The sequence below is a fragment of the Tundrisphaera macrotermitis genome (assembly GCF_051175315.1).
Classification (GTDB): Bacteria; Planctomycetota; Planctomycetia; order Isosphaerales; family Isosphaeraceae; genus Tundrisphaera.
Window position 1 is genome coordinate 2356216 of the sequence record NZ_CP195100.1, and the last position, 57671, is coordinate 2413886.

The following is a 57671-nucleotide window of genomic DNA, read 5'->3' on the forward strand; positions in this document are numbered from 1 at the left end:
TCTTCGACGAGAGCGAAGCCTGACCGCGGATCGCCGGGCGAATGGTGGCGAAGCGGATCGGGCCCGGCCATACTGGCGGGTGGGGCGTGCATCGGGGGTCTCCGCGATCCCGGGTGCGGGCGGTGCGTCGGTCCGCGATGGCTCGAAGGACGGAGGGATACGCCGATGGGTGGCGAACTGCGGCGGCGTCGATTCTTGCAGGCGGCCTCGGCCCTGGGGCTGGGGGCGGGGCTGGGCGACTGGGCCGGGCTGAGGGCGATCACCCCGGCCAGCGGGGCCGCGATGGCCATCGGGCCCGACGCGGTGCAGTTCCGGCCCGAGATCGAGCCGGTGGTGAGGTGGGTCGAGGAGGTCTCCCGCGATAAGGCCCCCGAGGAGGCGATCGCCCGGCTCAAGGCAGGCCTGTCGTATCGCGACCTGCTCTCCGGGGTGTTCCTGGCGGGGATCCGCAACGTCCAGCCCCGGCCGGTGGGCTTCAAGTTCCACGCCGTCCTCGTGATCAACTCGGCCCACCTGCTGGGCCAGGCCGCCGCCCCCGACGAGCGGCTCCTGCCCATCCTCTGGGCGATCGATAATTTCAAGGCCTCGCAGGCCCGCGACGTCCAGGAAGGGGACTGGACCCTGGCGAAGGTCGACGAATCGAAGATCCCCGCCCCGGACAGGGCCGCGGCCGCGTTCGCCGAGGCGATGGAGAAGTGGGACGTGGCCGGCGCCGACGTGGCGGCCTCGGGCCTGGCCCGGTCGACCGGCGCGGCGGCCACCATGGAGCCGTTCTGGCGCTATGCCGTCCGCGACCAGCGCGACATCGGCCACAAGGCGATCTTCGCCGCCCAGTGCTGGCGGACCTTGCAGGCGATCGGCTGGCAGCACGCCGAGCCCGTCCTCCGCTCCCTGGCCTACGGCATGCTCGACCTCTCGGGCGACAAGCGGCCGATCGCCGTCGGCCCGTATGAGGCCAACCTGGAGAACGCCGCGAAGATCCGGGCCGACTGGCAGGGCGGCAAGCCCGACCCCGCCGCGACCGTCTCGCTGATCGACACCCTCCGCTCCGCCTCGCCCGAGGCCGCCTCCGCCGAGGCGGTCGCCCTGCTCAACCGGGGCGTCGCGGCCGACTCGATCTGGGACGCCGTGATCCTGTCCGGCAACGAGCTTTTGATGCGCAACCCCGGCATCGTCCCGCTCCACGCCGTGACCTCGGCCAACGCCCTCCACTTCATCTACGGGGCCAGCGGCGACGACACCACCCGCCGCCTCGCCCTGCTCCAGGCCGTGGGCTGGGTCCCGCTCTATCGCGGCCGCCCCAAGGACGGCGCCGTCCGGGTCGACGCCCTGGAACCGCTCGCCCCCGACGCCAAGGACGACGCGGCCGTGGCCGAGCTCTTCGCCACCATCGGCGACGACCGCCGGAAGGCCGCCGCCAAGACGGTCGGCTACTTCGAACGCGGAGGCTCCCCCGACCTCGTCTTCGCCGCCGCCCGCCGGATGATCTTCCACAAGGGGGCCGACAGCCACCAGTACAAGTACGGCGCCGCCGCCTGGGAGGAGTGCCTCCTCGCCTCCGACCCCCGCTGGCGTGCCCCCCTCGCCGCCTCCATGATGGCCTACCTCCCCGGCACCAAATCCCCCGACAGCCCCCTCATGAACCGCGCCCGCGCGGCCGTGGGGAATGTGCTGGGAGGTTGAGCACCGATGGGCAAATCTTCAGACTTCCGTGACGGACCAGGGGAGACCTTCCCTGTCCGTCATGGAGACGACCCGGGGGCGAGGGTCGATGGGTTTGACGAATTGCCTCAGCCGCTGGAGGACATCGGCTCTCTGCTTGGCCGGTGCCAGCAAGGGAGAGTGTGTTGGTGGTGTTTCGAGGTGTAGGACGATTCGCAGGCCGGTGCAGGAGATCGCCCGCTGGGCGATCTCTCGCTCGCCGCCCGATGCGTTGAGGCGGGCCGCCGATAGGCAGCCGAGCGTATCTCGCACCTTCAGGGTGACCGCCTCGGCCAGGGGGGCGAACCGAGTCTCGCGGGTCGATCGGTAGTCTTTGATCTCGATGAGCCAGCAGATCGCCTGGGGATCGATGGCGACGATGTCCACGCCGCGATTGCCCGCGACCCGCTCGGCCTGGCAGATGGGGCAGCGGATGATCCCCGAACAACCCTCCGTGTTGCAACCCAACTTCGCGTCGCCGACCCTTGAGAATTGCCCCCGGTAATAGGACCACTCGTCGAACTTCGTCGCATCCCAGTCGTCGGGGAAATCGAAACGCAGCGACTTCTCGACGATCGAGATCATGCTTCCGCTTCCGCGCCGAGGTAGCGATCCGACTGATTCAGTTCCTCCTGCAAGGCGTCGATCGGCCCGATCTCGTCGACCGTCTTTCCGGATTGGATCGTCGTGCCGATGTCCTGAGGATGGAGGCCGAAATACCGCGATTCCAGATCGCGATTTTCGTCCATCCTGAGTTGAAGGTCCAACTCCCGCATCAGGAACAAGCTGTGCGTCGCCACGAACACCTGGATCCCCGAACGGCACAGGTGGAGGATCGTGGGGACGACCTGCTTGATGACCTTCGGGTTGAGGCTGGCCTCGGGCTCGTCCCAGAAGAGCGAGCCGGTGCCCACCAGCGACCCGGTCGCGATGAGCCGGGCGATCATGGCGAGCTTGCGTAGCCCTTCGGCGACGAGATGGGCCTCGATGATCCCGTTCCGGGTCTCCAGGTAAAACCGCCCGTCGGTCAGGACGACCCGCCCCCCCAGCTGTTCTTCCAGAGGGCTGAGAAGCTGGCCGATTTCGCGAGCCCGCGCACCCTTGACCGCGGGGGCCCCGAGCAGGATGCACGTATCACGCCACGTCTCTTCGAAGGGCAGGTCGGCGGTCTCATAAAGCGAGACGAATCCGGGATAGATGGTCAACAGCTCACGCGTCGGCAAGAAGACGGGAGGTTGACCCGACCATCGGGCGGGGGTCCGATCCAGGGACACCTCGGAGGCGTTCTTCGTGGTGAACGAAAATGCCAGATCATGCGCGACTTGGCGGAACTTGGCCTCGACCTCGCATCGGCTCACGCCGGCCTGCCGCCGCGCCAGGCGGCCGAGCCGATCGGGGCGGAAGACGCCACGGAGCTTGCTGGCGATCGCCTTCTCCAGATACGCCTTGGTCGGCGTCGGCGACCCGGACTCGCGGCCACCCCTCGCCATCACCCAGGCCAAGGAGTAGGCGAGCTTGAGAAGGTGGGATTTTCCCGAGCCGTTCTCGCCAACCAGCACATTCAAATGCCTGGCGAACGGGACATCGGCTTCGCTGAACAGTGTGAAGTTATTGAGACGGAGATGGGCCAGCATGTTCCAAACTCCGCCCCGTCCGTTTGCCGTCGCCGGCCCCGCCCCCTCATTCGATACCAAACGAGGACCGTCCGACTTCGGACCATTCTAGCACGACCTTGACCCCCGGCGCAATTGCCGGGGACGGCTCAGCTCGTCTTGGCCTTCTTGCGGACGCCCTTCTTGGTGACGACCTGCCAGCCGGGGGCGTCCTCGGCGGCGACGCCGTCGATCTCGACGTCGGCGTCGGCGGACTCGACCGCCTTGCGGTAGGAGACGGCGGCCTTGACCAGGAAGGCGTCGAAGGCGTCGGTGGCGACCTCGTCGAGCGAGTGGCAGGTGATGACGACCTCCTGGGTCGCCCCCTTGGCCGGGGCGATCGCGATCCGCTCGGCGTCGCTCAGGACCGGGCGCTTGGCCTCGTGGAACGGGGTGAGCTTGAGCTGGGAGGACAACGCGTCGAGGTGGAAGGCGTTGCGCTTGACCGTGAACCGGAGGGTGAGGATCCACTCGCCGCCGGTCTGGGCCTGGAGGAAGGGCGGGGCGTCGGCCGAAGTGCCGCCGACCTTGACCACGGCCCGCTGGGTCCAGTCGGGCAGGGGGAAGCCGCCGATCTGGGCGAGGCGGTCGGCGATCCGGTCGAGGATCTGGCCGTCCCACCGGGCCGGGCGGCCGGTGCGGGAGACGCGGTCGCGGGTGTGCCAGGCGCGGCCGTCGACCTCCCAGGGGGATTTGGCCTCGGGGGCCGATCGTTCCCGGGCCGCCTTCACCTCGGCGAGTTGCTTCTTGGCGGCGGCCTTGGGGTCGAACCTCTTGCGGGCGGCGTGGGGGCTGGAGGCGAGGACTTCCTTGAGGATCGCGCCGGTGAGGCTGTCGGGGCAGTCGACGATCGCCTCGGGCGGGCCGGCGGCGACGATCGTGCCGCCCGCCTCGCCGGCCTCGGGGCCGACGTCGATGAGCCAGTCGGCGGTCTTGATGACCTCCAGGTTGTGCTCGATGATCACCACCGTGTTGCCCAGGTCGGCCAGGCGGTGGACCACGTCCAGCAGCTTCCGGGTGTCGTCGAGGTGGAGGCCGGTGGTCGGCTCGTCCAGGACGTACAGGGTCCGGCCGGTGTCGGGCCGGGCGAGTTCCGCCGCGAGCTTGACGCGCTGGGCCTCGCCGCCCGAGAGGGTCGGGGCGGACTGGCCGAGCGGGATGTAGCCGAGGCCGACGTCGTGCAGGGTCTGCAAGATCTTGCGGACCTTGGGCACGCCCGCGAACAGGTCGAGCGCGGTGTCCACGGTCATGTTGAGCACGTCGGAGATCGACCGGCCGCGATACTTGACCGCCAGGGTCTCGGGCTCGAACCGGGCGCCGTGGCAGGCGTCGCAGGCGACCCACACGTCGGGCAGGAAGTGCATCTCGATCTTGCGCTGGCCGGCCCCCTCGCACGCCTCGCACCGGCCGCCGGCCTGGTTGAAGCTGAACCGGCGCGGGGTGAAGCCGCGGACCTTGGCCTCGGGCATCTTGCTGTACAGCTCGCGGATCAGGTCGAACGCCCCGGAATAGGTGATCGGCGTCGAGCTGGGCGTGCCGCCGAGCGGGGACTGGTCCACGCTGATGACCTTGTCGATGGCTTCGAGCCCCTCGATCGAATCGTGGGCGCCGGGCGTGACCTGCGAGCGGTGCTTGGCCTTGGCGGCGGCCTTCCAGAGGATGTCCTCGACCAGCGAACTCTTGCCCGACCCCGACACGCCGGTCACCACCGTGACCAGCCCGAGCGGGAACGCGGCGTCCACCGACTTGAGGTTGTGGTGCCGGGCCCCCCGGACCACGATCTCGGGCCCGCCGCCGGGCCGGCGGTTGCTCGGCACTGGGATCGCCGACCGCCCCGACAGGTAGCTGCCGGTGAGCGACGCCTTGGACGCCTTCACCTTCTTCGGCGCCCCGCTGGCGGTGACCTGCCCGCCCCCTTCGCCCGAGCCGGGGCCGAAGTCGACCAGGTGGTCGGCGGCCTCCAAAACCTCGCGGTCGTGCTCGACCAGCACCAGCGTGTTGCCCAGGTCGCGAAGCCGCTTCAGGGCCCCGAGCAACCGGGCGTTGTCGCGCGGGTGGAGGCCGATGGTCGGCTCATCGAGGACGTACAGGACGCCGGTCAGGCCGCTGCCGATCTGGCTGGCCAGGCGGATCCGCTGGCTCTCGCCGCCGGACAGGGTGGGCGTGGACCGGGCCAGGCTGAGGTAGTCGAGCCCGACATCGACCAGGAACTGGAGCCGGTCGCGGATCTCGCGGACGAGGTCGCCGGCGATGTGGGCCTCGTCGCCGTCGAGCCCCAGGTCCTTGAAGAAGGCGAGGGTCCGGCCCAACGGCCATTGCCCGACCTGATCGACGGTGAATCCGCGGAACCGCACGGCGGCCGAGTCGTCGCGGAGGCGGGCCCCCATGCACGACACGCACGGGACGTTGTCGACCATCCCCTGGAGCTTGTGCCTGTACAGGAACGAGACGCGGGCCGCCTCCTCGATGGCGGGGAACAGCCCCTTGTACTGGAACGAAAATTCGGGCTGATTCTTGGCCCCGGGCACGGTGAACCAGGTTTCCCCGGCCCCGTGGAGGATCGTCCGGCGGTGCCGGCCTTCCAGGTCATCGAACGGGGTGTCGAGGTCGAACCCCTGGCTCCTGGCGATCGCCTCGATGGTCCGGGCGAAGGCGGGGGTTTCGGCGAAGCTCGGCCAGACGATGACCGCCCCCTCGCGGAGGCTGCGGCGGCCGTCGGGCACCAGTGCGGCGGGGTTGGCCCCGTGCTGGGTGCCCAGCCCCTGGCAGACCGGGCACCAGCCCAGGGGGCTGTTGAACGAGAAGTGGTGCGGGGACAGTTCCTCGAAGCTCCGCCCGCAGCCGTCGCACGACCGGTGCTGGCTGTAGCGGTCGACCGGCCAGCGGGCCTCGTCGGCGTCGTCGCCGACCCGGGCGACGTGGACCACCCCCTTGCCCAGGTCCAGCGCCGACTCCACCGAGTCGGCCAGCCGCGATCGGGTCTTGCGGCGGAGGATGCCGCGGTCGATCACCACCTCCACCTGATGCTTGCGGCGGTGGCTCAGCTCGGGCGGGGCGTCCAGGCTGTGCGACACCCCGTCGACCCGGACCCGCGCGAAGCCGGACAGCCGCAATTCGTCCCACAGGGCGTCGTAGTCCTCGTTGTCCCGACGCTCGACCGGGGCCATCACGTAGACCTTGGTCCCCTCGGGCAGGTGGAGGATCTTCTCGACGATCTCGTCGGCCGTCTGGGTGCCGATCGCCGTCCCGCAGCTCGGGCAATGCGGCTGGCCGAGCCGGGCGAACAGGATCCGGAGGTAATCGTGGATCTCCGTCACCGTGCCGACCGTCGATCGCGGGCTCTTGCTGGTCGTCTTCTGCTCGATGCTCACCGCCGGGGACAGCCCGGTGATCGACTCGACCCGGGGCTTCTGCAACGGCGCCAGGAACTGGCGGGCGTAGCTGGACAGGCTCTCGACGTATCGCCTTTGCCCCTCGGCATACAGGGTGTCGATGGCCAGCGAACTCTTGCCCGAGCCGCTCGGGCCGCTGCACACGGTCATCTGGTGGCGGGGGATGTCGACGTCCACCCCCTTGAGGTTGTGCTGGCGGGCGCCCCGGACCGAGATCTCGCCGAGCCCGACCTCCGACGATTTGCGATCGGCCTTCGCGGCCTTCTTGGGGGCCTTCTTCGCCTTCCCCTTCTTCGGCGGGGCGACGTCGAGGAGCTTGGCCAGGGCGCGGCCGGTGTGGCTCTCGGGCACGGCGGCGACCTGCTCGGGCGTCCCCTGGGCGACGATCCGGCCTCCGCCGGACCCGCCTTCGGGGCCGAGGTCGATGACCCAGTCGGCGGTCTTCACCACGTCGAGGTTGTGCTCGATCACGACCACCGTGTTGCCGTTGGCGGTGAACCCGTGGAGCACGTCCAGCAGCTTCCGGACGTCGTCGAAGTGGAGCCCGGTGGTCGGTTCGTCCAGGACGTACAGGGTCCGGCCGGTCCCGCGCTTGACGAGTTCCTTGGCCAGCTTGATCCGCTGGGCCTCGCCTCCGGAGAGGGTGGGGGACGCCTGGCCGAGCTTGAGGTAGTCGAGCCCGACGTCGTGGAGGGTCTTGAGCATCGCGGCGATCTTGGGGACGTTGCTGAAGTGCTCCAGGGCCTCCTGGACGTCCATCTCCAGCACGTCGGCGATGCTCTTCCCCTTGAACCGGGCGTGCTGGGTCTCGCGGTTGAACCTCTTGCCGTCGCAGACCGGGCAGTTGACCCAGACGTCGGCCAGGAAGTCCATCTCCAGCCGGTTCGACCCGTTCCCCTGGCAGGCCTCGCACCGGCCGCCGGGGACGTTGAAGCTGAACCGGCCCGCCTTGTAGCCCCGGGCCTTGCTCTCGGGCAGCCGGGTGTAGAGGTCGCGGATCAGGTCGAACAGCTTGATGTAGGTGGCCGGGTTGGACCGGGGCGTGCGGCCGATCGGGGCCTGATCGATGTCGATGATCTTGTCGAGATGCTCCATCCCGTCGATCCGGTCGTGGGCGCCGGGGTCGGTGATCGCCTTGTTGAGGTCGCGGGCCAGGGTGTCGCGGAGGATGTCGCCGACCAGCGAACTCTTGCCCGAGCCCGAGACGCCGGTCACGCAGACCATCAGGCCGAGCGGGAACGAGACGTCGATCCCCTTGAGGTTGTGCTGGCGGGCGCCGACCACGGTCAGGGCCTTGTCGCCGGGCTTCTTCCGCTCGGCGGGGACGGGGATCGCCTTGCGGCCGGACAGGTACTGGCCGGTGAGGCTGTCCGGGTGGTCGGACACGTCGGCCAGGGCGCCGGCGGCGATCACGTCGCCCCCCTTCACGCCCGGTCCGGGGCCGAAGTCGACCAGGTGATCGGCGGCCCTCATCGTGTCCTCGTCGTGCTCGACCACGATCACCGTGTTGCCCACGTCGCGGAGCCGCTGGAGGGTCGCGATCAGCCGGTCGTTGTCGCGCGGGTGGAGGCCGATCGACGGCTCATCCAGGATGTACAGGACGCCCACCAGCCCGGCGCCGACCTGGCTGGCCAGGCGGATCCGCTGGGCCTCTCCGCCCGAGAGGGTCGGGGCCGATCGGTCCAGGCTGAGGTAATCGAGCCCGACGTTGTTCAGGAACCCGAGCCGGCCGCGGATCTCCTTGAGCAACTCCTCGGCGATCGTGCGAGACAGGTCATCGAGCGGGGTCGCGGCGTCCTCGGGGGCGAGGTCGGCGGCGGGCTGGCCGGCCAGGGCGTCGAAGAACCGCTTGACCCGGCCGATCGGCCACGAGCCGAGGTCGACCAGGGTCCGGCCGCCGACCCGCACCGCGCGGGCGCGGGCGTTGAGGCGGGCCCCCTTGCAGTCCGGGCAGGTCATGCTCCGCATCATCGGTTCGAGGCCGGCGCGGAGCGGCCCGCCGGTCGAGTTCCTGTAGCGCTCCAGCAACTCGGTGGCGATGCCCGGCCAGCCCTCGGCCTGGGCGTAGCGCTTCCCCTTGTGCTTGTAGTAGACCACGACCTTGCGGGCGCCCAGGCCGTGGAGCCAGACGTTCCGCCACTTCGGGTCGAGGTCGCGCCACGCCCCCTTGAGCATCGCCCCCGGCGGGGGTCCATCCTTCTCCCCCTCCATGTTGGCGGCGACCGCCTCGAACAGCTGCCGGCGCATCTTGCCGAGCTTGGACGCCGGGCCCAGCGGGGCGATCGCCCCCTTCCAGACTGACAGCTTGGGGTCGGGCACCAGCAGCTCGTCGTCGAAGGCGTGCCGCACCCCCAGGCCGTCGCACGACGGGCACATCCCCTGCGGGCTGTTGAAGCTGAACAACTGCGGGCTGGGCGGGTCGAACCCCAGGCCGCACGCGGCGCAGGCGAAGTGCGACGACAGGAGGATGTCCGGCTGCCCCTCGACGGCCACGATCACCGTCCCGCCGCCCAGCTTCAGCGCGGCCTCGACGGCCTCGGCCAGCCGGGTCCGCGCCGTGGGGCCTCCGCCCGCCTTGAGGCGGTCGATCACCACCTCGATCGTGTGCTTGATGTGGCGGTCCAGCCCGAGGTTGTCCGCCAGGGCGGCCATCTTGCCGTCCACCCGGGCCCGGACGTAGCCGGCGCGGGAGAGTTCGTCGAACAGGTCGCGGAATTCCCCCTTCTGCCCCCGCGCGACCGGGGCCAGGATGGAATAGGCGGTGCCGGATGGGACCTGCTCGATCCGGGCGACGATCTGCTCGCGGGTCTGGGCCGCCACCGGCCTGTCGCAGTTGGGACAGTGCCCCTGGCCGACCCGCGCGAACAGGACGCGGAAGTAGTCGTTGATCTCGGTGATCGTGCCGACGGTGCTGCGCGGGTTCCGGCCGCCGGTCTTCTGCTGGATCGAGATCGACGGGCTCAGGCCGTCGATCCGGTCGACCTCCGGCTTGCTCATCTGGCCCAGGAACTGGCGGGCGTAGCTGGATAGGCTCTCGACGTAGCGGCGCTGGCCCTCGGCATACAGGGTGTCGAACGCCAGCGAACTCTTGCCCGAACCGCTCACGCCGGTGAAGCAGATCAACGCCCCGCGCGGGAGGTCGATCGAGACGTCGCGGAGGTTGTGCTCGCGGGCGCCCCTGATCCGAATGTCGGTCGTCGCCATCCCTGGGTGATCCTCGTCGCTCGTCGCCGATCCTGCCGCACCGACGGGGAGGCGCATCCCTCCCCCGGCGGAGACTCCTACTCTACGCACGACGGTGACGGTTGTCCAGGACTCGCACGATGCCCGACGCCCCCGATCCGGGCGACTCGGCCGACCCCCGTGGCATGCCTCATGCAAGCTGGGCGGGGATCGGCGCCGGTGCGCCGCACCGGACAATCCCCCATCCCGCGAACGAGGCGAATATGTCGATTTCGGAGAAGAAGATGCAGCAGCTCCGGCGCGTGCTGGAGGCGATGGACGGGCGACTCGTCGACGACGTCGCGAGCCTGGAGGAAGAGGCCCGCGTCGGCGTGGGCGGCGAGGCGGGCGGCAACCTCTCCGGCACGCCGATGCACCTGGCCGACCTCGGCACCGAGCAGTACATGCAGGAGCTGAATGCGACCCTGCTGGAGAACGAGGAATACATCCGCCAGGAGGTCCGCGACGCCCTCGGCCGCCTGGATCGCAACGCCTACGGCACCTGCGAGCGGTGCGGCAAAACGATCATGGCGGAGCGGCTGGAGGCGATCCCCTACACCCGCTATTGCACCCCGTGCTCGGCCGAGGTGGGCGCCGGGGCGGCGGCCAACCTCAACGACGGCCGCCCCGAGTCGATGGGCGGGCTCGACCGCCGCCACGGCGCGGGCAACCTGACTGACACCGGCGACCGCGACCAGCCGTTCACCGACGATGCGCCCCGGTCGGGGGACCGCGAGGACATCCACGCGGCCGGCACCGCCGGCGGGGGGACGGCCATCGGCGGGCTGGCCGGCACCAACATCGGCGAGGGCGACCCCGACGACGGCGACCTCGAAGAGGCGATGGGCAGCGGCAACTACGACCAGGAACTGGACGACGACCACGAGGACACGTCCGCCTACTCCGGCGCCTCGGGCGGGGCCGTCGGCGGCGCCGTGGCCGACCTCCGCTCCACCGGCGGCAAGACCGGGGGCGGCATCGCCCCCCAGCCCGAGCCGGGCGACAGCCCCGTCGGCCAGTGAATCCCGCATCCGTCCTCAAGGCGAATGCGAGCATGACGCCGCCGGGCCCGGCCCGGCCACCGCTCGCCCCGTCGCCCCTCGTCCTTTCCCCGATCGCCGGTCGCGGCGATCCGCGCGGGGGCGGGGACCGGGGCGCGCGACGACGCGTCGGTGGGGGGCCGCGATGCGGCCGATCCTTGCCCGACGCGTCGATGATGGGAGGCTGGTCGTCCGGCCTCGGCCCGGTCGGATCAGGGCTTCTTGGCGGCCTTCGGAGCGGCGCCGTTGCCCGGCAGGTAATCGATCTCGGGGTCCTGGCCGGCGGGGGGGCGGCTCGGATCGTGGTCCGGGGCGGAAGGCCCGCAGCCGGTCGGCAGGAGGGCCAGCGAGGCGGCGGCGATCAGGACGAACAGGGTCGGCTTCCACGTCATGGACGGATCCTCGGAATCGGTCGAGTCGATGCGGAGTCGGAAGGCCCGCGCGCCCGCCGATGGGGCGGGGTCGCGGCCGGGCCTGGATGGGGTCCGATCAGTACGAGTCGGCGCTGACCACCTCGCCGCCGGCCCGGGTGCCCAGGGCCCACCAGGTCTGCATGCTGACGGTGTCCTTGATGAACTTGACCGAGCCGTCGGCGAAGGCGACGTTGACCCCGCCGGGGTGGTTGCTGCTGGGCGGGGCGCTGCCGGCCAGCCCGACGTAATACTTCGTGGAGCCGTTGGTGCCGGGGTCGCTGGGGTTGTGGCAGTTCATCTGGTTGGGCGTGCCGAAGTGGTTGTAGCCCGAGATGGTCAACCATTCCGGATAGGTCGCGATCCACATCTGGCTGGTGCACCAGTAGCGGCCCAGGGCCGTGTTCGGCATGCTGGCGCACGACTGGACGAACTGCGCCGCGCCGGCCGCGTTGTTGTTCAGGGACACCCCGGTCGCCGCGTTGTAGAAGACGGCGATCTTGGCCAGGATGTGGCCGCGGGTGATGTCGACGTTGGAAGCGGCCAGGGTGCCGTTGGCCCGACCGGTGAGGCGTTCGCTGATCAGAGCGGTGTTCGAGGTCCCGTCGATGATCGAGCCGATCGTGACCGTCGAGAAGTTGCCGCCCGGGTAGTGGGCGGCGGTGTCCGGCGCATCCCGGGCGGGGATAATCGTCCCGGAGGCGAGCTGGAGGACGCCCGGCCCGCCCATGTTGGCCATGTAGTTGGCCGTCCCGTAGTAGATGCCGTTCAGCCAGATCCGCGACCCTGTCACGCTGCTGTCGGATGGGCAGGTCATCAGGCCCAGCTTGGCGGTCGACACCGTGCTGTTGGCGTAGCCGCCGATGCCGGTGTGCATCGGCTCCAGGTTGAAGTTGATCGCGTTGTACATGGGGGTCTGCTCGGTGTACTGGAGCAGGGCGGGGGCCCAGCTGTACGGGACCCCGGAGATCGAGATGGTCGGCGTGCCGGGGACCTTCATCGAGTGGGCCGGGTAGCAGGCATTCGCGCTCTCGTAGTTCATGCACGCGAGGCCGAGCTGCTTCAGGTTGTTGATGCACTGGGACCGGCGGGCGGCCTCGCGGGCGGCCTGCACGGCCGGCAGCAGCAGGGCGATCAGCACCGCGATGATGGCGATCACGACCAGCAGTTCGATCAGGGTAAAACCACGGCGGTGCGGGCGATTTTGCATGCGATCGGTCCCTGTCATCGGCGAGTTTCCGGTGGGGGGCGGCTTCGCCCGGGAGGGGGAGGTGCGAGGTCGAGCGGCCCGGATCAACCCGGGCCCGGGCAGATCGAGAACGACCCGATCTCGTCGCTCGGATCGTCGGGCGGCGATCGGATCGCGGCGTGTGCGGCACCCCTGCGCCGGGCCCCGCCGCTGGCCACGGCGGCAGGGTCATGCGCAAGGGTGCGTGCAACAAGTCAGCAAGAATCGTGCCCGGCAGCCAATGCGTGCCGTAAGGTTCGATTGGGTGTTGGCTTGCAGCCTTCGGAAGGCGGCGGTTTCGATCGGCCCTACGACTCGCGATCGCCCGATTTCGGGGCATGGCTGCCCGTCAAACCTTGCCGATCGGGCCGGATCAGCGGTCGATGGCCTTCATGCTGACGGCGGCGTAGCGGTCCCCGGCGACCTCATCGACGGGGACGGCGGCCTCCAGGTCGGCGACCTCGCCCGGGGTGAGCGTGAGATCCAGGGCGGCGGCGTTCTCTTCGAGGTACTTGCGTCGCTTGGTGCCGGGGATCGGGGCCACGTCCTGCCCCTTGGACAGCACCCAGGCCAGGGCGAGCTGGCCGGGCGTGGCCCCCTTGGCGGCGGCCAGGGCGCGGATCCGCCCGACGATGGCCTGGTTCTGGGCCAGGGCCTCGTCGGTGAACCGGGGATAGCGGGCGGCGCGGGTGTCGTTGGCGGGGAGGTCCCCCTTGCCGGCGATCGTCCCGGTCAGGAAGCCCCGGCCCAGCGGGCTGTAGGGGACGAAGCCGATGCCCAGCTCGCGGCAGGTCGGCAGGATCTCGGCCTCGACGTGCCGCTCCCACAGGGAATACTCGGTCTGCAACGCCGTGATCGGGTGGACGGCGTGGGCGCGGCGGATCGTCGCGGGGGAGGCTTCCGACAGGCCGAGGTAGCGGACCTTGCCGGCGCGGACCAGGTCGGCCATCGCGCCGACGGTCTCCTCGATCGGGGTCTCGGGGTCGACGCGGTGCTGGTAGTAGAGGTCGATGTGGTCGAGCCCGAGCCTCCGGAGCGAGGCGTCGCACGCGGACTTCACGTACTCGGGCCGGCCGCTGAGCGACCAGGCGTTGGGGTCGGCCTTGGTCCGGACGTTGCCGAACTTGGTGGCCAGGAACACCTCGTCGCGCCGGGGCCGGATCGTCGCGCCCACCAGCTCCTCGTTGTCGCCGATCCCGTAGACGTCGGCGGTGTCCAGGAACGTGATCCCCAGGTCGAGCGCCCGGAGCAGCGTGGCGGCCGACTCCTCGTCATTGCGGTCGCCGTAGAACTCGCTCATCCCCATGCAGCCGAGGCCCATCCGGGAAACGACCGCGCCTTCGGAACCGAGCTTCACCGTGTCCATCATCGTTGCTCCCGGGAGATCGAGGCATTTCCCTGCATGATACCCGCGAGGGGAAGGGGATCGAGCCGACGCCAGACCAACCTGGGCGATGCCTCCCTCAACGGGCTCCACGGCCTGCCCGCCGACCCGGCGCAGGGGGGCAGGCTCTCCCGGCCGGCCGCCGCGATGATGATGCCCGGCCCGCGCGCGAACCGGCCCGCGCACGGGGCGCGGGCCGGGTGTTCGGTCCGGGGCTCGATCCGTGGCCGGATCAGGCGGACGCGGCGGCCGCGTAGTGGGCGATGGCGTCGGGGGCGAGGTGGTGGGGCTGCCAGATGCCCCAGTGGATCTCCGCGTTGAACCCGCAGCCGTCCAGGCCGGCGTCGATCAGGACGCTCCGGACGCCCATCGCGGCGACGTCGCCCGCATAGTCCTTGGGGCGGGCCAGGAGCAGGCCGCCGGGCAGGAGCCGGGGGGCGTACCGCTTCGCTTCCTCGGGCGAGCAGAAGATGGTGCGGAACCGGGCCTGCTGGCCGGGATGCGAGGTCGCCTCGTCGGCGTCGGCGTCCAGCTGGATCACGGCGCCGTCCTGGCGGTCGTTGGCCACGGCGGCCAGCATGGCGCGATCGTCCGGCGGGCAGGAGTCGGTGTAGCCGTAGGCCCCGGCCCCGCAGCGGGCCAGGTAGCTGAGCTGGTAGCCCTCGTCCAGCCGGGAGTTCTTCCAGGTCTTGGACTTCAGGTAGCTGGCGGGCAGGCTCGTGACGTGGAGCCACGACCAGTCCCAGGGGCGGTGGACGTTGCGGCCCAGCAGGGCCTGGCCCAGCTCCTGGAGCATCTCCAGGCCGGTCACGTCGTTCTTCACGAAGACGGCGATCCCCTGGATCGTGTCGACGTAGGTGACCGACTTGAGCTGCTTGGTGAACTCGATCATGTCGAGGAGTTCGGGCAGGTGGGTGTCGTCGGCGTCGTCGATCATGACGAGCCCGCCCGGCCTGAGCTTCGGGCCCCAGCACTCGAAGTCCTTCAGCGCGCCCAGGAACGAGTGGTCGCCGTCGATGAAGACGCAGTCGATCGGCTCGGCCGGCCAGACCGAGGCCACGGCCACCGAGTCGCCGATCATCGGCTGGACGTAGTCGGCCACGCCGCAGAACGCGGTGTTCCGGCGGAAGTGCTCCAGGGTCCCCTGGGCCGGGGACATGCCCAGCCAGGGGGGCGCGCCGAGGTGGGGGTCGACGCAGTAGAGCTTGCCGGCGCCACGCCGCTTCAGCCCCGCGCCCAGGAAGCAGGCCGAGCCGCCCTGGAACGACCCGATCTCGACGATCGTGCCGCCCGACGGCGCGAAGGCCCCGACCGCGAAGTGGAGGACCTTCTCCGACTCGGTCAGCCAGTTCTCCACCTTGGCCGCGGCGAACTTCGCCTGGATCTCGGCGAACCCGGGATCGGATTTCGCCCGATCCAAAAGCTCTTCCAGCATCGACTATGCCCCCATCCATGAGACACGTACAGTTCCCTCTGGCGCGGACTCTAGGTGAACGGCCCCCCCCCGTCAAGGCGGAATTCGATGCGACCTCCGGGTCGGCCCCGCCCGGGTGGCGGCCCGGCCCCGGTCCTGGCACGATGGCCCTCGCCCGCCCGGGCATCGCCGAGGCCGGCCCGTCCCACGCCCGCCCCAACCCAGGAGCCCGTCCCCATGATCGCCCCCCGAATGGCGAGGAAATCGCCGCCCCTCTTGCTCGCGTGGCTCGCGGCCCCGATCGTCGCCGGCCTCGTCGCCGGGCGGCCCGCCCCGGCCGCGGAGCGGAGGCCGTCGATCCTGGTCATCCTGCCCGACCAGTGGCGCGGGCAGGACCTCGGCGTGATGGGCAACCCCGACGTCCGCACCCCCCACGCCGATCGCCTGGCGTCCGAGGGGCTCCTGTTCCGCCACACGTTCGCCAACACCCCGGTCTGCTGCCCGGCGCGGGCCATCCTGCTGACCGGCAAATATCCCCACAAGAACGGGATGATGGCCAACGACCTCCGGCTCCGCGACGAGGAGACGACCCTCGCCGAGATCCTGTCCCGGCAGGGCTACCGCACCGGGTTCATCGGCAAGTGGCACCTCGACGGCGGCAAACGCCAGCCGGGGTTCATCCCCCCCGGGCCCCGCCGCCAGGGCTTCGCCTACTGGGCCGCCAACGAGTGCGACCATCGCCACTTCCGCCCGACCTACTTCCGCGACACCCCCGAGCCGATCGTCGACAACCGCTATGAGCCCGAGGTCTGGGTCGACCGCGCCATCGAATTCCTCCATCAAGGCGGGGACGAGCCGTTCTTCCTGGTCGTCTCGATGGGGCCGCCGCACGACCCCTACGGCGCCCCGGAGGCGTTCCGCAAGCTCTACGATCCCGACAAGCTGACGATGAGGCCGAACTGGGAGCCGGGCGTCGACGGGGGCGGCCGGCCCCAGATCGCCCACTACTACGCGGCCATCTCCGCCGTCGATGACCAGGTCGGCCGGCTCATCAAGGCGCTTGACGACTCGGGGCGGGGCCGGGATACGATCGTCATGCTCACCTCCGACCACGGCGACATGCTCGGCTCGCAGGGGGAGCGGCTCAAGCGCAAGCCCTGGGAGGAGTCGATCCGCGTCCCCGGCATCGTCCGCTATCCCGCCGGGATCAAGCCGGGCCGCGTGACCGACGCGTTCCTGTCGCACGTCGACATGGCCCCGACCCTGCTGGCCCTGTGCGGCATCGCCGCCCCCGGCGACATGCAGGGGGCCGACCTGTCGGGGGTGGTCCTCGGCCGCGAGGGGGCCGCGTCCCCGGACTCGGTCTTCTTCCAGCTCTTCGTCCCCTACGCGAGCGATCATGTCCCGCACCCCTGGCGCGGGGTCCGGACCGAGCACTTCATGTACGCGCGGTCCGAGGACGGCCCCTGGGTCCTCTACAACATCAAGGCCGACCCCTACGAGCGGAGCAACATGGCCCACGTCCCCGGCTCCGCCCACCTCCTCCACGAGATGGAGGTGAAGCTCGCCGACTGGATGCGGAAGACCGGGGACGCATGGACGTTCAACACCTCGGTCCCGGTCGACGACAAGGGCCGCCTGTATCGCTACGAGACCTTCACCACGATCCAGGAGTACCTGGACTGGGCCGCGAAGCATCCCGGCCTGGCCCCGGTCGATTGAGCGGGGCCGGCCCGGATGGCGGCGGAGCGGCGGGCCGGCTCACTCCGCCCGGCGCGCCGGGGCGTCGAACGGGGCGGCGACCGGCTCGACCAGGCTGTTGTCGTGGACCAGCGCCCCGGCCGCCCCGATGAAGAAGCTCCGCCCCTCGGCGACTTCGAGGTTGAACACCGGCTGGACCCGGTCGTCGGCCACGGCCGTCACGGAGGCGACCCCGCCGACGGTGCGCACCCGGTCCCCCACCTTCAATTCGCGGGCCATGACCCAGCCCTGGCCCGCCTTCCAGAAGCGGTGGATGCCGGTGACGACCACGTCGTCCTGATCGAGCGTGATCCGCAGCGTCGCGTTGGGCGGGTTGTGGAACACGGCGACGATCGGCTGGTAGCCCAGGGCGCCGGTCGCGGCGTCCTGCACCAGCACCCGATCGCCGGCGTTCAGGGTCTCGATCGCCCGCGACCCGGCATCGGTGCGGACCATCGTCCCGGCGCCGAAGCAGGAGTGGCGGAGCCGCTGGACGCTGACGACCGGCCCGTCGACGATTGTCGTCGGGGCAACCTGGGGGACATATCCCAGGGGGACATCTTCCGTGAAAGTGCTCGGGGATTGGGTGGCCGAGGCCAGGACCGCGTATCCTTCCTGGTCGGTCCACCAGGCCGACCAGGCGGCCTGATTCTCGCCGAAATCCTGCCCGGTGACGCTCCGCATGGCCAGGAGGACCGGGTCGTTCGCCCGGCGGGTCTCCTCGTTGGTGCGATCGATCATGGCCACGTCCTCGGCCAACTGCCGCTGGGCCACCTCGGCCGTCCTCTGAACCTCAAGCATCATCTGTCCGATGGGGATGGCAGCCCGTTGACTGGTCGTGACCTGGATTCGCCCCCCCCTGAAGCTCGGGTCGTCGTCCCATTTGATGGCCGCCGATTTCTGGGCATCCAGGACCTTCTGGAGCGCATCGCGGGTCCTGGAGTCGGCGACCAACTCCTTGAGCTTCGCGGAATCCGTCGCGTGGTTCTCGTCGGATTGCCGGCTCATCCGGCGGGATTCTTCTTCACTGTAGTTGGTGATCCGGTCCGGGAGTGGCACGAACAGGATCGGCAGGCCATCGGGCCCAGATTCCACGAACGATCCCGGCACGGCGGCGACCTGCGGCATGGCCGGCGGGGCGTACACCCGGCGGACGTTGGCCTTCTTCCCCTCGATGAACAGCTCGCCCGGCGAGCCGGGGCCGCCCACCGGCTTGACCTCGTACTTGATCGGGTCGCGGATCAGGCCGATCCAGAGACGGACGAACTCGCGCGGGTCGCGGCGGCGGAGCACCTCCACGGCGGCGCGGCGGACCTCGGCGTCGGGCGACATGACCGCCAGGCCGGCCAGGACCCGCGAGGCGGCCGGGGCGTCGATCTGGGCCAGCAACCGCACGGCGACCGCCTGGTCGGCCGGCTTCCGGGTGCCGAAGACCCGGGCGATGGTCGGGACGGCGAGGGGGTCGGTCACCTCGACCATGGCGGCCTCGGCCTCGGCGCGGCGGGCCGGGTTGGCCAGCATCCCCTTCCACTTCTTGAGCAGGGGCTCCCAGCGGCGATCGGCCTGCTTGCGGGCCTCGGCCTCGGCCCGGGCGGCGGCGACCTGGGCGTCGGTCATCCAGCGGCCGTCGTGACGGGCATAGCCCAGGCGCTTCCAGGCCGCGTCGCGCGACGGGTCGAGCCGGGTGACGGCGGTCAGGTGGGCGCGGGCCTGGTCGGCCAGGCCGTTCTCCTCGCACCACTGGGCCATCCGCCACTGGCCTTCGCCGGTGTAAGGGGCCCTGGACCGGCGGTCGTCGTACTCGGCCAGCAGGCGGGCCCGGTCGGCGTCGGCCTTGAGCTTGTCGGCGACCGCCTCGGGGCTCTGCCACTTGCCGCGGTAGGCGACCAGGCCCATCAGCCCGCGCGCGGTGGCGTGCGACGGGTCGGCCAGGACGGCCAGTGCCAGGTGGCGGAACCGCTGGGCCTGGAGGCCATGCGCCTCGCACCACAGGGCCAGCCTGACCTGGGCGTCCGGGTCGCGGGCGGCCTCGGCCCGCTTCGCCTCGTACTCGGCCAGGGGGGCGGCGGGGGCGGCGTCCGGGGCCTGGCCGGAGGCCAGCAGCGACAATCCGACGACCAGCGGGGCGAGCATGGGAGAGACCTCCGGGCGAAGGGCGTTGGTCGATTCTCGGGGCCGATGTCCGTCGCGTGCGCCCGCCCGCGATGCCCCGGGGCGATCCCTATCTCATAGGAGTCTGCCGATTCGGGCACGACCTGACGAAGATTCGGGACATCGCCCGGGATCGGCCCGGCGTGCGTCACTCCGCGCGGCGGGCCGGGGCGTCGAACGGGTCGGAGACGGGCTCGACCAGGCTGTTGTCGTGGGCCAGGGTGCCCGCCTCGCCGACGAAGAAGCTGCCCCCCTCGGCGACCTGGAGGTTGAACACCGGCTGGACCCGGTCGTCCTCCACCGAACGGACCTGCGCCGTGCCCCCGACGGTGCGGAGCGTATCGCCGACCTTCAATTCGCGGGCCATGACCCAGCCCTGGCCCGCCTTCCAGAAGCGGTGGATGGCGGTGGAGACGATGGCCTCGCCGCCCAGGTCGATCCGCAGCGTCGGCGCCGGGCGGTTGTGGAACACGGCCAGGACCGGCTGATAGCCCAGGGCCCCGGTCCGGGCGTCCTGGGTCAGCACCCGGTCGCCGACCCGGATCGCCTCGATCGGCCGGGGCCCGGCCAGGGTGCGGACCGGCGTGCCGGCGGCGAAGCAGCTGTGCCGGAACCGGAAGGCCGTCTCGACCGTCGTCGTCGCCTGGCCGGACTGGTTCACCACCGTCGGGGCGACCCCTTGCGGGAGGTAGGCCAGGGGGACGTTCTCCATGATGGTGGGGACGGGTTGCGACTGACTCGCCTGGAAGGCATAGCCCAGGTCGTCGGCCCACCACTTGCCCCAGGCCTCGGGGGAGTCCCCCAGGTCCGCGCCGGTGACCCCCCGCAGGACCTGCGTGACCCGGTCGTTGCGGAGGGCGACCTCCGCGTTATCGGCGTCGATGGCCCGGATGTCATCGAGCTGTTGCTGTTGCGCGACCAGGGCCGACTGCTGATACTGGGCCATGATCTGGCCGACCGGGATCTCGACCCGGTGCTCTGTGGGGGTGGACGTGGTCCGGGTGGTGATCTTCTCCAGCTGTCGGCGCCTGGGCAGACCGAACCGGCCCGGATTGTCCCGGGGGCCCTCCCATTCGGTCTTCACCCCGGGAGGCGCGGCGGCCACCGCCTGCACATCGAGGATTTCCTCTCGCGTGGCGACCGACGTGCCCAGGAAGCGCGACACCACCGGCAGGCCGAAGGCGTCGTAGCCGATCGGCTCGCCGGGGAAGATGGGGATGTGGGGCATGGCCGGCGGGGCGTACATCCGCTGGACGTTGAATTCCTTCCCCTCGACGAACAGGACCCCGGGCGAGCCGGGGCCGCCCACCGGCCGGACCTCGTACTTGACCTTCTTCCGGAGCAGGGCGATCACCGCGCCCAGGTACTCGCGGGTGTCGCGGTTCCGGAGCGTCTCGGTCGCCGAGCGCCGCACGTCCGCCGAGTCGGCGAAGACGGCCAGCATGGCCAGGGCCATCGAGGCCCGGGGGGCGTCGATCTGGCCGAACAGCTGCACGGCCCGCGAGAGGCTCCGCTCGTTGGGATTCGAGGCGACGAAGGCCGACCAGGCCGACGGGACGGCGTGGGGGTCGGTGACGCCGGCCAGTGCCCGCTCCGCCTCCTCGCGCCGCGCCGGGTCGTTGAGCCAGCCCCTCCACTTCGCCAGGAGCGGCTTCCAGCGCTTGTCGCCCTGCTTGCGGGCCTCGGCCTCCGCCTTCGCGGCGGCGATCCGGGCCTCGGTCATCCATTGGCCGTTGTACTTCCGGCACCCCAGCCGCTTCCAGGCCGCGTCGCGGGTCGGGTCGAGCCGGACCACGGTGGTCAGGTGGGCCCTGGCCTCGGCGTCCAGCCCGTTCTCCTCGCACCACAGGGCCAGCTGCCACTGGGCGTCGGCGGTTTCGGCCACGCCTTCGCGGCGGGCGTTGTACTTGGCCAGGGCGTTCCGGAGTTTCGCGTCCTCATCGATGGCCTCGCCCACCGCCTTCGGGCTCTGCCACTTGCCGCGGTAGGCGACCAGGCCCATCAGCCCGCGCGCGGTGGCGTGGGAGGGGTCGGCCAGGACGGCCAGGGCGAGGTGGCGGAACCGCTGGGCCTGGAGGCCATGCGCCTCGCACCACAGGGCGAGCCTGACCTGGGCGTCCGGGTCGCGGCCGACCTCGGCCCGCTTCGCCTCGTAGGCGGCGAGATCGGCGGGCGGCGGTGCATCCGGGGCCGCCCCGGCGGACAGCAGCGCGAGACCGACGAGCAGGGGGGGGAGCATGGGCGAGGCCTCCGGGAGCGGGTGAGCGTGCGGGCGGCGGGCCTCGCCCTTCCCGGGGACGGGCCCCACGCGAGCGATCCGGATTTGCACTCGCCCGCGATGACCATTGTAGAGTCTGCCGGGCCCGGGGAAAACTAACGAAGAAATCGGATCATGCTCGAATTATCCATCATCCGGGGATCGGCGGATCCGGGGCCGAGGGAGGCGGCGGGGCCTCGGGGGCCTTGTCGCGACGCTCGATCTGCCGGTCCAGGGTGCGCACCAGCGTTTCCTGCGCGGCCCGTTCGCGATCGATGAACCGGACGGTTTGATACGAGACCCCGTAGAATCGCCGCGTCAGGAACGAGGATTCGTACCAGGCGGCCAGCTTGGCGGGCGCCAGCCTCCGCGCCTCGGGGGGCGTGCCCGGTCCGGCCTCGTAGATCGGGGGCTTCATGCTGGCGAGCCGGGCGCGACGGGCGGCCGGCTTGTCCTCCTCGGCCAGCCAGTTCGCGACCAGGAGCCGGCTGATCCGGATGGCCCGCTCGCGCTCGGCGTTGATGACGAACCGGCCCCGGTGCAGGGCCGTCTTGGGGCCGGCGGGGATGCTCAGATCCTGGACCCAATCGGCCGGGTCATCGGGCTGGCGCGGGGGGATGAAGAAATAGTCGATCAAGTTGCCCGGGTCGTCCAGGTCGTGGAGGAAGATCAGATACTCCATCTTGATCGCGTCGGATCGCGGGGCCGTCAGGGCGTCGATGGCGATCACCTCGGCGCGGGCCCGGCGGAGCAGGGGGGCATCGACCCGGGGATCGCCCGACCAGTCGCCGATCGCATCGGCGGCTTGCTTGTGGATCGCGGCGCCGACGGTCCGCTCGATCTGGAAGCCGTGCCGGCCGGTGTGCCGGCTCGACCGGAGGGCGGCGCGATACCATCCCCAGGCCCCGGCCATGTCCCCCTCGGCCTCGAGCCGCTTGCCCTCCAGCACCGCCAACCGACCCAGCATGCGCAACGAGAACGTCACCGGCAGGAGGGTGTTGAGTCCCAGCCCCTCGGGATGAGTGTAGAGGGCGTCGGGCTTCTCGCTCCCGGCCCGGTAGGCCGCCAGGGCCGTCTGGGAAGCGGCGAGCAGGGTGCGCCATTCCGGCCCGGCCTCCGCCCACGTCCGGGGGTCTTTCTCCGACCCGGGCCAGGGCCTCTGAGTCTGGAAGGTCCGCAAGGGGCCCTTGAGCAACGCGTGGGCCTCGCGGTACTCCACGAAGGCGTTGCGGTCATCCTCCACGCGGACCCGGATGTGGGCCGCCTCGAACGCCGCCACATCGAACGGGTCGCCGATGTCGGGCAGCCCCCAGAGCTGCGTCGCCCACCACGCCCACGCCCCCAGGATCAGGGCCGTCGACACGCCCCCGAGCAGCGCGAGCCAGGGGTGGCGAGTCGCCCAGGCCGGCAGGCGTGAAAACCGCCGACGCCTCGTCATTTCCATCCCGCGGCCTCCTTCTCGGACGATTGTCGATTTCGGAGTCTATCGCCTCGTCGGTTGGCTGTCAAAGACGGATGTCATAGGGACGGGGCCACTGGCCGGGAGGGGCCCGCGGGGGTAGGTTGGGGCGGGATGGCCGCGGATTTCATGACGGGGGAGATCATCGATGCGACTGGTGACCGTGCGGACCGATCGGGGGCCTCGGGCGTGCGGCGTGCGGGGCGGGAGGTACGTGGACCTGTGCGACGCCGACCCCGGGCTGCCCGCGACCGTCCGGGGGCTGCTGGCCGAGGGGGCGGAGGGGCTGCGGCGGGCGGGGGCCGCCGTCGCATCCGGGACGACGACCTACGACCCGGCGACGGTCGAGCACCTGGCGCCGGTGCCCGACCCGGCCAAGATCGTCTGCCTGGGGATGAACTACCGCGACCACGCAGCCGAGGTCGGGGCCGAGCCCCCGGCGGAGCCGATCCTGTTCAGCAAGTACGCGACCGCCCTGATCGGCCACGGGGCGTCGATCGTCCTGCCCCGATGCAGCGACGTGGTCGACTACGAGGCCGAACTCGTCGTGGTGATCGGGCGGGGGGGCAAGGACATCCCCGAGGCGCGGGCCTACGACCACGTCGGGGGTTATGCGGCCGGGCACGACGTGAGCGCCAGGGACTGGCAGCTCCGCAAGCCGGGGCGGCAGTGGATGGCCGGCAAGACGTTCGACACCTTCGCGCCGGTCGGCCCGTGGCTGGTGACGGCCGACGAGGTGCCGGATCCCCACGCCCTCGGCATCCGGCTCCGCCTGAACGGGGAGACGATGCAGGACTCGAAGACCTCGCAATTGATCTTCCGGGTCGACGCGGTGGTGGCCCACCTGTCGCGGCTGTTCACCCTGGAGCCGGGCGACCTGATCTTCACCGGCACCCCGCCCGGGGTGGGCATGGCGCGCAAGCCCCCGGTATGGCTGAGGCCGGGCGACGCGGTGGAGGTGGAGATCGACGGGTTGGGGACGCTCCGCAACCCGGTCGTCGGCCCGTGAGGGGCGGGGAAGGCTGCCGCCTGTCGGCCGGGAATTTCGAAGACTTGAGCTTTACTCGGCCGGCGATCTGGATTATTGTCCCGCCGGTTCGCTTCCGTCTCTCCGGCCCAGGCCGGCGGGCACGGATGGAAGTTCGGCACGCCCAGGGGTGGTTCCCGGGGCGAGGAAAGGAATCCCGAGTCGAATTGGGCAGGATCGCCGCCGCGTCATTCCTCGTGATGACACGACCCCTTTGAGACCGACGCAAGCCGCCGAGTGGCCGCCTCCCGGATCCCCCGGGATCGAGGACGGTTCCGCCGGCGTCACGGATGATTTTTGTCCTCCAAGTCGGCCTCGGGGCGGTCAGGGCGCGATCCTGTTTCAGGAGATGGAATCGATGCGTATGAGCTTCGGCAAGATCGTTCTTCGGGCGTCGGCCTTCGCCCTGGCGTGCGTCGCCTTGGTCGGTTCGGACGCCAAGGCGGCCGCCCTGCACACCTACAGCACCTCGGGCGGCCTCCTCGGCGACGGCATCACCGGGGAGAACCTGATCACCTTCAACCCCGTGGTCTCGGGCGCCTACACGGCGACCTCGAACATCAGCCTGGGCGAGTTCGTCATCCCCACGCTGGCCAAGAACGACAACTCGGAGACGATCTACGACAACGCCCGGTTCTCGATCATCTACAACCCGCTGACGATCGCCGGCGACGACTACCCGGCCTCCGCCAAGCCGGTGCTCCTGACCGGGACGCTGAACGGCTTCGTCAACAGCAGCCAGTCGAACATCGAGGCGACGTTCGACCCGATCAGCAACCCGATCTTCTCGACCGAGAAGTTCGTGAGCACCATCAGCCTGCTCCGCAACCCGGTCTCGCTGGTCGCCCCGACGGCCGGCGGCCGCACCACGGTCGAGGCCCGCGTCAGCTCCAAGGAAGTGGTTCCGACTCCCGAGCCGGCCACCGTCGTGATCCTGGCCACCGCCCTGGTCGGCCTGGGCCTCCGCCAGCGGCTCCGCACGGCCCGCAACGCCGGCTGAGCGTCGCCCGCCCTCGATTGACATCGACGCGGCCCCCACGACCGCCGACGGACGCATCGCCCCTCGACCGGGGGGCGACGCCCCCGGCGGCGGGGCCGTCGGGCGACCCCGCCAACGCCAGCCGACGACGCCGGCCACCCCCCGGATCGCGGCCCCGAAGTCACACCAACGGATTGGTACGCCTCTCGAATGTTCACCGGAGATTCCCCCGCCATGTGGCGCACGACGACCCGACTCGCAACCTCGACCCTGATCGCCACCCTCGCCCTGCTCGCGACCTCCGAGGCCCGCGCCGCGGCGGTCAAGTCCTACTCCTACACGACCATCGGATCGGTGGGCGCCCCCGCCTCCACCTCCGACTACGCCGGCAGCGTCGGCCCCATCGGCTTCGACGGCGTCGTCAGCGGCACGATGACCACCCCGGGCTACTTCAATCTCGGCGCGTTCACGGTCGCCGCCCTGCCCCCGTCGGCCACGCTGACCTACGAGAACACCGGCTTCACGATCTTCCTGACCGGCTTCGGCACCGGCTACACCTACCGCATCGACGGCGTGCTCAACGGCACCCTCGACGGCTCCGGCGCGTCGGACATGATCGCCAGCGTGACCTCGGTCACCGGCTGGGGGGCCCAGGGCCCCGAGAGCGTCGCCCCGATCGCCCTGACCGACCTGCGGATCATCGCCCCCCAGGCCATCCTGGCCCCGGCCAACTACCAGGGCAGCCGCACCGGCTTCTATGGCCAGGTCGGCCCCGGCGCCGGGCTGCCCGTCCCCGCCCCCGAGCCGGCCTCGATCGCCATCGTGGCGGTGGGCCTGGCCGCCTGGGGCCTCAAGCGACGCCTTCGCCCGGCCGCCTGACCCGAAGCGATCCCATCGGGCCGCGCACGACGCGCGGCCCGGGTCGCCCAGACTCTCGCCGGCCGCGCGCGGGGCGCACCACGCCCCGTCCCCCTGTCACAAGGAAGTGACCATGCGCGGATTCGACATCTCGGCGGCCCGGGCCCTCGTCCTCGCCCTGGGGCTCGCGGCCCTCCCGACCGCCGCCCACGCCGCCAAGCTCAACGCCTCGGGCACCCGGTCGTTCCACTACAACACCTCGGGCAAGGTCTACGCCGCCTCGGCGCCGCGGACCGTGTCCGGCCCCGCCCAGCTCAAGTTCGACGGCGTCCAGGGGCAGAGCTTCTACCCCAACTCGGGCCAGTCGATCCAGCTCGGCCAGTTCTCCGTCGACTCGACGATCCCCGGACTGACCACCACCTTCGACGGCACCCCGTTCCGCGTCCAGATCCAGGTCCCCGAGCGGGACAAGACCTCGACGGTGCCGGTCCTCGGCTCGATCTTCTCCCGGTTCGGCCGCGACCTGAAGCTCAAGACCGTGACCGCCAACAGCGTGATCCTCCGCGGCCACCTCAACGGCATCGTCAACGGCGACGGCTCGACCAACCTGAAGGCCACCGTCGACTCGGTCCGCCTGGGCAGCCTCGACCCGGGCACCGCCGACCACGTCACCAAGTTCACCTTCCCGATCCGGTTCGGCGAGCTGAAGCTGCCGGCCGACTGGGCCACGGCCGCCACCGCCTACCCCAAGGGCGTGGTCGCCACCCAGGTCATGCCCACGCCCACCCCCGAGCCCGCCTCGGCCCTCGTCTTCGTCGCCGCCCTCGGCGGCCTGGTGGTCGCCCGCCGGCGGTCGAAGGGATCGGCCGCGGCCTGAGCGCAGGAGCCCCGCCGATGATCGGATCGCGATTCGCCCGCCCGTGGATGATCGTCATCGGCCTGGCCTGCGGGGCGACCCTCGCCCCCGCCGACGAGCCGGCCCGCCCCCGGATCGATCAGGCCCGGCTCGGCCCGATCCTCGACGAGTGGGCCCGGCGATCCGCCGCGTTGACCAGCGTGGATGTCCGCTATACCGGGGAAGAGCGCTCCGCAGCCTGGGGCTCCACCCCGATCTCGGGCCGGGCCGTCCTGCTCCGCGACGGCCGGGCACGGCTCGACGTGGCCGAGCACGATGATCAGGGCCGGGAAGCCCAGAGGTCGCGCCTGGTGTGGACGGGCACCGACCTGCATCAATTCAGGTTCGACACCAAGCAACGCTTCGTCTATCCGAAGGCCGAGCGAGACAGGGGCCGGCTCCCGGACCTCCTCACCCTGCCGTTCGCCTGGGGATGGGATCGGGACGGCCTGACCTCCCGATACCGGGTCGAGTTGGTCAACGAGTTGGCCGAGGTGTGGTGCCTCAAGGTGACCCCGCCCGAGCCCGCGAAGGCCACGTTCTCCCGGGCCTTCATCCTGCTCGATCGGGCGACCTATCTTCCCCGGCTCTATTATCTGTTCGATCGAGACGGCAAGTCGCAGACCCAGTACAAAGTCGCGGAGATCCACGCCGATCGGCCCATCCCCGACGATCTGCTGAGCGTTGCCGATGAGCCGGGCTGGGAGACGGTCCGCACCGAGCCGATCGACTACGCGAGGTGGCTCGCCGGGATGTCGCGGGCGTTCGTCCTCTATCGGACGGTCTTCTTCCGCTAACCGACCGCGATCGACCCCCGGTATCCCGGCCCGGGGGCGATCCGATACAATTCGAGGCCAAAACCACCCGCCAGGCCCCCGGACAGGGGGATCCGCGAAGGAGTTGGCCTCGTGACGCAGCAGCATGTGGAAGCCCCGGGCCAGGTCCGGACCAAGATCGTGGCGACCGTCGGCCCGGCGTCGCGCGACCCGGAGACGCTCCGCGCCCTGGTGATGGCGGGGGCCGACGTCTTCCGCCTGAACTTCTCGCACGGGACGCACGACGAGCATTCGGCCGTGCTCCGGTCGATCCGCGCGCTGGGCGAGGAGATCGGCCGGCCGCTGGCGGTGCTCCAGGACCTCGGCGGGCCCAAGATCCGGCTCGGCACGATCCCCGGCGACGGGATCGACTGCGAGCTCGGCGACCGCTTCACCCTGGCCCCCGAGCGCACCGGCGACGACCCGCGCGAGCTGACCAGCACCCATCGCGAACTGCCCGGCGACCTCCGGGCCGGCGACCCCGTCCTGTTCGCCGACGGCGCCGTGGCGATGGAGGTGGTCGAGGGCGGGAGTGCGTCGAAGCCGGCCCGGATGGTGGTCACGCTCGCCGGCCGGATCAAGACCCGCCAGGGGATCAACCTCCCGGGGGCCACGACCAGCGTCAAGGCGCTCACCGATAAGGACCTCGCGGACCTCGACTGGTCGGCCAAAAACGGGGTCGAATACATCGGCCTGTCGTTCGTGCGCCGGGCCGACGACGTGGCGATCCTCCGCCGGGAACTGGCGGCGCGGGGCATGACCGCCCGGATCGTCTCCAAGATCGAGAAGCCCGAGGCGGTCGCCGACCTCGACGCGATCGTCGCGGCGTCGGACGCGGTGATGGTGGCCCGGGGCGATTTGGGCGTCGAGATGGACGTGGCCCGGGTGCCGGCCATCCAGAAACGGATCATCGCCGCGTGCCACCGCGCCCGGGTGCCGGTGATCACGGCCACCCAGATGCTCAACAGCATGGAGGCGTCCAACCGCCCGACCCGCGCCGAGGCCAGCGACGTATTCAACGCCGTGCTCGACGGCACCGACGCGGTGATGCTCTCCGGCGAGACCGCCGCCGGCCAGTACCCGGTGGAGGCCGTCTCGACCATGAGCCGGATCGTCGCCGAGGCCGAGGCGTTCCTGGCCGGACGCGTCGCCCCGTCGCCGCCCGACGCCGAGGCCGGCTGGAGCAACCGGGGCTGGATCACCCCGATCACCGAGGCGATCGTCGATGCGGCCTCGCTGGCCGCCCGGCGCCTGGATGCCCCCCTGATGATCGTGGCCACCCACTCCGGGCGGACGGCGTTGGCGGCGTCCAAGCACCGCCAGAGGACCCGGATCCTGGCCCTGGCCGACGACGCCGAATGCGCCCGGGCCATGGCCCTCTACTGGGGCGTGACCCCCCTGTTCGCCCCGGAGATCGCCGACGCCGCCCAGGCGCTGGAGACGGCAGTCGCCTGGGCCCGGGAGCACAAGATCGCCGCGTCCGGCGACCCGGTGGTGCTGGTGCAGGGGGCCTTCCCCGGCAACGACACCCACAACGCCCTGCTGGTCAGCGAGGTCGGCTGACCGCGCCGGCCCCGGCGTGGGGCGGGGGGACGGCCGGGCCCTCGGCGTCGTCGCGGCGGGCCCCGTCCGGGATCGGGGCCTTCGGCGCCAGGGGCGCGTCGGGGGCGATCCCCAGGATCCGCTTGGCCACCCGGGCCGTCCGGGGGTAGCGGAGCGACAGGGTCCGGAGCCGGCATGCGAGCGCCCCGCGGGCGATCGCCCCGGCCGGCCCGACGCCCGCCAGACCGGCCGTGTCGTCGGGCTCGTAGCCGTGGGCCATCAGCCATCGGCCGCAGATCCGGTCCAGGACGGCCCGCTCCCTCGGCGTGGCCCGGCCCCGCCAGTCGCCCACGCGGCCCTCGCGCAGGTGGTTCCAGTGCAGGAGGGTCCGGTGGTCGTGGGCCTGGGCGATCGCCGGGTCGGCGAGGTCGATGCCGCCATCCTGGAGCTTGCGGCCCAGGTCCTCGGCCCGCTTGCGGTTGGCCTGGAACGAGTACTCGGCCGCGACCCGATCCGCCTCCCCGGGCGCCAGGTCCAGGCCGAGGTGCGCGGCCAGCTCGGCCACGCCGGCGGCCGGCTCGGCGATCAGGCGGTCATAACGCTGGGTGATCGATCCCGGCCGTCCCGACCAGAAGCGGTCGTTGGCCAGGATCTGGTGGATCATCCCCGCGCGCAGGATGTCGTCGAAGCTCGCCTGACGCTTGTGCATCAGGGAATAGACCACGTCGCGGATGTCGCGGTGGGCATACACGGCGACCGCCCGACCCTGGGCCAGGGCCCGGGCGAAGCTGCCGTGCTCCTCGTGCGACTTCAGGACCCGCCACGCCCCGGGCTCCGCCGGGCCGAGCGCCGCGTACTGGTCGCCGGTCAGGTAGCCGAGCCTCCGGCCGTCCCGGTGCCGCTCCAGGAGGTGGGCGATGACCTCGTATTGCCAGGTCGAACAGGCCCGATACATCCCGACGCACAAGACGTCCATCGCGCGAAACCCCCCGTCCCTGGACCGGCCCGCGCCCCGGATCGCGGGGCGGGGGCGATGGGCCGCCTGCCCATCCTTCCATCGGCCGGGATGGCCGCCGGTGGCGCACCGGACCCCGGCCGACGCGCGGCCCAGGCTAAGGGGAGCCCCGATTCCCGTCAAGCCGACCTGCCATCCCCTCAGAATGCGCCGGCCATCATCGGCGAGAGCGACACGATCCGGTCATGCCCCTGGGAGATGGCCCGGGTCAGGGCGGACGAGGCCGCGGCGCGGAGGGACGCCGCATCCTCGGCGTGGTCGGGATACCCGGCCACGCCGATCGTCGCGGTGAGCCGGGGCATCGTCTCGGTGGCCGCCCCCCGGCGGGAGATCGCCGACCGGACCGCCTCGGCCAGCCTCGCGGCGTCGTCGGCCGAGGCGGTCGGCAGGACGGCCATCAGCCGGCCGCCGTCGAGCACGGCGACCACGTCGCTGGACCGCAGCACCTCCAGGACCGCCCGCGCCACCCGGGAGACGGCCTCGGCGGCGTGGCCCTCCCCCAGCAGCGTGCGGATGGCCGCGTACCGATCCACGGAGATGGCCAGGAGCGAGACCGGCTCGTGCCGCCTCCGGGACTGCGCCAGGGTGAACCGCAGGAGCGCATCCAGGGTCGGCTCGCCGCGGATCAGCCCCTCCTCGTCCTCGGCCGCGGCGGCCTGGCGGCACGCCCCCAGCCCCCTCTCGGCGCTGGCGGCCATCGAACAGAGGGTCTCCAGGGTCCGGACCACCCGGGGCGGCCAGGTGCGATCGCCGGGGGCGGTCAGGTGCAGGCGGGCCAGGACCTCGCCCGCCGATCGGAGGTCGATCCGGAGGGGGGCGGGCCCGGCCGGCTCGCGCCGGGCCTTCGGGGCGGCCGGGCCCGGCTCGCCGGGGTGCTCGGCCCAGGAGGATGGCCCCGACCCCCCGGCGCCGTCGCGGCGGGGCCAGGAGGCGAGCGGGCTGGCAGACCGGCCGGCCTGCGGCCGGAACAACTCCGCCCGGGCGGCCCCGCTCACCCGGCCGGCCAGCCCGACCAGGGCCATGCGCACCTCGCCGAGGTCCCGGGCGCGGGCGAGCACGTCGGCCAGCTCGTCGATGGCCCGCTGCTCGGGCCGGGCGTCCGGGCCGAGGGCCCCGGCCGCGGATCGGAGCCATCGCGACAGGCGGCCCGCCCAGGGCCGCCGCGCCCCGACGGGCCGGGCCGATCCGCACGGGAGCGGGCTGGTCGTCCGGGTGGCCGGCGGTTCGGCCGCGATCGGGGCCATGAGTTCGGGCATGGTTCGGGTCCGGTGTCTCGGCGATGGGCGGGCGCGGCCCCCGGCGCCGCGCCGGGGGGCCTCCCCAGAACCACCGTAGGTCATGCCCGCAAAATCGGCGCGGCCGGCCTTGCCGATTTTGAGGGGAGCGGGCATGATGCCCCCGCGCCGATGGCCCGCGCCCGAACCCTCCCACCCCCGAACTTGCCCCTCGCGACCCGGCCCGAACCCGATCGACCGCGATGCCGCCCGGCCCCGGGCGGTCGCGCCCGGAGGCGAGGCAAGTTCCATGCGTGTCAGGCTAATCTTGGCCGGAATCGCGGCCCTGGTCGCGTGCGAAATGTCGGGCTGCGCCTCCGCGCCCGGCCTGCATGCGGTCGCCGAAAACCCGATGGTGATCCCGTCGGCCGACTTCGAGACCGTCTGGAAGGCCGCGATCACGTCGGTCGACGAGTACTTCGACATCGCCAGCGAGAACCGGCTCCAGGGCAAGATCATCACCCAGCCCAAGTCGGGATCGACCCTGCTGGAGCCCTGGGAAGGGGATTCGGTCGGGTTCAACGAGCGGCTGGAGAGCAGCCTCCAGACCATCCGCCGGATCGCCTTCATCACCGTCCAGGAGGTGCCCACCGGCGGATACGCCGTGCGGGTCGAGGTCCGCAAGGAGCTGGAAGACCTGGCCCAGCCCGACCGCCAGTCGGCCGGCCGCGCCGTCTTCAACAACCAGTTCCCCCTGAATCGGACCCGCGAGGTGGTCGGGCCGATCCAGGCGCCGCTGGCGTGGATCCCCCGGGGACGCGACCCCAAGCTGGAACAGGCCATCCTGGCCAAGATCAAGACCGCATTATTCCTCTGATCCCCGACCGCCCGGCCCCTCTATAGAGGATGGGGCCAACGCCGAACGCCCGGGCGGGCCCGACCGTGGGTCGGGCCAATCCGGGCGCGCACCGGGGACGCCTTCCCTGGCACCAGGGCGAGTGTCGTTGTTCGGGGGCGCGACGAATGCGTCGCGACTTGGGGCCTTCCGCTCAGTAGGCGTTGAAGGTCCAGTAGGCGCCGAGGCCGGCGATCCCGATCCAGCGGATCGAGGGATCGAGCAGGGCCGAGCGGTGCGCCGGCGAGGCCATCCACATCAGGCTCACCGCCGACATGTCGCCCATGCCGGAGTTCTGCCTGCGGGCGGGGCCCATGACGTGATGGCCCATGCCCCGGGCCTGCTGCTGGCCGTTGTTGACGTTCGCCCAGCTGGACAGGTTGGGGTCGAAGCCCACGGGAGGCAGGCCGTACTGGGCCCGGGTGTTGTTCAGCCAGTTGGTGAAGCCGTAAGGGTCGACCGCGGCGACGGCGACCGGGGCGGCCTGGACGACCTGGGCGGGGGCGGCCGCGGGCTGGGCGGCGGTCGCGGTCGGCTGGGCCGCCGCGGTGGTGGGAGGAAGGTCGGCCGATCGGGCGGGCGTGGCCGTCAGGGCGACGAGGAGGAGGATCGAGGAGGCAAGCGCAAGGGTGAAGGGTCGGGAGGACAAAGGTCACGCTCCGGAAGAGTCACGCGGGTGCGAGCCGCTCCATGCGGCCGCGTCCAGGGACGCCGGGCCAAACTCGGATGATCGACGAGGATCGGGCGGAAGGAAGAGCTTGGCGCCGGGCGTTGCCCCGCGTCGTGTTGCCAGGATGGGAAGTTCGTTCCGAGATTGCAACCCATTTTTGCGGATTGCCGGATTTCGGTTCCGAAAAGCCTCGGGTTATCCCGTCATCTTAGACGCGAATTCCGCAAGCGAAGCGGGCCCGACGCATCGAGGAAATTCATCCATGAATCGACGCAACTAACGTCTGGTACGCATGCGTGGATTTCTCATTTCGACGCAGGACGCGTGGGCGCGGGACGCCGCCGGACGCACGTCGCGGTGGCGTCGGACGCGTCCCGGGCGTAGCGGCCGGCGTCGTCTACCAGCCCAGCCCGAGGCGGGCCAGCTCGTCGCGGAGCGTGGCCAGGTCCCACACCCGGATCGACCGATTGTCGTCGGCGCCGGCCAGGTGCCTCCCCCCGGCGTCGAAGGCCAGGGCGCGGATCCGACCCCGGGGCCCCGGCAGGTGGGCCAGCGGGGCGGGCCGTCCCGCGACCGACCAGAGCCGGATCTGGTCCCGCCCGCCGAAGGCCAGGATCGAGCCGCCGGGGGCGAAGGCGATCGACTCGATCGGCTGCTTCGCCTCGTCGGCCGGCAGCGGGATCCGCCCTTGCCCCGCGCCATCCCGGGCGCGGAGCAGCATCACGTCGCCGCCCCGAACGCCCACGGCCAGCGTCTCCCCCTTGGGGGCGATGGCCAGGCAGTTGGCCTGCTCCTCCAGCTTCGCCGACCATTCGAGTTCGGCGGCCGGCCAGCCCGCCAGCGTATAGCAGTCGACCCGTTCGCCGAACTGGGCGGCCAGGTAGATCCGCGACCCGTCGGGGGAGAGGGCCATCAGGTTGTACCCCACCCAGTCGGAGCGGACCCAGGTGGGCATGCGGAGGCGGGTCACGGCGGCGGGCTCCTCGGCCCTCCAGGCGTAGATCTCCCCGGACCGGGCGAAGGCCAGGACGCGGTCGTCGCCGCTCCGGGCCAGGGTCGAGCCGAAGGTGCGGGGCGGCCCCGGGGGCGGTGATCCCTCCGGGCCCCGGCCACCTCCGCCCGGCCCGGCGGTGCGCCCCGAATCCGGTGGGGGGAAGGGGGGCGGCCCGCCGGAGGGCCGGGCCGGGGACGGGCTATCCCACCACTTCATCCCGCCCCGGCGGGGATCCGGGATTTCGATCTCATCGACGGGGATCGGGTCGGGCGGCTCGGTCCAGGAGAGCCGGTTCGATTCCAGGGCGATCAGGAATCCCTGGTCGTCGAACCCGGCGGCGTGGGCGCGGAGGTGGTCCCAGGAGGCCACCGCCGTGGGCGAGCTGCCGGGCCCGCCCCAGACCCGGAGCGGGGCGGGGGCCCTGGCCGCATCGCGCGAGACGATGGCCAGCGAGTCGTCCGGGCCGAAGGCGAGGGACAGGGGGGTGTCGGGCGACTCGGGCAGGATGACCTGGGCGGCCGGCTCGATCACCGACCACGCGGAGATCGACGAGGCGTGGGAGGCGGCCAGGGTGCGGCCGTCGGGCGAGAAGGCCAGGTCCTCGACGAATTCGCGGGTGGGCAGGGCCGCGACGGCGGCGTGCGTGGCCAGGTCCCACAGCTCGACGCCGCCCCCCCCGGAGGAGGCCAGCAGCTCGCCGTCGCCGGGGCTGAACCGGAGCTGGCTGATGAACCCCTGCTGGGAGGCGAGCGTGGTCAGCGGGCGGCGGGGCGTCAGGTCCCACAGGGCGATCTGGCCCCCCTCGGCGATGGCCAGCAGGCCGCCGGCGCCCAGGGCCAGCGCCCAGGCCCCGGACTGGATCTCCACCGGGGGCAGGGGCCGGCCCTCGCCGTCCCACAGGGAGACCTGGGTCTCGTTGGGCCGCGCCGCGGCGATGGTCGAGCCGTCCGGTGCGATCGCCAGCAGGAGCCCCGGGCGGACCCGGCCGGTGTAGGGTTCCCCCGCGGACTCGGGCGGCGTGAGGATGGCCCGGGGGGTGCCGGGGAGGTCGCGCGACCAGAGCGTGAGGCGGGGTTCCTCCGGGGGCTGGGCCGGGCGGTCGGCGGGCGGGCGGGGCCCTTCCGGGGGCGGGCCCCCGCGATCGGAGGGCGGGCGGGGCCCTTCCGGGGGCGGGCCCCCGCGATCGGAGGGCGGGCGGGGGGGCTCCGGGGGCGGGGGCGTGCGGTCGACGGTGAGGAACCGCCGGCCGTCGGGCGTGGACAGGACCGCGATGACCTCGCGGCCGGGCATCGGCAATTCCTCGACCGGCGACGACGGCGCGGCGGCCTCGAAGAAGCGGACCCCCTCGCCGTCGGGCCGGATCACCGCGAGCTGCCCGCGGGCCCCCATGCCGGCCATCTTCATCCCGAGGGGCCGGTTCCGCATCAGCCCGGAGGCGGGCCGCCGGGGGGCGATCGGCACGCGCGACGAGTCGATCAGCTCGCGGCGGGCGAGGTCCCAGATGTTCAGCTCCCCCTCGTCGCCGATCGCGGCGATCCGCCGGCCGTCGGGGCTGAAGACCAGGCCATGCTGGGGCGACGGGCCGGGGGCCGGGGGGCGGGCCTCGCCGCCGTCGCGCATCGTCAGGGTGGGGATCGGGGGGAGGGCCTTGACGTCGCGCATCGACAGGAAGGCCAGCGCCTGGTCCCGGAGCTTCACGCGGAGGTCGGCGTCCGGGCCGAGCGCCGCCGCCTTGCGGAGCAGGTCCAGGCCGTAGGACCGGCGGTCGGGCGCGTTGCTCAGCCGGACCGCCGTGGCGTGGCTGGCGTACTCGTTGCGCATCGCCGCCTGGACCTCGGCGTTGGCCTTCTTCAATTCGGCGTTGGCCCGCTCGGTCTCCCGACGCGCCTGGCGGGCCTGGCCGGCGGCCTCGTAGGACCGGTTGCGCTCGTCGATCACGCGGACGTAGGCCACGGTCGCCACGGTCAGGACGATGCCGGCGGCGGCCACCGTGACGGCCGAGCCCCCCGGGTGGCGGCGGGCGAACCGCCAGAGCCGCCCGGCCGGGCCGATCCGCCGCGCCCGGACCGGCTCGTGCGCCAGGAACCGGCCCAGGTCCTCGGCCAGATCGTCGGCGGTGGCGTAGCGGTCGTCGGGCCGCTTGGCCAGGGCCTTCAGGAGGATCGTCTCCAGGTCCAGCGGGATGCGTGGGTCGAATTTGCGGGGACGGGCCGGCTCCCGCCCTCCGATCTGCTCGACCAGCTCGGCGGCGCTGCGGCCGTCGAACGGGGGGCGGAGGGTGATCAGTTCGTAGAGCGTGGCCCCCAGGCTGTAGACGTCGGACCGGCCGTCGATGGCCCCGGTGCGGGCCTGCTCCGGGCTCATGTACCGGGGGGTGCCCAGCAGGCTGTCGACCTGGGTCTGGCTGGGGTCGGCCAGGCGCCGGGCCAGGCCGAAGTCGGCCACCCAGATCCCCCCCTTCGCGTCGATCAGGAGGTTGGACGGCTTGATGTCGCGGTGGATCACCCCCTGGTGGTGGGCGTGCGCCAGGGCCTCGGCCGCCTGCCGCCCGGCGTCGGCCACCCACCGGTAATAGGCCCCCCCGCGCGGGGGGAGGAAGGGCGGGGCGGAGTCGTCGTCGGGGGCGGCCCCCTTGCGGAACGACGACGGGGCCGCGTCGCGGGCCCAGGTCCGGGTCTCGTCGCCGAGCGAGGGGGAGGCGAGCGTGACGGCCGGTGCCGTCCGCGCCGGGGTCGGGCCGTAGGTCGAGCCGGCGGCCACGGTGCGGTCGCGGCGGAGCAGGCGGAGGACCCGGTCCAGGCCGGCCCCCTCGATCCTCTGCATCGCGTAATAGCAGAGCCCGCCCACCTGCCCCACGTCGAACACCGGGACGATGTGGGTGTGGTGGAGCCCGGCCGCCGTCTTGGCCTCGTTGAGGAACCGACGCCGGGCCGTGGAGTCCGGCGCGGCCTGGGTGCCCAGCACCTTCAGCGCCACCGGGCGGTCGAGCCCGACGTGGACCGCCTCGTACACGATCCCCATCCCGCCCCGGCCCAGTTCGCGGACGATCCGGTAGCCGGCCACCCTTCGGCCCGCCTCCAGCCGGTGCCCCGGCCCGGCCCCGCCCGAGTCCCCGACCAGCCCCTGCACCAGGGCCAGCCCTTCCAGGGCGGCCACCAGGTCGTCGCCGAGGTCGGGATAGCCGGCGGCGAAGGCCTCCGGGTCGGGCGAGGAGCCGGACTCGGCCAGCTCCAGGAACGCCTCGATCGCCTCGCCCAGGCGCTCGTCGCGGTCGATCGGCCCGGTCTCGACTTCGTTGGGGCTGGCCATCACGCGACTCCTTGCGGACTAGTGCCTCGGGCCGTCGAGCGTCCGTTTCAGGCTCTTGAGGCCCCGGGCCCAGATGCCCCGGATGCTCTTGCGGCTGACGCCGACGCGGTCGCCGATGGTCTCGAACGACAGCCCCTCGGCGTGGCGGAGCCACAGGACCTCGGCCTCGGCCTCGGGCAGCGCGGCCAGGGCGTCGGCCAAAAGCACGGTCAGCTCGCGGCGGCTGGCGTCCTCGCTGGGGCTGGTCTGGCTCAGGGCGAGCATGTCCAGCAGCTTGCCGCCGGCGTGCGAGTCCCCCCCGCCGCCCAGGTCCCACGCCGCGTCGAGCGCCACGTCCGGCCCGCCGGCCGAGCGCTTGGCCCGGCTGTGGTAGCGGCCCAGGTCCGCCAGCTTCTGCCCGACCAGCCGCCGGAGCCAGCCGACCAGGGCGGCCTCGTTCTGCCCGGTGAACTGGGGGAACTGGCGGATGACCTCGACCAGCGCCTCCTGGACCACGTCGGACAGCTCGACCTTCTCGCGCAGGCGGGGCCCGAGCCCGGCGCGGACGACCATCCGCATGTAGTTGCGGTAGAGGTTGCACAGCTCGCCCAGAGCCTCGGGCTCGCCGGCCCTGGCCCTGGCGATCAGATCCATCGGTCCCGCGCCCATTCGCCGACCCGCCCCCGATCCGAAGGTCCCGGCCGCTGGCGTCTCCGGCCCGATAAGGGAACTAGCGTCAGCCCGCCGCCGACGGGCCCTCCCCGGATTCATGATGGGGCCCGATTCCCGGCCGGGCAAGCCCATGTCGCGGCGACCGCCCGGGATCGGTCAGGTTGCGTCGATCGCACTCGAAGGGCTAACCTGTTCCCCGGTCGGGACCGAAACGAGTCGAGGGGACATCGGATGACGGCGATCTATGCGGGCCTGGCCCTCCTGGCGGGCACCTGCCTGTCGATCCAGATCGGGCTCAACAACGAGATCCGGGCGGGGATGGGCAATCCCCTGTCGTCGGCCCTGTGGTCGTTCCTGTCCGGGGGCGTGGCGCTGGGCGTGGTCGCCCTGATCTCGCAGGCCGGCTCCGGCGGCTCCCGACCCCTCCTGGCGCCGGGCTGGGCCCGGGGCCCGTGGTGGATCTGGGGCGGGGGCGTGATGGGCGCCGGCTATGTCCTGGTCACGGTCACGTACGCCCCCCGGCTCGGCGCCGCCGGCTGGCTCGGGCTGGTGGTGGCCGGCCAGATCCTCACGTCGATGGTCCTGGACCACTTCGGCCTGATCGGCTTCAGCACCCGGCCGATCAACCTCCCCCGGGTCGTGGGCGTCCTGGTCATGCTCGCGGGCGTCGCCGTGATCCTGAGGAACTGACCGGCCGAGATGGCGATCCTCGGCGTGCCAGGATCAACCTCCCCGTCGCAAACTCATGCGTCGCGGACTCGTCGCCAGCGTTGAACGATCGTGAGCAAGTCGGGATGGGATTGCGTTGCGTCGGCTTACGGGGTTTTGCCGTCGTGCCAGCGGTCAAACCCTTCTGCTCGGCCGCATCTCAACGAAAGTCGAAGTGAACGGGTTGCCGAATTCCTCGCGTAACAAGTGGGTGGTCAAGAAACGTTCATGCCACGCCGTGCTCATGGTTGTATAGAGAAACCAGGACCTGGCGGCATCGATTGCGAAGCGGGCGGCGTCCAACAAGATTTCCACCGGAGATGCAATCGGTTTATCGCCGGGGATGAGCAGGAGTTTGCGAAGTTTGTCCGGGGGGATGCGGGTGATCTCGCGCGACCAATAGGTGACTCGCCCGGAATCTCTGTGGTCTTCCCCCTCCAGCACATTGATGTACTCGTGATAGGCCAACTCGATCAGATCGCCCAAGACCTCACTTTTCTCTCTCGAATCTTGGACTTCGACATATCGCTCGGCGGCCTCGATGAGCATTCGGATCGGGTCTCCGGGCAAGAGCGGCCAGATCCTCCGGCAGCAGGCGAGGCAGTAGCGGCGGAGCCGATGGTCCAGGTCGGCCTCCGGCCCCGGCCACCGCTTCCGGAGCGTCCTCCGCATCTTGCGGGCGTCGTCGGAGCGGTCCCACTCCGCCGCGTCCTGGATGAGCCACCATTCATCGGCCATGCCGGGCCCCGCAGAATCGGCCATGCTCGCCGCCGCTCCCCCTCGTCACGATTCTTCCCCTTCCAGCGGCTCGCGATCGCGAGCCGCTCCCCCCAGCCGTTCAGGCGCGACGGCCGGCCTTCCGCTTCCAGGCGGCCAGGGCCACCGCACCCGCGGCGAAGACGACCATCGAAGCCGGCTCGGGCGTGGGGGTGGGGGGACCGTTCGGCGTGAGCAGGTAGGCCTGGCGCGTCTCGTTGGCGGTGCTCCAGGCGATGATCTGGCCCAGGTCGTCGATCCGCTCGGCCATGGCCAGGCGGATGCCCAGGTCCTCGGCGATGTAGTTGTTCAGGTCGTCGGGGAGGGACTTCAGGCCGGGCGTCGGCCCGTGGCTCTTGAGGCCCTTGTCCGAGAAGGCCGCCACGCGGCCCGGGGAGTTCCAATACCAGCTCGCGGTCCCGTCGTCGTATTGCCCGACGGCCTGGCCCGAGGCGTTGATGTCGAGCACCGGCACCCCCCCGTACTTGGTCGTCCATCGATAGTTGACGACGTTCTCGGGCAGATGGTAATTGCCGGAGAAATCGATGCCGATCGCCGTGGAGTAGATCCCCCCGCCGACGACCATGCTGTAATCGATCGCCGTGAAGCCGACGCTCCCGGCGGCATTCGACGCCACGGGCAGGGAGCCATACCGCCCCGAGCCGGCATAAATCCAGGTCTGGCGATTGCCGCCGTTACTCATCTCGGTCCCGATGGAGTAAGACGCCAGCTCGGGATAGTAAGTGACCGGGGATTTCTCGAAGACATAGGCCAGCCCGTCGTCGCCCTGGACGCCATGGACCGTCCCGGTCGCATCCTGCTGGAGGGAGTACGAGCCGCCCAGCTTCGTCACATGGAACATCTCGACGGCCTGGGCGCGGCCCGTCGCGAGGCCCAGGCCGATCGCAGACAGGGCGAGGAGGGTGCGGAGAGGATTCGTCGTCGGCATGGTCCCAATCCTTCGGGGGGAGGCACATTCATCCATGGTGGGGGATCTTGGACGCCGCCGCGATCGGCGTCAAGATCAAGATCGCTCCCCGATCCAGGATGCGTCGATCCCTGGCCGGAATCCGGCCCAGCGGATCGGCGCGGCGTCCGCCCGAGACCGCCCCGCGGGCACTTACCTTTTCGTCAGTACTTGTCCCGGTCGAGGGCCAACCTACCATTCCGCCGAATCGCAACCGCGTCGGTTGCAAATCGGCGACTCTGACAACGAAGGTCGGGACGATGGCCAACGATCTGACGGGCAAGGTGGCGGTGGTCACGGGTGCGTCCAAGGGCATCGGCGCGGCGGCCGCGCGGCACCTGGCGAAGGCGGGGGCGAGCGTGGTGGTCAATTACTCGTCGAGCCGCGAGGGGGCCGAGAAGGTCGTCCGGGCGATCGAGGCGGAGGGGGGCAAGGCCATCGCCGTCGGGGCGAACCTGGCGAAGCCCGAGGAGGTCGCCAAGCTCTTCGAGGAGACCAAAAAGGCGTTCGGCAAGCTCGACATCCTGGTCAACAACGCGGGGATCTATGACTTCGCCCCGCTGGAGGGGATCACCCCGGAGCACTTCCACAAGCACTTCGACCTGAACGTCCTGGGCCTGATCCTGGCGACCCGGCACGCCGCCGCCCTGATCGGCCCGGAGGGGGGCTCCATCATCAACGTCTCGTCGGTGGCCGGCACCGCCCCGATGGCCGGCGCGTCGGTCTACTCGGCCACCAAGGCGGCCGTCGACGCCATCACCAAAGCCCTGGCCCAGGAGCTGGGCGGGCGGAAGATCCGGGTCAACTCGATCAACCCCGGGCCGGTGGCCACCGAGGGGACCTCCGGGTTCTCGGACGGCGAGATGTTCCAGGAGTTCGCCAAAAAGACCCCGCTCGGCCGGATCGGCCAGCCCGACGACATCGGCCGGGCCATCCTGCTCCTGGCCGGCGACGATGCGGGCTGGATCACCGGCGAGGTCATCCACGCGGCCGGCGGCCTCCGCGGCTGATCGGCCCGCATCGGCCCCCCCGCCCGGCCGGCCGCCCCCCAGCCGGCCGGGCCACCCATACTCTTCGCCCCACCCCGACGGGCCTCGGGCGGCAGGGGTTCCCGCGAAGCTCTGCGAATCTGACGCCAGTCGCCGGGGTCGGCTGCGCCGAGACCCCTGCCGCCCGGCCGCTTCGGCGCATCGGGGTCAGCGTTTCGGCGTGAAGAGTCTCCGAAACGTCGCCGCCGAGTCCGGGAACTCGGTCCGGTCGGGCCGGCCTTTCTCGTCCAGGCCGGGCGAGAGTTGGTGGCGATGGTCGTCGCCCGGGACGTTCACGTCGAAGTAGCAGTGGAAGGCGACCCGGTTGGCCGGGTCCGTGACGAACGCGTGCATTCGCTCGATGAACCAGGGATTGTCGCCGCCGCCGTGGCCGTCCGCGCGGCGGTTCAGCCCCCACTCGGGGATCGCCAGCGGCTTGCCGTGCTCGCGGGCGAACTTCGTCCAGAACGCCAACCCCCGGGGGCTGTGCATGATCCAGTCGTCCCAGGCCTTTTTCCGGCGGGCGTCGATCTCCGCCGCGTTCGCCGCGGTGGGCCACGAGTAGGTGCCCTGGCTCCACGTCTCGTCGTACACGTCGATGCCGACGAAATCGACGTACTTGTCGCCCGGCCACGCCTCGTCCGCGGGGAAGTCCTGATCGCCGAGCGTCGGATTCCAGCAGAATGTCAGCCGCTCGGCCCCGGGCACGGCCCGCATGGTGGTGACGATCTGCCGCCAATACTCCGCGAACTCCTCCGCCTTCCCCTTGGCGCCCCAGGTATACCAGCCGCCGTTGAACTCCCATCCGGGCCGGAGGACGGAGTCCGCGAGCTTGTGCGCGACGAGGTTCTCGGCCAGTTGCTTGAAGTGGTGGTTGTACTTGCCCGCGGCCCCGTCCGCCAGCGACACCGGGATCTTGACGTCCTTCTGCCCCTGCGTCGGGCCGCTGCGGTCCGGCGGGCCGGCCAGGATCGGCACGGCCAGGATCAATCTCCGGCCGGGTTTCGCCCGCACCCACGGGCCCCACCCTTCCAGCCACCACGTGGGCCACTCCACGTTGTCCCAGGACTCGCCGCCGATGAAGTCCACGGCCCAGACGGTCGGCCGGCCGAGCCACTGCGCGTAGGCGTCGACGTTGGCGGGCTTGTTGGCCCACCGATAGACGCCCAGGGATGGTGCCGACGGCGGCGGGGCCTCGTCGGCGGTCGCGCGGGCGGCGAAGAGCGAGGGCAGGCAGGCGACGACGAGAATCCGGGAGACGATATCCATCCGCGCGTTCCCATGGCAACGAAATCGGCGGCCTTGGGTCCGCCCAGTTTCATCCATCCCGGGCGCCAATCCCCTGCCAGCCGTCCGATGATCCTGACAAAAATTTGCGAATCAGGCAAAAACTCAGTTGAGGGCCCCTCGAAATTCTGAATATGTCGGATGACGGCGCAATCCGGGCGTCGTCCCGCATCTTCGATGAACCGCCGAGGGAGCCTCCGCCATGACGTGCAGCCCCGCCCGACTGGCCGCCAACCAGAAGAACGCGCTTCGCAGCACCGGGCCCCGGACCGAACGGGGCAAGCAGCGGTCGAGGGAGAACGCCCGCAAGCACGGGATGGCCGGCGAGGGGGTGGTCCTGCCGCCCGACGAGTTGGCCGAGGACGACACGCTGACGGCGAAGCTCGAAGCGGAGTTCAAGCCGTCGGGGGAGATGGGGCGGATCCTGGTGCGGCGGATCGCCACCATGTCGAACCGGCTCGACCGCTGTGGGCGGGCCGAGGCGGCGGCGCGGGAGAAGCGGGTCCGCGACGCGCCGAAGGCGTTCGAAGACGCCCGCCACGCCGAGGTCGACGCCATCGCCGCGACCCTGGCCTCCGACCCGGCCCGGGCGGTGCCCCGCCTCCTGCGCACGCCCGAGGGGATCGACTGGGTGATCTCCGCGTGGCTGCAGGTCCGGGGCGACCTGTCCCGGACCCGCCGGGTGCGCTGGACCGAGGGGCACGTCGACCGGGTCGAGCACCTGCTCGGCCGGGCGGTGGGGATGCACCCGCCGACGCCGTTCGGGCCGCTGGCGCGGGCGGCCGGGGGGACTTCTCGGGGCTGTCCGACGACCAGGGCGGAGGGCTGGAGCGGAAGGAACGCAAGGCGTGGGCCCGCGAGCAACTGGCCCGGCTGATCGACGGCGAGGTGGCCGAGCTGCGAGCCCTCCGCGATCTGATCGACGACGACGATGAGGCCGCCGACCGCGCCCAGGCGGCCGAGCGCGCCCTGTTCGACCCTTCGAAGGAGGCCCAGCTGGCGCGTCGGTACGAGGCGGCGGCCGAGCGGGCCCTGTTCCGCGCCCTCCGCGAGTTCCGCCAGATCGAGGCGCGGAACGAACCCAACGCCCCCCCGGCGCCGGCGGCGCCCCCGCCCGCGATCCGGCCGGAACCCCGCCCGCGCCCGGTCGCCGCACCTGCCCCGATCCCCGTCGCGCAGGCCTCGCCGCCGGTCGCCGCCCCATCGCCGACGCCCCGGCCCATGCCGCCCCGAACGAACCCAATGAATGCCCTCCGGGCGGCGTCCTTGCGGGGGCTGGGTTGAGCCGGAAAGGGCGCCGTAGCGAGGAAATCCCGCCCCGGTGGGCCGCCTCCGCCGCACCTCCGCGCGGCGGGAAATGTTGATCGGGAAGTTGATCGGGAATATGATGAATTCGGACGACCGGGAGCGATCCCCGGAGGGCCCGGCCGCGTATCTACCCTTGCGGGCGTTCCCCGAACTGGGGTCTACTGGGGGTCGGTTTCGGCCCCGTCGCGAGGCCATCCCCATCGTGCGTGGGGCCTCCGTCCGGTCGAACGGAAGGGATTTTTCATGCCTGGTGCCCCCGTCTTGTCGCTGAAGTTCGGACTTTCGTTCGAGGATCTGTATCGTCGCGACGGGCTGGAACGGCTCGACGCGGCCTTCCTGGGCCGGCTCCAGGAATCGTCGCCGGACCTCCACGCCCGGCTCGAAGCGGCGCGGATTGATCCGTCCGCGCTGGCCCCCAAGCCGTCCTCGGCCCTGATCGTCGAGCTGGCCCCGTACCTGGAAGACTTCATCGCCGAGCTGTTCGGGATCGGCGCGGAGCTGAAGGCGCTGCAGGCCCACCACGAGGCCCTCGCCCCCCTGCACGCGGTCAAGCGGCGGTTCGTCCAGAGGAAGGTCACGGGCAAGACCCCGGCCGACGCGATGGCGATCGACGCCGGGTCGCTGACCGCCGAGCTGGAGGCGTTCCTCCACGGCACCCTGACCGAGCAGAGCTACGCCGACCACGTCTTCGGCTGGATGGAGAAGGAAGAGGACCACGCCCGGCAGCTCAAGCTGGCCGCCGACTACGCCATCTGGGCCGTCCTGTCGCCCGAGGGCCGCAAGAAGCACGGCAAGGGCGTGCTGTTCAAGGTCCCGCACAAGCTCGACATGACCCGGCTGGTGCCGCACGTCGAGTTGCCGGTCCTGGGCATGGTCCAGTTCGCGCAGGACGAGGGGCACGCCCGGCACCGCAAGGGGTTCCACCTGACCGACCCCGGCACCGACCTCGCCGGGGCCCTGGACCAGGCCGGCTACTGCATCAAGTGCCACCACCAGGGCAAGGATAGCTGCTCCCACGGCCTGACCGAGAAGACGGGCGGCTACAAGAAGAGCGTGTTCGGCATCCCCCTGGCCGGCTGCCCGCTCGACGAGAAGATCTCGGAGATGAACGAGCTGAAGGGGCAGGGCGTCCCCATCGGCGCCCTGGCCACGGTCGTCATCGACAACCCGATGGCCGCCGCCACCGGCCACCGCATCTGCAACGACTGCATGAAGGCCTGCATCTACCAGAAGCAGGAGCCGGTGGACATCCCGCAGGTCGAGACCCGGACCCTCAAGGACGTCCTGGAGCTGCCCTGGGGCTTCGAGATCTACGGCCTGCTCACCCGCTGGAACCCGCTCAACTTCGAGCGGCCGCTGCCCCGGCCGGCCTCGGGCCGCAAGGTGCTGGTGGTCGGCCTCGGCCCGGCCGGGTTCACCCTGGCCCACCACCTGATGAACGACGGCCACGCCGTGGTCGCCGTGGACGGGCTCAAGATCGAGCCGTTGCCCGAGCCCCTGTCCGGGGTCGATCCCCTGGGCCGGCGCCGGCCGTTCCGCCCCCTGCGGAACATCTCCGACATCTACGAGCGGCTCGACGAGCGGGTCATGGCCGGGTTCGGCGGCGTGGCGGAGTACGGGATCACGGTCCGCTGGAACAAGAACTTCCTCAAGGTGATCCGCCTCCTGCTGGAGCGCCGATCCGAGTTCGCGATGTTCGGCGGGATCCGCTTCGGCGGGACGCTGACGATCGACGACGCCTTCGACATGGGCTTCGACCACATCGCCCTGTGCATGGGGGCCGGCCGCCCGACCGTCATCCCGATGAAGAACGGGCTGGCCCGGGGCGTCCGCCAGGCGTCCGACTTCCTGATGGCCCTCCAGTTGACCGGCGCCGCAAAGGTCGAGTCCCTGGCCAACCTCCAGGTCCGGATGCCGATCGTGGTGATCGGCGGCGGGCTGACCGCCATCGACACCGCGACCGAGTCCCTGGCCTACTACGCGGTGCAGGTCGAAAAATTCCTCCGCCGCTACGAGGAGCTGGCCCACGCCCGGGGCGAGGAAGACCTGGCCGCCCTCTGGGTCGGCGAGGAGAAGGCCGTCGCCGAGGAGTTCCTGGCCCACGCCCGCGCCATCCGGGCCGAGTACGCGAAGGCGGCCGAGGAAGGCCGGGCCCCCCGGCTGACCCAGCTGCTCGACTCGTGGGGCGGGGCGACGGTGGCCTATCGCCGCCGGATGATCGACTCGCCGAGCTACACGCTCAACCACGAGGAGATCACCAAGGCCTTCGAGGAGGGGATCCGGTTCGCCGAGTGCCTCGCCCCCGAGGAGGTCGAGGTCGACGAATACGGCGCCGCGAAGGCCCTCAAGCTGGGCCGGTGGGAGGTCGAGCCCGAGACCGGCAACCTCCGGACGACCGGGGAGACGGTGACCCTGCCCGCCCGGACGATTTTGGTCGCCGCCGGCACCCAGCCCAACACGGTGCTGGCCCGCGAGGACGAACACAACGTCCGGATCGACGGCCGCTACTTCCGCGCCGTGGACGAGGACGGCCAGCCCGCCACGCCCGAGCGGATCGCCAAGCCATCCGCCGCCCACGTCCTGATGTCGGTCCGCGACGACGGCCGGGCGATCAGCTTCTTCGGCGACCTCCACCCGTCGTTCGCCGGCAACGTCGTCAAGGCGATGGGCAGCGCCAAACGAGGGTACCCCGTCGTGTCCCGCGCCCTGGCGCGGCGGGAGCCGACCGGGCCGACCCCCGAGGCGCTGGTCGATCGGCTCAATGACGAGCTGCGGACGGTGGTCCACGAGGTCATCCGCCTGACGCCCAACATCGTCGAGATCGTGGTCCGGGCCCCGATCGCCGCGCGGGCGTTCCGGCCGGGGCAGTTCTACCGGCTCCAGAACTACGAGGTGTTGGCCGCCCGCACCAGGGACACGGTCCTGGCGATGGAGGGCCTGGCGCTGACCGGGGCCTCGGTCGACCGCGAGAAGGGCCTCCTCTCGACCATCGTCCTGGAGATGGGCGGGTCGTCCGACCTGTGCGCCCTGCTCAAGCCGGGCGAGCCGATCAGCCTGATGGGGCCGACCGGCGAGCCCACCGAGACGCCGGCCGAGGAGACCGTCCTCCTGATCGGCGGCGGGCTGGGCAACGCGGTGCTGTTCTCGATCGGCCAGAAGCTCCGGGCGATGGGGTCGCGGGTCATCTACTTCGCCGGCTACAAGAAGATGATCGACCGCTACAAGGTCGACGAGATCGAGCGGGCCGCCGACGTCGTCACCTGGTGCTGCGACGAGGCCCCCGGGTTCACCCCCGGCCGGGTCCAGGACCGCGCCTTCGTGGGCAACATCGTCGACGCGATGGCCGCCTACGGCTCCGGCGGGCTGGGCGACGTGGCGATCCCGCTCAACCAGGCGTCGCGGCTGGTCGTGATCGGCTCCGACGGCATGATGCGCGGGGTCCAGCAGGCCCGGCACGGCGTGCTCGCCCCGTACCTCGACCCGGGCCACCACGCCATCGGCAGCATCAACTCGCCGATGCAGTGCATGATGAAGGAGATCTGCGCCCAGTGCCTCCAGACGCACCGGGACCCGGCGACCGGCAAGGAGACGGTGGTCTTCTCCTGCTCCAACCAGGACCAGCCGCTCGACCACGTCCGGTTCGACGCCCTGCGGAGCCGCCTGTCGCAGAACAACGTCCAGGAGAAGCTCACCAAGCTCTGGATCGACCACTGCCTGGGCACGCTGGGCGTCCGCAAGGCCCCCCCGCGCCGCGAGTCCTCCCTGGTCGCGGCGCCGGGGTGATCTGATGCTGGTATGCGATTGCTTCGGGGCCGGTGATCGAGTCGGCCCCGAAGCATCGATCCCTGTGCGGGCCGGGTGGCTGTGGTTGGCAAGCCAACCACAGGGCCAACGAGCCCGCCCCGGGCGACTTCCGCGGCGGGTGTCCATGGCGCCGGCCCTGTGGTTGGCAAGCCAACCACAGCCACCCGAAGGGCCGCCGCCGATCAGTCGAGGCTCACTTGGCCGGGAGGAACTGCACGGCATCGATGATCACATGGCCATCGGTGCCGTCGTTCGAGACCTCGACGATGGCCGGCTCGGCGGCGAAGCCGTAGGTGCCCAGCGAGACCCAGAGGTCGTCGATGGTCGGGGCCTCGCGCTGGTCGACCTTGACCCGGGCCTCGCCCCCGGAGTGGTGGACGGTGACCGGGACGTTGGTGGCGCGGTTGCCGTTGGCGGAGTAGGCCATGCGGACCTCGTACCGTCCGGGCTGGGGGAGCCTGGCCTGGTAGCGGGCGACCCGCTTCCCCTTCTCCTTGTTGTCGTCGTGGCGGTAGCCCTCGGCCACGAACGGGCCGATCACCGAGCCCTTGGCCCAGTCGCCGGCCAGGGCGGCGGAGTTGTCGTCGACCACCACGCCGGGCAGGTCGCCGATGCTGACCGACCCGCGCTTCGCCCCGCCGATCGTCCGGAGCGGGGCCCGGGCGAACTCCAGGACCTGCCCGTCGGCCAGGAGCCTGGCCTTGAGCTTGTCGTAGGGCACGGCCTGCACCGTGGTCCCGCCGTCCAGCGCCAGGCAGGCGGCGGTCGCGGCGCTCTGGCCCAGGACCATGAAGACCGGCTCCATGCGGATCGACCCGTAGGCGATGTGCGAGCTGCTCAGGCAGACCGGGACGAGCAGGTTTTCGGCCTCGCCGGCCTTGGGGATGATGGCCCGGTAGCTGACCGGGTAGGGGCCGCCGGGGCTGACCTGGATGTCCCCCTCGTTGCGGGCGTAGGCCTTGCCGTCGGAGTCGCGGGCGACGTAGCGCTGGACGTTGTGGCTGTCCATGTTGTAGGAGCCCATGCCGATCGAGTCGCGGGTCGGCTCGACCATCCGCAGGTGCAGCTCGGTCATCACGAAGTCGCCGACCATCCGCCGGGCCTCGCGGACGTAGATCTGGTGCGGCCAGTTGCCGTTGTCGAGGAATTCATCCTTCGACAGGCCCCACTTGTTCATCTTCTCCCGGACGTCGGCCGGCACGCGGGGGTCGTTGCAGAGGAAGTAATAGAACCCCTTCTGATACCGCTCGTGCTGGGCGATGATCTCCCGGCGCCGCTCGTAGGTGGCCTCGGGGTAGTCGTAGTTCATGCCGATGTTGTCGGTGCTGAACGACCCGTGGTTGTTGGTGTCGGTCTTGCCGTTGGGGGCGGGGTCGATCTTGCCGAAGACGTGCCGCGACCCGGCCACGAGGTCGCGGAGCAGCAGCTCGTACTGGAGCGGGTCGTACCCCTCGGGCTTGGGGAACGGGACGCGGTTGGCGGCCACGTTGGTCATGCAGGTGCGGAAGTTATACGCCTGGAGCTTGCGGTCGGCCGAGCCGTCCTCGCCGGGCTCCTCGGCCACGATCAGCGGCAGGAGGCCGCTCTTGGGGTCGCCGGGCACGACGTAGGGGTCGACCTTGTTGGTGAACTGGTGGCTGACGGCGCGGGCCTTCTGGACGCCGTTCAGGGTCTCGCCGTACTGGCTGTTGGCCTCGCGGCCGGTGGTGAAGCTGACCCCGGCGGCGGCCATCAGGTCGCCCTCGTAGGTCGCGTCGATGAACATCCGGCCGGCGTAGACCTTGCCGTCGGTCGTGCTGATCGAGACGATCCGCGACCCTTCCTTCTTGACCCCCTTGGCCCGATCCAGGAAGGCCGGGCGGACGACCGGCACGCCCGCCTCGGCGACCCAGGCTTCGAAGGCCTGCTCGGCCACGTGGGGCTCGAAGGTCCACATGGCGTCGTCGTCGGCCCGGTACTGCTTGAGTTCGGCCGGCTTCTGGTGGACCCACGCCTCGGGACGGTCGTAGTGGGCCTTGACCCGGCGATAGAAGGCCCGCGACAGCCCGCCGATGACCGCCTTGTTGCCCGAGTCGGTCCAGCCCAGTCCGCCGCTGGTCAGCCCGCCGAGGTGCTTGTCCGGGCTGACGACGATCACGGACTTGCCCTGGGCCTTCGCCTGGACCGCCGCGGCGATCGCGCCGCTGGTGCCGCCGTAGACGACCACGTCGTAGGTGTCCGGCGCGGCGGCGGACGCCGGCGCGGCCAGGCAGGCGAGCAGAATCGCTGTCGAGATCGGCCTCATGGTTGTCGTATCCTGGTGGGAGAGGCGGGGAAGTCCCCGGCGCACCGGCCGTGTGGAAACCGGCTGGGGCGGGGTGCGTCGGCCGCCATCATAGACCCCGCCGAGGCGCCGGGCGAGGGCCTAACCGCCTCGGATTTGCCGCCCGGATCGGAGCGACCATGCGGATCCTGATCGTCGACGACGAGCCGAACATCCGCCGGACCCTCCGGATCGCCCTGGAGGCCCAGGGCCACGAGGTGGCCGAGGCGGCCGACGGGGCGGAGGCCCTGCGGCAGGCCGGGCGCCAGAACACCGAGGCGGCGCTGGTCGACCTCCGGCTCGGGCAGGAATCGGGGCTTGACCTCCTGGAGCGGCTCCGGGCCGGCCGGCCCGGCCTGGCGGCGGTCCTGATCACGGCCCACGCCTCGATCGACACCGCCGTCGAGGCGATGCGGCGCGGGGCGTTCGACTACCTCCCCAAGCCGTTCACCCCGGCCCAGGTCCGCGCCGTGCTGGAACGGGTCGCCCGCGACCGGGGGCTCCGCGACCGGGTCGCCGACCTGGAAGACCGGGTCCGGGCCGAGGTGCCGGAGATCGAGCTGGACAGCCCCGACCCGGCGGTGCGGCGGGCGATGGAGCAGGCCCGGGTCGTGGCCGCCTCCGAGGCCGCCGTCCTGATCCGGGGGGAGAACGGCACGGGCAAGGGGGTGCTGGCCCGCGCCCTCCACGGCTGGAGCCGCCGCGCCGACCGCCCGTTCGTGACCGTATCCTGCCCCAGCCTCGGGGCCGACCTGCTGGAGAGCGAGCTCTTCGGACACGCCCGGGGGGCCTTCACCGGCGCCGTCCGGGACGCGGTCGGCAAGGTGGCCGTGGCCGAGGGCGGCACCCTGTTCCTGGACGAGATCGGCGACCTGCCGGTTTCCCTCCAGCCCAAGCTCCTCCGGTTCCTCCAGGAACGGCGGTACGAGCGGGTCGGCGACTCCGCCACCCGCGCGGCCGACGTCCGGGTGGTCGCGGCGACCAACCGGGACCTGGAGGCGGCCGTGGCCGCCGGCCAGTTCCGCGAGGACCTGCTGTACCGGCTCAACGTGATCGAGATGGCCCTGCCGCCGCTCCGGAGCCGCAACGACATCCTGATCCTGGCGAATCACCTGCTCGCCTTCTTCGCCCGCCAGACCGGCCGGAAGCTGACCGGGTTCACGCGCGAGGCCATGCAGGCGATGGACCGCCATGCCTGGCCGGGCAACATCCGCGAGCTGCGCAACGCCGTCGAACGGGCCGCGATCCTGGCCGCAGGCCCCGAGATCGGACTGGCCGACCTGCCCGAGCGCGTCGGCCGGGCCCAGGCCGCGAAGGTCGGCCCCGTCGAGGTGGGCGGGCCGGTCACCCTGGAGCGGCTGGAGACGGAGCACATCCGCCGGGTCATCGCCGCCTCGCCCAGCCTCGACGAGGCGGCGACCGTCCTGGGGATCGACCCCAGCACCCTCTACCGCAAGCGGCGGAAGCTCGGCCTCTGATCCGCCCGCCCCACCTTGCAGGATGCCACCGGCCATCGTGCAGATCGCACGGTCCCCATCGGGGATGCGGCGCCGGTGCGATCCGGCCGAAAAATTAAGCTATGACATGGCAATGGCTTGCGTCGCCGTTCCGGCGTGCGGCACGGCGCCTGCAATCTTCCAGGAGCATCTCCCGGAAAGGATGCTTGGCCCATGTTCACGAAGCTGCGATCCAAACTCTTCCTGGGCCTGGCCCCTTTGCTGATCCTCACGATCGGCCTGGGGCTGTGGGCGGTCGCCATGCTCGACCACCTGGGCGGGCGGATCGACGTGATCCTCCGCGAGAACTACGAGAGCGTGCTGGCCGCCGAGGGGATGAAGGAGGCCCTGGAGCGGATGGACTCGGCCGCCCTGATCTCGATCAACGGCCCCGACGCTGAGGCCCGCGAGCAGTATCGGGCCAACGCGGCCCTGTTCGACCGGAACCTGGTCAAGGAACGGGCCAACATCACCGAGGAGGGGGAGAAGCCGCTCGCCGACCGGATCGCCGACCGCTATGCCCGCTATCAGGCCCTGATGGGCGAGTTCTTCGCCCTGCCCCGGGACGAGGCCGGCGGCCGGTGGGCGTTCTACTCCGGTCGGCTGCTCCCGCTGTTCGCCGAGATCAAGGCCGGCGCCGACGAGGTGCTCCGGGTCAACCAGGCCAAGATGAAGGAGGAGGACCGCCGGGCCCGCGAGGCCGCCCGGCAGTCCCGGGGCATCATGGTCGCCGCCCTCGTCGGCGCGACGGCCATCGCGTCGGCCATCGCCCTCCTCCTGGGCCGGTCGCTGCTGGGGCCGATCCTCGCGGTCACCCGCTCGGCGCGGGCCCTGGGCAAGGGGGACTACGACCAGGTCGTGCCGGTCACCTCGCACGACGAGCTGGGCGAGCTGGCCGCCACCTTCAACGGCATGGCCCGGACCCTCCGCGAGTATCGCCGGGCCGGGACCGAGGAACTCGTCCGGGCCCAGCAGACGGCCCAGGCCACCATCGACTCTTTCCCCGACCCGGTCGTGGTGGTCGACCCCGACGGGGCGATCGAGCGGGCCAACCCGGCCGCCCGGCGGATCCTGGGCGTCTCCGCGACCCACGGGCCGGCCCCCTGGACGCCGCCGGGCCCGCTCCGATCGCATTTGGCCGACGTCCTCGGCGGGCTGGACGACTACATGCCCGCCGGCGTCGAGCAGGCCCTCTGCCTCCGCGACGACGGACAGGAGCGCTTCTTCCTGCCCCGCGTGCTGGGGATCAAGGGGGAGGGCGACCCCCTGGGCGCGGCGGTCGTGCTCCACGACGTGACCAAGTTCCGCCTGGTCGACCAGCTCAAGAGCGACATGGTCTCCACGGTCAGCCACGAACTCAAGACGCCCCTGACCAGCATCCAGATGGCCGTCCACCTCCTGCTGGAGGAGGCCGTCGGCCCGCTGGAGCCGAAGCAGGTCGAGCTGCTGATGGCGGCCCGGCAGGATTCCGACCGGCTCCTGGCGATGCTCAACGACCTGCTCGACCTGACCCGGATCGAGCAGGGCCGGGTCCGGCTCGACCTGAAGCCGGTGGCGCCGGGCGACCTGGCGGCCGGGGCGATCGAGCGGTTCGAGTCCCGGGCCCGGGACGCGGGGATCGGGCTGGCGGGCGACATCGCCCGGACGTTGCCCCGGGCGCTCGTCGACCGGGAGCGGATCGAGCACGTCTTCGACAACCTGATCGGCAACGCCCTGGCCCACACCCGCCGGGGCGGATCGGTCCGGCTGACGGCCGAGGCCGACGGCGGATTCGTCCGGATCTCGGTCGCCGACGACGGGGAGGGGATCCCCGGCGAGCACCTCCCCCGGATCTTCGACCGCTTCTACCGCGTCCCCGGGGCCCGCTCGGGCGGTGCCGGGCTGGGCCTGGCCATCGCCCGCGAGATCGTCGCGGCGCACGGCGGGCAGATCGAGGCCCGCAGCCAGCCGGGCCGGGGCACCACCTTCACCTTCCGCCTGCCGATCGCGCCCGAGCCGGGCGGATCGGCCCGGGCGACGGGAGCCATGTCATGAGCCAGCCAGCCAGGATCCTGATCGTCGACGACGAGCCCAACGTCCGGCTCGTCTTCCGGGCCGCCCTGGAATCCCGGGGCTACGCGATCGCGGAGGCCGTCGATGGGCCCTCCGCCCTGGAGGCCCTGGCCGGCTCCCGGGCCGACCTGGTGCTGATGGACCTGCAGATGCCCGGCATCGACGGCATCGAGACCTTGCGGCGGCTCCGCGAGGGCGGCAACGACGTCCCGGTCATCTTCATCTCGGCCCACGGCCGGGTGCCCGACGCGGTGGCCGCGATGAAGCTGGGGGCGATCGACTTCCTGGCCAAGCCGCTCACCCCCGACGTCCTGCGCCGGCTGGTCGCCGAGGTGGTCCAGCGCCACGCCTCGGCCGAGCCCGAGGCCGAGCCCGCCGCGGCGGAGCCGGAGCCGACGCCCGCCTTCGTGTCGCCGTTCGCGGTCTCCGCGGCAACCCTGTCGAAGGCCAAGCGGGCGTTGAACCGCCGCCAGTTCGCCCAGGCGGAGGCGATCCTCGGCCAGGCGTTGAAGCTGGATCCGAACTCGGCCGAGGCCCACAACCTGATGGGCGTCCTGTACGAACTCCGCAACGAACACGACGCCTCGTACCGCGCGTACTGCGCGGCCCTCAAGGCCGACCCGGACCACGAGGCGGCCCAGCAGAACATGCGTCGCTATTACGAGCGATTCACCTTCGGCGCCAGCAAGGTCCCGGTCAACACGGGCGGCTGAGCCGGATGCCATCGATGATCCCCAATCCTCCCGAGGCCCCGCCTCGGGCTGGCCGCCGCCGCACGGACCGTTCCCGATGATCCACGACCCCCCCGGAGCCATGACGTGACCGCCCTCGCCACGCTCGCCCTCGGCCTGTCCCTGTTCGCCCTGTTCTTCGGCCTGATCGCCGGCTGCGACCGGCTCTGAACCCCACCCGCGAGGATCGACCGTGCTGTACCTGACCGCCTTGCTGGCCGTGGCCGCCCTGATCTACCTCGGCTTCGCCATGATCTGCCCCGAACGCTTCTGACGGTCCGGCGGCCCGGCCCCGGCCGGGCGGGGGCGACCGCGCTCTGTAATGCCCGGCCAACGAAGGGGCCGGGCGGCATCCCCGCATGGTGGGGATGGGACGCCGGCCGCCCCCGGCCGAACGGGGCCGGGCTCGCCGACCCCGCCGGTTCCGCACACTCTTTGATGGGAGAAATCCCAGGTGGATTCGACGATGTCCTGGCTGCATCCGACGTGGGCGTTCGCCCTGCCCATCTCCCTCTCCTTCCCGCTCGGCTGGCTGATGTGGCGCTCGCTCGACGTGCCCGGCGATCGCGCCGGACGCGGGCTCGACGCCCTGCCGACGTTCCTCTGCCGCCAGATCGGACGCCGCGAACCATCTCGGATGGTCTGGAAGCAATACGCCGCGACCATGCTGGCGTTCAACGCCGCCCTGTTCGTCCTGTCGTTCGCGTTGCTCTACTTCCAGGACCGGGTCGCGCCGCTCAACCCCGACGGCAAGGGGTCGCTGGCGGCCCTGGGCTACAAGGACGCGGCCGGCACCGCGCACGACCGGGCCGACACGGCGGTGATCTTCAACACCGTCTGCTCGTTCGTCACCAACACCAACCTCCAGCACTATTCGGGCGATCAGAACCTGAGCTACTTCGGCCAGCTCGCCGCGATCGTCTGGCTGATGTTCGTCACGCCGGCCGCCGGCCTGTGCGTGATGCTGGCCACGGTCCGGGGGCTGCGGGGCGACGAGGATCTGGGCGACTTCTACCTCGACCTGTTCCGCGGGCTCCTGTTCGCGATCGTGCCGTACTGCCTGCTGGTGGCCGTCGGCCTGGTGGGGATGGGCGTGCCCATGACCTTCGAGGGGGCGGCGCAGGCCGCCACCGTCGACGGCGGGGCGACCCAGACGATCGCCCGGGGCCCGGTGGCGGCGCTGGTGGCGATCAAGCAGGCCGGGACCAACGGCGGCGGCTTCTTCGGGCCGAACTCGACTCATCCGTTTGAGAACCCCTCGCCCTGGAGCAACATGCTGGCCCTGGTCTCGATCATCGTCCTGCCGATGTCGTCGATCGTGATGGCCGGGCTGATGCTCCGCAACCTCCGGCACGCCCTGGTGATCTACGGCGTGATGCTCGGCTTCCTGCTGGTCGGCACCGTGACCGCCATCCTGGCCGAGGCCAGGCCGAGCGTGGCCACGCGGGGCCTGCCGGTCGCGGCCGGGCCGAACATGGAGGGCAAGGAGGTCCGGCTCGGGCCGGTGGCCGCCGCGACGTGGGCGTCCATCACCACGGCCACGTCCAACGGCTCGGTCAACGGCATGCACGACAGCCTGAACCCGATGGCCGGGGCCGTGCCGATGGCGTTGATGATGCTGAACGTCGCGTTCAGCGGGATCGGCGCCGGGTTCGAGAACATGCTGATGTACATCATCGTCGCGGTGTTCATCGCCGGGCTGATGGTCGGGCGGACACCGGAGTACCTGGGCAAGAAGGTCGAGTCCCGCGAGGTGAAGCTGGCGATGGTGGCGATCCTGATCCACCCGCTGCTGATCTGCGCCGGGGCCGGCCTGTTCGCGGCGACCGACTGGGGGGCGAAGGCCACGGCCAACCCCGGGTCGCACGGGTTCAGCGAGATCCTTTATGAGTTCACCTCGGCCGCGGCCAACAACGGGTCGGGGTTCGAGGGGCTGGCCGACAACAACCCGGCCTGGAATATCGCCACCGGCGTGGTCCTGCTGCTGGGCCGGTTCCCGGCGCTGATCCTGCCCCTGGCCGTCGCCGGGTTCCTCTCGGCCAAGAGGCGGGTGCCGCAGACCACCGGGACGCTCAAGACCGACGACCTCACCTTCGCCGGGATGCTGGCGGGCACGGTGCTCCTGGTCGGGGCCCTGTCGTTCCTGCCCGCGCTGGTCCTCGGGCCGATCGCCGACCACCTGGCGGCGATCCATCCCTGACGCGTCGCGGCCGAACCCCCACACGAATCACCGACCCAGCAAGGATAGGAATCCGATGAGCCTCGCCACCGACGTGGACGCCCCCGCGCGGGACGCCGCCGAATCCCAGGCCCCCAAGCTCCGCCGCCGGGGCACCCGGGCCCTCCGCCTGTTCGAGCCGTCGCTGGTCCGGATGGCGGTCGGGCAGTCGTTCCGGATGCTCGACCCCCGGGAGATGGCCCGCAACCCGGTCATGTTCCTGGTCGAGGTCGGCACCGCCCTGACGGCGATCGTCGCCGTCCAGTCGATCGTCGGCCACGCGGCGGTCGGCGTGATCGCCTACCAGGTCAGCCTGGCGGTCCTCCTGTTCCTCACCGTGCTGTTCGCCAACTTCGCCTCGGCGCTGGCCGAGGCCCGGGGCAAGGCCCAGGCCGATAGCCTCCGCGCCACCCGGGCCGATACCCCGGCCTGCCGCCTCCGGTCGATCGACGATGACCAGGGGGAGATGATCTCCTCGACCCGCCTGCGGGCCGGGGACCTGGTGGCGATCGCGGCCGGGCAGGTCATCCCCACCGACGGCGAGGTCGTCGCCGGCGTGGCGTCGGTCGACGAGTCGGCGATCACCGGCGAGAGCGCCCCGGTGATCCGCGAGGCCGGCGGCGACCTGTCCGGCGTGACCGGCGGCACGCGGGTCCTGTCCGACCGGATCGTGGTCCGGGTCACGGCCGAGCCGGGGCAGAGCTTCCTGGACAAGATGATCGCCCTGGTCGAGGGGGCCAGCCGGCAGAAGACGCCCAACGAGATCGCCCTGACGATCGTGCTGGCGGCGTTCTCGATGGTCTTCCTGATCGTGACCGCCTCGCTCTACCCGATGGGCCGCTACTTCGGCCTCACGCTCGACATCCCGACCCTGATCGCGCTCTTGGTCTGCCTGATCCCGACCACCATCGGCGCCCTCTTGGCGGCCATCGGCATCGCCGGGATGGACCGGGCCCTGGCGGCCAACCTGATCGCCAAGAGCGGCAAGGCGGTGGAGGTGGCCGGCGACATCGACACCCTGCTGCTGGACAAGACCGGCACGATCACCATCGGCAACCGCCGGGCCACCCGGTTCGTCCCGCTGGGCGGGTCCTCGCCCC

41 protein-coding genes (2 of these 41 only partly in view) are annotated in these 57671 nt (G+C 71.4%); 22 read left to right on the forward strand and 19 right to left on the reverse strand.

What is annotated here, in order from left to right; translation table 11 throughout:
- Both TA3x_RS09580 and TA3x_RS09585 read left to right on the forward strand, forming a co-directional pair.
- On the forward strand, nt 1-23 hold the final stretch of the coding sequence (locus TA3x_RS09580) for a restriction endonuclease (protein ID WP_435020594.1). The gene continues 895 nt to the left of window position 1, outside the view; the window shows 23 of its 918 coding nt (coding positions 896-918); the start codon falls outside the window, past its left edge; its stop codon occupies nt 21-23.
- A 142-nt stretch (nt 24-165) separates the two neighbouring features.
- Nucleotides 166-1683: a hypothetical protein gene (locus TA3x_RS09585; protein ID WP_435020596.1), complete on the forward strand. Its 1518-nt coding sequence runs from the start codon at nt 166-168 to the stop codon at nt 1681-1683.
- 18 nt (nt 1684-1701) lie between these two features.
- Here TA3x_RS09585 and TA3x_RS09590 read toward each other — a convergent pair whose 3' ends face one another.
- From TA3x_RS09590 to uvrA, 3 genes are all read right to left on the reverse strand, one after another.
- Nucleotides 1702-2286, reverse strand: coding sequence for a hypothetical protein (locus TA3x_RS09590; RefSeq protein WP_435020598.1), 585 nt, complete (start codon nt 2284-2286; stop codon nt 1702-1704).
- A complete protein-coding gene (locus tag TA3x_RS09595) occupies nt 2283-3335 on the reverse strand; it encodes an AAA family ATPase (RefSeq protein ID WP_435020600.1) in 1053 nt (350 codons plus the stop codon). The genes TA3x_RS09590 and TA3x_RS09595 overlap by 4 nt, the downstream gene beginning before the upstream one ends.
- 128 nt (nt 3336-3463) lie before the next feature.
- Entirely contained in the window at nt 3464-9949 is a 6486-nt protein-coding gene (gene uvrA / locus TA3x_RS09600; protein ID WP_435020602.1) for an excinuclease ABC subunit UvrA, read from the reverse strand.
- A 242-nt stretch (nt 9950-10191) separates the two neighbouring features.
- Here uvrA and TA3x_RS09605 point away from each other — a divergent pair, with 242 nt between their 5' ends.
- Nucleotides 10192-10989 carry a TraR/DksA family transcriptional regulator gene (locus tag TA3x_RS09605; protein WP_435020604.1) on the forward strand — a complete coding sequence of 266 codons (798 nt, stop codon included), beginning with the start codon at nt 10192-10194 and terminating at the stop codon, nt 10987-10989.
- 230 nt (nt 10990-11219) lie between these two features.
- On the opposite strand, the gene TA3x_RS09610 is transcribed toward TA3x_RS09605, so the two are convergent.
- From TA3x_RS09610 to TA3x_RS09625, 4 genes are all read right to left on the reverse strand, one after another.
- Complete coding sequence (locus TA3x_RS09610) at nt 11220-11399, reverse strand: hypothetical protein (RefSeq protein WP_435020606.1); 180 nt, start codon at nt 11397-11399, stop codon at nt 11220-11222.
- Nucleotides 11400-11496: 97 nt separating this feature from the next.
- On the reverse strand, nt 11497-12627 hold the full coding sequence (locus TA3x_RS09615) for a DUF1559 domain-containing protein (protein WP_435020608.1): 1131 nt from the start codon (nt 12625-12627) through the stop codon (nt 11497-11499).
- 391 nt (nt 12628-13018) lie between these two features.
- A complete protein-coding gene (locus TA3x_RS09620) occupies nt 13019-14011 on the reverse strand; it encodes an aldo/keto reductase (RefSeq protein ID WP_435022329.1) in 993 nt (330 codons plus the stop codon).
- 250 nt (nt 14012-14261) lie between these two features.
- Nucleotides 14262-15464, reverse strand: coding sequence for a class I SAM-dependent methyltransferase (locus TA3x_RS09625; RefSeq protein ID WP_435020610.1), 1203 nt, complete (start codon nt 15462-15464; stop codon nt 14262-14264).
- Nucleotides 15465-15680: 216 nt separating this feature from the next.
- On the opposite strand from TA3x_RS09625, the gene TA3x_RS09630 reads away from it, so the two are divergent.
- Entirely contained in the window at nt 15681-17165 is a 1485-nt protein-coding gene (locus TA3x_RS09630; protein ID WP_435020611.1) for a sulfatase family protein, read from the forward strand.
- Between the two features lie 39 nt (nt 17166-17204).
- Here the strand turns inward: TA3x_RS09630 and TA3x_RS09635 are convergent, their stop codons facing one another.
- The 3 genes from TA3x_RS09635 to TA3x_RS09645 all read right to left on the reverse strand — a co-directional run bounded on the left by TA3x_RS09635 (nt 17205) and on the right by TA3x_RS09645 (nt 23035).
- The gene (locus TA3x_RS09635; protein WP_435020613.1) at nt 17205-19316 is read right to left on the reverse strand and encodes a polymorphic toxin-type HINT domain-containing protein; all 2112 of its coding nucleotides are present in this window, start codon (nt 19314-19316) and stop codon (nt 17205-17207) included.
- A gap of 166 nt (nt 19317-19482) precedes the next feature.
- Nucleotides 19483-21573, reverse strand: a complete 2091-nt coding sequence (locus TA3x_RS09640; RefSeq protein ID WP_435020615.1) for a polymorphic toxin-type HINT domain-containing protein — start codon at nt 21571-21573, stop codon at nt 19483-19485.
- A gap of 169 nt (nt 21574-21742) precedes the next feature.
- Nucleotides 21743-23035, reverse strand: a complete 1293-nt coding sequence (locus TA3x_RS09645; RefSeq protein ID WP_435020617.1) for a hypothetical protein — start codon at nt 23033-23035, stop codon at nt 21743-21745.
- Between the two features lie 163 nt (nt 23036-23198).
- On the opposite strand from TA3x_RS09645, the gene TA3x_RS09650 reads away from it, so the two are divergent.
- The 6 genes from TA3x_RS09650 (at nt 23199) to pyk (ending at nt 29187) form a co-directional block, all read left to right on the forward strand.
- Nucleotides 23199-24059: a fumarylacetoacetate hydrolase family protein gene (locus tag TA3x_RS09650; RefSeq protein ID WP_435020619.1), complete on the forward strand. Its 861-nt coding sequence runs from the start codon at nt 23199-23201 to the stop codon at nt 24057-24059.
- A 376-nt stretch (nt 24060-24435) separates the two neighbouring features.
- Nucleotides 24436-25077 (forward strand): PEP-CTERM sorting domain-containing protein, encoded by a 642-nt coding sequence (locus TA3x_RS09655; RefSeq protein WP_435020621.1) that lies wholly within the window; start codon nt 24436-24438, stop codon nt 25075-25077.
- Between the two features lie 213 nt (nt 25078-25290).
- A complete protein-coding gene (locus TA3x_RS09660; RefSeq protein WP_435020623.1) occupies nt 25291-25935 on the forward strand; it encodes a PEP-CTERM sorting domain-containing protein in 645 nt (214 codons plus the stop codon).
- 112 nt (nt 25936-26047) lie between these two features.
- A complete protein-coding gene (locus tag TA3x_RS09665) occupies nt 26048-26791 on the forward strand; it encodes a PEP-CTERM sorting domain-containing protein (protein WP_435020625.1) in 744 nt (247 codons plus the stop codon).
- A 17-nt stretch (nt 26792-26808) separates the two neighbouring features.
- Nucleotides 26809-27606: a LolA family protein gene (locus TA3x_RS09670; protein WP_435020627.1), complete on the forward strand. Its 798-nt coding sequence runs from the start codon at nt 26809-26811 to the stop codon at nt 27604-27606.
- 111 nt (nt 27607-27717) lie between these two features.
- The gene (gene pyk, locus TA3x_RS09675) at nt 27718-29187 is read left to right on the forward strand and encodes a pyruvate kinase (protein ID WP_435020629.1); all 1470 of its coding nucleotides are present in this window, start codon (nt 27718-27720) and stop codon (nt 29185-29187) included.
- Here pyk and TA3x_RS09680 read toward each other — a convergent pair.
- Together TA3x_RS09680 and TA3x_RS09685 are read right to left on the reverse strand one after the other, a co-directional pair.
- Complete coding sequence (locus TA3x_RS09680) at nt 29171-30142, reverse strand: sulfotransferase domain-containing protein (protein WP_435020631.1); 972 nt, start codon at nt 30140-30142, stop codon at nt 29171-29173. The genes pyk and TA3x_RS09680 overlap by 17 nt on opposite strands.
- A 179-nt stretch (nt 30143-30321) precedes the next feature.
- Entirely contained in the window at nt 30322-31437 is a 1116-nt protein-coding gene (locus TA3x_RS09685) for a diguanylate cyclase domain-containing protein (RefSeq protein ID WP_435020633.1), read from the reverse strand.
- A gap of 268 nt (nt 31438-31705) precedes the next feature.
- Here TA3x_RS09685 and TA3x_RS09690 point away from each other — a divergent pair, with 268 nt between their 5' ends.
- Entirely contained in the window at nt 31706-32272 is a 567-nt protein-coding gene (locus tag TA3x_RS09690) for a hypothetical protein (protein WP_435020635.1), read from the forward strand.
- Nucleotides 32273-32444: 172 nt separating this feature from the next.
- On the opposite strand, the gene TA3x_RS09695 is transcribed toward TA3x_RS09690, so the two are convergent.
- The 3 genes from TA3x_RS09695 to TA3x_RS09705 all read right to left on the reverse strand — a co-directional run bounded on the left by TA3x_RS09695 (nt 32445) and on the right by TA3x_RS09705 (nt 37896).
- Entirely contained in the window at nt 32445-32939 is a 495-nt protein-coding gene (locus tag TA3x_RS09695) for a CAP domain-containing protein (protein WP_435020637.1), read from the reverse strand.
- A 418-nt stretch (nt 32940-33357) separates the two neighbouring features.
- Nucleotides 33358-37263, reverse strand: a complete 3906-nt coding sequence (locus tag TA3x_RS09700; protein ID WP_435020639.1) for a WD40 repeat domain-containing serine/threonine protein kinase — start codon at nt 37261-37263, stop codon at nt 33358-33360.
- Nucleotides 37264-37281: 18 nt separating this feature from the next.
- Nucleotides 37282-37896: a sigma-70 family RNA polymerase sigma factor gene (locus TA3x_RS09705; RefSeq protein WP_435020641.1), complete on the reverse strand. Its 615-nt coding sequence runs from the start codon at nt 37894-37896 to the stop codon at nt 37282-37284.
- Nucleotides 37897-38145: 249 nt separating this feature from the next.
- Here TA3x_RS09705 and TA3x_RS09710 point away from each other — a divergent pair, with 249 nt between their 5' ends.
- Nucleotides 38146-38604 carry a DMT family transporter gene (locus TA3x_RS09710; RefSeq protein ID WP_435020643.1) on the forward strand — a complete coding sequence of 153 codons (459 nt, stop codon included), beginning with the start codon at nt 38146-38148 and terminating at the stop codon, nt 38602-38604.
- A 153-nt stretch (nt 38605-38757) separates the two neighbouring features.
- On the opposite strand, the gene TA3x_RS09715 is transcribed toward TA3x_RS09710, so the two are convergent.
- Complete coding sequence (locus TA3x_RS09715; RefSeq protein ID WP_435020645.1) at nt 38758-39384, reverse strand: hypothetical protein; 627 nt, start codon at nt 39382-39384, stop codon at nt 38758-38760.
- A gap of 76 nt (nt 39385-39460) precedes the next feature.
- Entirely contained in the window at nt 39461-40327 is an 867-nt protein-coding gene (locus TA3x_RS09720; RefSeq protein ID WP_435020647.1) for a PEP-CTERM sorting domain-containing protein, read from the reverse strand.
- Between the two features lie 278 nt (nt 40328-40605).
- On the opposite strand from TA3x_RS09720, the gene TA3x_RS09725 reads away from it, so the two are divergent.
- Nucleotides 40606-41355 (forward strand): glucose 1-dehydrogenase, encoded by a 750-nt coding sequence (locus tag TA3x_RS09725; RefSeq protein WP_435020649.1) that lies wholly within the window; start codon nt 40606-40608, stop codon nt 41353-41355.
- A 186-nt stretch (nt 41356-41541) separates the two neighbouring features.
- Here the strand turns inward: TA3x_RS09725 and TA3x_RS09730 are convergent, their stop codons facing one another.
- A complete protein-coding gene (locus tag TA3x_RS09730; protein ID WP_435020651.1) occupies nt 41542-42642 on the reverse strand; it encodes a glycoside hydrolase family 26 protein in 1101 nt (366 codons plus the stop codon).
- Nucleotides 42643-42862: 220 nt separating this feature from the next.
- On the opposite strand from TA3x_RS09730, the gene TA3x_RS09735 reads away from it, so the two are divergent.
- From TA3x_RS09735 to TA3x_RS09745, 3 genes are all read left to right on the forward strand, one after another.
- Nucleotides 42863-43537 carry a hypothetical protein gene (locus TA3x_RS09735; protein ID WP_435020653.1) on the forward strand — a complete coding sequence of 225 codons (675 nt, stop codon included), beginning with the start codon at nt 42863-42865 and terminating at the stop codon, nt 43535-43537.
- Between the two features lie 11 nt (nt 43538-43548).
- The gene (locus TA3x_RS09740) at nt 43549-43944 is read left to right on the forward strand and encodes a hypothetical protein (RefSeq protein WP_435020655.1); all 396 of its coding nucleotides are present in this window, start codon (nt 43549-43551) and stop codon (nt 43942-43944) included.
- Between the two features lie 267 nt (nt 43945-44211).
- A complete protein-coding gene (locus TA3x_RS09745) occupies nt 44212-47751 on the forward strand; it encodes an FAD-dependent oxidoreductase (RefSeq protein WP_435020657.1) in 3540 nt (1179 codons plus the stop codon).
- 214 nt (nt 47752-47965) lie between these two features.
- Here TA3x_RS09745 and TA3x_RS09750 read toward each other — a convergent pair whose 3' ends face one another.
- Entirely contained in the window at nt 47966-50056 is a 2091-nt protein-coding gene (locus TA3x_RS09750; RefSeq protein ID WP_435020659.1) for an FAD-dependent oxidoreductase, read from the reverse strand.
- Nucleotides 50057-50214: 158 nt separating this feature from the next.
- Between TA3x_RS09750 and TA3x_RS09755 the strand changes: the two genes are divergently transcribed.
- The 6 genes from TA3x_RS09755 to kdpB form a co-directional block, all read left to right on the forward strand.
- Nucleotides 50215-51552: a sigma-54-dependent transcriptional regulator gene (locus tag TA3x_RS09755; protein WP_435020661.1), complete on the forward strand. Its 1338-nt coding sequence runs from the start codon at nt 50215-50217 to the stop codon at nt 51550-51552.
- 192 nt (nt 51553-51744) lie between these two features.
- On the forward strand, nt 51745-53604 hold the full coding sequence (locus tag TA3x_RS09760) for an ATP-binding protein (RefSeq protein WP_435020663.1): 1860 nt from the start codon (nt 51745-51747) through the stop codon (nt 53602-53604).
- On the forward strand, nt 53601-54335 hold the full coding sequence (locus TA3x_RS09765) for a response regulator (RefSeq protein WP_435020664.1): 735 nt from the start codon (nt 53601-53603) through the stop codon (nt 54333-54335). The genes TA3x_RS09760 and TA3x_RS09765 overlap by 4 nt, the downstream gene beginning before the upstream one ends.
- A gap of 211 nt (nt 54336-54546) precedes the next feature.
- Entirely contained in the window at nt 54547-54627 is an 81-nt protein-coding gene (locus TA3x_RS09770) for a potassium-transporting ATPase subunit F (RefSeq protein ID WP_435022331.1), read from the forward strand.
- Between the two features lie 192 nt (nt 54628-54819).
- A complete protein-coding gene (kdpA, locus tag TA3x_RS09775) occupies nt 54820-56553 on the forward strand; it encodes a potassium-transporting ATPase subunit KdpA (RefSeq protein WP_435020666.1) in 1734 nt (577 codons plus the stop codon).
- A 55-nt stretch (nt 56554-56608) separates the two neighbouring features.
- Nucleotides 56609-57671: the start of a potassium-transporting ATPase subunit KdpB gene (gene kdpB / locus TA3x_RS09780; protein ID WP_435020668.1), read on the forward strand. 1073 nt of this gene lie beyond the right edge of the window; only the first 1063 of its 2136 coding nucleotides appear in the window; the start codon lies at nt 56609-56611; its stop codon lies off the right edge, out of view.

Excerpts from the sequence above, each read along its gene's own strand:
- TA3x_RS09585 (WP_435020596.1), top strand. The coding sequence starts at position 166 with ATGGGTGGCGAACTGCGGCGGCGTCGATTCTTGCAGGCGGCCTCGGCC.
- TA3x_RS09590 (WP_435020598.1), bottom strand. The coding sequence starts at position 2,286 with ATGATCTCGATCGTCGAGAAGTCGCTGCGTTTCGATTTCCCCGACGAC.
- TA3x_RS09595 (WP_435020600.1), bottom strand. The coding sequence starts at position 3,335 with ATGCTGGCCCATCTCCGTCTCAATAACTTCACACTGTTCAGCGAAGCC.
- uvrA (WP_435020602.1), bottom strand. The coding sequence starts at position 9,949 with ATGGCGACGACCGACATTCGGATCAGGGGCGCCCGCGAGCACAACCTC.
- TA3x_RS09605 (WP_435020604.1), top strand. The coding sequence starts at position 10,192 with ATGTCGATTTCGGAGAAGAAGATGCAGCAGCTCCGGCGCGTGCTGGAG.
- TA3x_RS09610 (WP_435020606.1), bottom strand. The coding sequence starts at position 11,399 with ATGACGTGGAAGCCGACCCTGTTCGTCCTGATCGCCGCCGCCTCGCTG.
- TA3x_RS09615 (WP_435020608.1), bottom strand. The coding sequence starts at position 12,627 with ATGCAAAATCGCCCGCACCGCCGTGGTTTTACCCTGATCGAACTGCTG.
- TA3x_RS09620 (WP_435022329.1), bottom strand. The coding sequence starts at position 14,011 with ATGGACACGGTGAAGCTCGGTTCCGAAGGCGCGGTCGTTTCCCGGATG.
- TA3x_RS09625 (WP_435020610.1), bottom strand. The coding sequence starts at position 15,464 with ATGCTGGAAGAGCTTTTGGATCGGGCGAAATCCGATCCCGGGTTCGCC.
- TA3x_RS09630 (WP_435020611.1), top strand. The coding sequence starts at position 15,681 with ATGATCGCCCCCCGAATGGCGAGGAAATCGCCGCCCCTCTTGCTCGCG.
- TA3x_RS09635 (WP_435020613.1), bottom strand. The coding sequence starts at position 19,316 with ATGCTCGCCCCGCTGGTCGTCGGATTGTCGCTGCTGGCCTCCGGCCAG.
- TA3x_RS09640 (WP_435020615.1), bottom strand. The coding sequence starts at position 21,573 with ATGCTCCCCCCCCTGCTCGTCGGTCTCGCGCTGCTGTCCGCCGGGGCG.
- TA3x_RS09645 (WP_435020617.1), bottom strand. The coding sequence starts at position 23,035 with ATGGAAATGACGAGGCGTCGGCGGTTTTCACGCCTGCCGGCCTGGGCG.
- TA3x_RS09650 (WP_435020619.1), top strand. The coding sequence starts at position 23,199 with ATGCGACTGGTGACCGTGCGGACCGATCGGGGGCCTCGGGCGTGCGGC.
- TA3x_RS09655 (WP_435020621.1), top strand. The coding sequence starts at position 24,436 with ATGCGTATGAGCTTCGGCAAGATCGTTCTTCGGGCGTCGGCCTTCGCC.
- TA3x_RS09660 (WP_435020623.1), top strand. The coding sequence starts at position 25,291 with ATGTGGCGCACGACGACCCGACTCGCAACCTCGACCCTGATCGCCACC.
- TA3x_RS09665 (WP_435020625.1), top strand. The coding sequence starts at position 26,048 with ATGCGCGGATTCGACATCTCGGCGGCCCGGGCCCTCGTCCTCGCCCTG.
- TA3x_RS09670 (WP_435020627.1), top strand. The coding sequence starts at position 26,809 with ATGATCGGATCGCGATTCGCCCGCCCGTGGATGATCGTCATCGGCCTG.
- TA3x_RS09680 (WP_435020631.1), bottom strand. The coding sequence starts at position 30,142 with ATGGACGTCTTGTGCGTCGGGATGTATCGGGCCTGTTCGACCTGGCAA.
- TA3x_RS09685 (WP_435020633.1), bottom strand. The coding sequence starts at position 31,437 with ATGCCCGAACTCATGGCCCCGATCGCGGCCGAACCGCCGGCCACCCGG.
- TA3x_RS09690 (WP_435020635.1), top strand. The coding sequence starts at position 31,706 with ATGCGTGTCAGGCTAATCTTGGCCGGAATCGCGGCCCTGGTCGCGTGC.
- TA3x_RS09700 (WP_435020639.1), bottom strand. The coding sequence starts at position 37,263 with ATGGCCAGCCCCAACGAAGTCGAGACCGGGCCGATCGACCGCGACGAG.
- TA3x_RS09705 (WP_435020641.1), bottom strand. The coding sequence starts at position 37,896 with ATGGATCTGATCGCCAGGGCCAGGGCCGGCGAGCCCGAGGCTCTGGGC.
- TA3x_RS09710 (WP_435020643.1), top strand. The coding sequence starts at position 38,146 with ATGACGGCGATCTATGCGGGCCTGGCCCTCCTGGCGGGCACCTGCCTG.
- TA3x_RS09715 (WP_435020645.1), bottom strand. The coding sequence starts at position 39,384 with ATGGCCGATTCTGCGGGGCCCGGCATGGCCGATGAATGGTGGCTCATC.
- TA3x_RS09720 (WP_435020647.1), bottom strand. The coding sequence starts at position 40,327 with ATGCCGACGACGAATCCTCTCCGCACCCTCCTCGCCCTGTCTGCGATC.
- TA3x_RS09725 (WP_435020649.1), top strand. The coding sequence starts at position 40,606 with ATGGCCAACGATCTGACGGGCAAGGTGGCGGTGGTCACGGGTGCGTCC.
- TA3x_RS09730 (WP_435020651.1), bottom strand. The coding sequence starts at position 42,642 with ATGGATATCGTCTCCCGGATTCTCGTCGTCGCCTGCCTGCCCTCGCTC.
- TA3x_RS09735 (WP_435020653.1), top strand. The coding sequence starts at position 42,863 with ATGACGTGCAGCCCCGCCCGACTGGCCGCCAACCAGAAGAACGCGCTT.
- TA3x_RS09745 (WP_435020657.1), top strand. The coding sequence starts at position 44,212 with ATGCCTGGTGCCCCCGTCTTGTCGCTGAAGTTCGGACTTTCGTTCGAG.
- TA3x_RS09750 (WP_435020659.1), bottom strand. The coding sequence starts at position 50,056 with ATGAGGCCGATCTCGACAGCGATTCTGCTCGCCTGCCTGGCCGCGCCG.
- TA3x_RS09755 (WP_435020661.1), top strand. The coding sequence starts at position 50,215 with ATGCGGATCCTGATCGTCGACGACGAGCCGAACATCCGCCGGACCCTC.
- TA3x_RS09760 (WP_435020663.1), top strand. The coding sequence starts at position 51,745 with ATGTTCACGAAGCTGCGATCCAAACTCTTCCTGGGCCTGGCCCCTTTG.
- TA3x_RS09765 (WP_435020664.1), top strand. The coding sequence starts at position 53,601 with ATGAGCCAGCCAGCCAGGATCCTGATCGTCGACGACGAGCCCAACGTC.
- kdpA (WP_435020666.1), top strand. The coding sequence starts at position 54,820 with ATGTCCTGGCTGCATCCGACGTGGGCGTTCGCCCTGCCCATCTCCCTC.